Annotated in this window: 53 protein-coding genes and 1 riboswitch (1 of these 54 cut by a window edge); of the genes, 27 read left to right on the forward strand and 26 right to left on the reverse strand. The window is 66.1% G+C overall.

The window, feature by feature from the left end; all coding sequences use genetic code 11:
* Positions 1–244: 244 nt before the first annotated feature.
* The 7 genes from J0I99_RS18470 to J0I99_RS18500 form a co-directional block, all read right to left on the reverse strand.
* Positions 245–1,078 (reverse strand): glycerophosphodiester phosphodiesterase family protein, encoded by an 834-nt coding sequence (locus J0I99_RS18470; protein ID WP_291398957.1) that lies wholly within the window; start codon positions 1,076–1,078, stop codon positions 245–247.
* Positions 1,075–2,121 carry an ABC transporter ATP-binding protein gene (locus tag J0I99_RS18475; protein WP_291398958.1) on the reverse strand — a complete coding sequence of 349 codons (1,047 nt, stop codon included), beginning with the start codon at positions 2,119–2,121 and terminating at the stop codon, positions 1,075–1,077. The genes J0I99_RS18470 and J0I99_RS18475 overlap by 4 nt, the downstream gene beginning before the upstream one ends.
* A 148-nt stretch (positions 2,122–2,269) precedes the next feature.
* On the reverse strand, positions 2,270–3,091 hold the full coding sequence (locus J0I99_RS18480) for an ABC transporter permease (protein ID WP_291391212.1): 822 nt from the start codon (positions 3,089–3,091) through the stop codon (positions 2,270–2,272).
* Positions 3,091–3,966: an ABC transporter permease gene (locus tag J0I99_RS18485; RefSeq protein ID WP_291398959.1), complete on the reverse strand. Its 876-nt coding sequence runs from the start codon at positions 3,964–3,966 to the stop codon at positions 3,091–3,093. The genes J0I99_RS18480 and J0I99_RS18485 overlap by 1 nt, the downstream gene beginning before the upstream one ends.
* Positions 3,963–5,114 (reverse strand): extracellular solute-binding protein, encoded by a 1,152-nt coding sequence (locus J0I99_RS18490; protein WP_291389636.1) that lies wholly within the window; start codon positions 5,112–5,114, stop codon positions 3,963–3,965. The genes J0I99_RS18485 and J0I99_RS18490 overlap by 4 nt, the downstream gene beginning before the upstream one ends.
* Positions 5,115–5,399: 285 nt before the next feature.
* Complete coding sequence (locus J0I99_RS18495) at positions 5,400–5,990, reverse strand: LysE family transporter (RefSeq protein ID WP_291398960.1); 591 nt, start codon at positions 5,988–5,990, stop codon at positions 5,400–5,402.
* 52 nt (positions 5,991–6,042) lie between these two features.
* Positions 6,043–6,969: a helix-turn-helix domain-containing protein gene (locus J0I99_RS18500; RefSeq protein WP_291398961.1), complete on the reverse strand. Its 927-nt coding sequence runs from the start codon at positions 6,967–6,969 to the stop codon at positions 6,043–6,045.
* Positions 6,970–7,132: 163 nt separating this feature from the next.
* Here J0I99_RS18500 and J0I99_RS18505 point away from each other — a divergent pair, with 163 nt between their 5' ends.
* The 3 genes from J0I99_RS18505 (at position 7,133) to J0I99_RS18515 (ending at position 9,525) form a co-directional block, all read left to right on the forward strand.
* Positions 7,133–8,500: an alpha-glucosidase/alpha-galactosidase gene (locus tag J0I99_RS18505; RefSeq protein ID WP_291398962.1), complete on the forward strand. Its 1,368-nt coding sequence runs from the start codon at positions 7,133–7,135 to the stop codon at positions 8,498–8,500.
* Between the two features lie 103 nt (positions 8,501–8,603).
* The gene (locus J0I99_RS18510) at positions 8,604–9,032 is read left to right on the forward strand and encodes a CBS domain-containing protein (RefSeq protein ID WP_291391462.1); all 429 of its coding nucleotides are present in this window, start codon (positions 8,604–8,606) and stop codon (positions 9,030–9,032) included.
* A 100-nt stretch (positions 9,033–9,132) separates the two neighbouring features.
* Positions 9,133–9,525 (forward strand): DUF3224 domain-containing protein, encoded by a 393-nt coding sequence (locus tag J0I99_RS18515; protein ID WP_291391461.1) that lies wholly within the window; start codon positions 9,133–9,135, stop codon positions 9,523–9,525.
* Between the two features lie 6 nt (positions 9,526–9,531).
* Here the strand turns inward: J0I99_RS18515 and J0I99_RS18520 are convergent, their stop codons facing one another.
* The 7 genes from J0I99_RS18520 to J0I99_RS18550 form a co-directional block, all read right to left on the reverse strand.
* Complete coding sequence (locus tag J0I99_RS18520) at positions 9,532–9,969, reverse strand: EamA family transporter (RefSeq protein ID WP_291398963.1); 438 nt, start codon at positions 9,967–9,969, stop codon at positions 9,532–9,534.
* A 112-nt stretch (positions 9,970–10,081) separates the two neighbouring features.
* Positions 10,082–10,903 (reverse strand): amidohydrolase, encoded by an 822-nt coding sequence (locus J0I99_RS18525; RefSeq protein WP_291398964.1) that lies wholly within the window; start codon positions 10,901–10,903, stop codon positions 10,082–10,084.
* A 64-nt stretch (positions 10,904–10,967) separates the two neighbouring features.
* Positions 10,968–11,972, reverse strand: a complete 1,005-nt coding sequence (locus J0I99_RS18530) for an ABC transporter ATP-binding protein (RefSeq protein WP_291398965.1) — start codon at positions 11,970–11,972, stop codon at positions 10,968–10,970.
* A 17-nt stretch (positions 11,973–11,989) separates the two neighbouring features.
* Positions 11,990–12,829: a carbohydrate ABC transporter permease gene (locus J0I99_RS18535; protein WP_291391457.1), complete on the reverse strand. Its 840-nt coding sequence runs from the start codon at positions 12,827–12,829 to the stop codon at positions 11,990–11,992.
* Between the two features lie 235 nt (positions 12,830–13,064).
* A complete protein-coding gene (locus tag J0I99_RS18540; RefSeq protein WP_291398966.1) occupies positions 13,065–13,991 on the reverse strand; it encodes a carbohydrate ABC transporter permease in 927 nt (308 codons plus the stop codon).
* Positions 13,992–14,182: 191 nt separating this feature from the next.
* Positions 14,183–15,451 carry an ABC transporter substrate-binding protein gene (locus tag J0I99_RS18545; protein ID WP_291398967.1) on the reverse strand — a complete coding sequence of 423 codons (1,269 nt, stop codon included), beginning with the start codon at positions 15,449–15,451 and terminating at the stop codon, positions 14,183–14,185.
* Positions 15,452–15,497: 46 nt separating this feature from the next.
* Positions 15,498–16,412 carry an N-acetylmuramic acid 6-phosphate etherase gene (locus J0I99_RS18550; RefSeq protein ID WP_291398968.1) on the reverse strand — a complete coding sequence of 305 codons (915 nt, stop codon included), beginning with the start codon at positions 16,410–16,412 and terminating at the stop codon, positions 15,498–15,500.
* A gap of 443 nt (positions 16,413–16,855) precedes the next feature.
* Between J0I99_RS18550 and J0I99_RS18555 the strand changes: the two genes are divergently transcribed.
* The 3 genes from J0I99_RS18555 (at position 16,856) to nagA (ending at position 19,916) form a co-directional block, all read left to right on the forward strand.
* On the forward strand, positions 16,856–17,617 hold the full coding sequence (locus J0I99_RS18555) for a GntR family transcriptional regulator (RefSeq protein ID WP_291398969.1): 762 nt from the start codon (positions 16,856–16,858) through the stop codon (positions 17,615–17,617).
* Between the two features lie 32 nt (positions 17,618–17,649).
* Positions 17,650–18,660 carry an SIS domain-containing protein gene (locus J0I99_RS18560; protein WP_291399039.1) on the forward strand — a complete coding sequence of 337 codons (1,011 nt, stop codon included), beginning with the start codon at positions 17,650–17,652 and terminating at the stop codon, positions 18,658–18,660.
* Between the two features lie 101 nt (positions 18,661–18,761).
* Entirely contained in the window at positions 18,762–19,916 is a 1,155-nt protein-coding gene (gene nagA / locus J0I99_RS18565; protein WP_291398970.1) for an N-acetylglucosamine-6-phosphate deacetylase, read from the forward strand.
* 143 nt (positions 19,917–20,059) lie between these two features.
* On the opposite strand, the gene J0I99_RS18570 is transcribed toward nagA, so the two are convergent.
* Positions 20,060–20,803, reverse strand: a complete 744-nt coding sequence (locus J0I99_RS18570) for an SDR family oxidoreductase (RefSeq protein WP_291398971.1) — start codon at positions 20,801–20,803, stop codon at positions 20,060–20,062.
* A gap of 254 nt (positions 20,804–21,057) precedes the next feature.
* On the opposite strand from J0I99_RS18570, the gene J0I99_RS18575 reads away from it, so the two are divergent.
* From J0I99_RS18575 to J0I99_RS18590, 4 genes are all read left to right on the forward strand, one after another.
* Complete coding sequence (locus J0I99_RS18575; RefSeq protein WP_291398972.1) at positions 21,058–22,770, forward strand: tetratricopeptide repeat-containing sulfotransferase family protein; 1,713 nt, start codon at positions 21,058–21,060, stop codon at positions 22,768–22,770.
* Positions 22,771–23,084: 314 nt separating this feature from the next.
* Entirely contained in the window at positions 23,085–24,425 is a 1,341-nt protein-coding gene (locus J0I99_RS18580) for a hypothetical protein (protein WP_291398973.1), read from the forward strand.
* A 261-nt stretch (positions 24,426–24,686) separates the two neighbouring features.
* Positions 24,687–28,013 (forward strand): OmpA family protein, encoded by a 3,327-nt coding sequence (locus J0I99_RS18585; protein WP_291398974.1) that lies wholly within the window; start codon positions 24,687–24,689, stop codon positions 28,011–28,013.
* Between the two features lie 129 nt (positions 28,014–28,142).
* Positions 28,143–29,276 (forward strand): hypothetical protein, encoded by a 1,134-nt coding sequence (locus J0I99_RS18590; protein WP_291398975.1) that lies wholly within the window; start codon positions 28,143–28,145, stop codon positions 29,274–29,276.
* On the opposite strand, the gene J0I99_RS18595 is transcribed toward J0I99_RS18590, so the two are convergent.
* Positions 29,277–30,215, reverse strand: a complete 939-nt coding sequence (locus J0I99_RS18595) for an alpha/beta hydrolase (RefSeq protein ID WP_291398976.1) — start codon at positions 30,213–30,215, stop codon at positions 29,277–29,279.
* Between the two features lie 38 nt (positions 30,216–30,253).
* Positions 30,254–32,323 carry a lytic transglycosylase domain-containing protein gene (locus J0I99_RS18600; RefSeq protein ID WP_291398977.1) on the reverse strand — a complete coding sequence of 690 codons (2,070 nt, stop codon included), beginning with the start codon at positions 32,321–32,323 and terminating at the stop codon, positions 30,254–30,256.
* A 288-nt stretch (positions 32,324–32,611) separates the two neighbouring features.
* On the opposite strand from J0I99_RS18600, the gene dapA reads away from it, so the two are divergent.
* The gene (dapA, locus tag J0I99_RS18605; protein WP_291391064.1) at positions 32,612–33,493 is read left to right on the forward strand and encodes a 4-hydroxy-tetrahydrodipicolinate synthase; all 882 of its coding nucleotides are present in this window, start codon (positions 32,612–32,614) and stop codon (positions 33,491–33,493) included.
* A 66-nt stretch (positions 33,494–33,559) separates the two neighbouring features.
* Positions 33,560–34,051 carry an SsrA-binding protein SmpB gene (gene smpB / locus J0I99_RS18610; protein WP_291398978.1) on the forward strand — a complete coding sequence of 164 codons (492 nt, stop codon included), beginning with the start codon at positions 33,560–33,562 and terminating at the stop codon, positions 34,049–34,051.
* A 28-nt stretch (positions 34,052–34,079) separates the two neighbouring features.
* Here smpB and J0I99_RS18615 read toward each other — a convergent pair whose 3' ends face one another.
* From J0I99_RS18615 to J0I99_RS18625, 3 genes are all read right to left on the reverse strand, one after another.
* Positions 34,080–35,021: a FecR domain-containing protein gene (locus tag J0I99_RS18615; RefSeq protein WP_291398979.1), complete on the reverse strand. Its 942-nt coding sequence runs from the start codon at positions 35,019–35,021 to the stop codon at positions 34,080–34,082.
* A 104-nt stretch (positions 35,022–35,125) separates the two neighbouring features.
* Positions 35,126–35,713: a uracil-DNA glycosylase gene (locus tag J0I99_RS18620; protein ID WP_367115453.1), complete on the reverse strand. Its 588-nt coding sequence runs from the start codon at positions 35,711–35,713 to the stop codon at positions 35,126–35,128.
* Between the two features lie 69 nt (positions 35,714–35,782).
* Complete coding sequence (locus J0I99_RS18625; protein WP_291391057.1) at positions 35,783–36,391, reverse strand: NYN domain-containing protein; 609 nt, start codon at positions 36,389–36,391, stop codon at positions 35,783–35,785.
* Positions 36,392–36,734: 343 nt separating this feature from the next.
* On the opposite strand from J0I99_RS18625, the gene rpoZ reads away from it, so the two are divergent.
* The 8 genes from rpoZ (at position 36,735) to recO (ending at position 43,840) form a co-directional block, all read left to right on the forward strand.
* The gene (gene rpoZ / locus J0I99_RS18630; protein ID WP_291391058.1) at positions 36,735–37,103 is read left to right on the forward strand and encodes a DNA-directed RNA polymerase subunit omega; all 369 of its coding nucleotides are present in this window, start codon (positions 36,735–36,737) and stop codon (positions 37,101–37,103) included.
* A gap of 141 nt (positions 37,104–37,244) precedes the next feature.
* Positions 37,245–39,518: a bifunctional (p)ppGpp synthetase/guanosine-3',5'-bis(diphosphate) 3'-pyrophosphohydrolase gene (locus J0I99_RS18635; RefSeq protein WP_291398980.1), complete on the forward strand. Its 2,274-nt coding sequence runs from the start codon at positions 37,245–37,247 to the stop codon at positions 39,516–39,518.
* Positions 39,515–40,099: an orotate phosphoribosyltransferase gene (pyrE, locus tag J0I99_RS18640; RefSeq protein ID WP_291398981.1), complete on the forward strand. Its 585-nt coding sequence runs from the start codon at positions 39,515–39,517 to the stop codon at positions 40,097–40,099. Before J0I99_RS18635 ends, pyrE begins: the two co-directional genes overlap by 4 nt.
* Positions 40,096–40,515 carry a holo-ACP synthase gene (gene acpS, locus J0I99_RS18645; RefSeq protein ID WP_291398983.1) on the forward strand — a complete coding sequence of 140 codons (420 nt, stop codon included), beginning with the start codon at positions 40,096–40,098 and terminating at the stop codon, positions 40,513–40,515. Before pyrE ends, acpS begins: the two co-directional genes overlap by 4 nt.
* Before the next feature lie 30 nt (positions 40,516–40,545).
* Complete coding sequence (lepB, locus tag J0I99_RS18650; protein ID WP_291390045.1) at positions 40,546–41,310, forward strand: signal peptidase I; 765 nt, start codon at positions 40,546–40,548, stop codon at positions 41,308–41,310.
* Positions 41,310–42,014 (forward strand): ribonuclease III, encoded by a 705-nt coding sequence (gene rnc / locus J0I99_RS18655; RefSeq protein WP_291398985.1) that lies wholly within the window; start codon positions 41,310–41,312, stop codon positions 42,012–42,014. The genes lepB and rnc overlap by 1 nt, the downstream gene beginning before the upstream one ends.
* On the forward strand, positions 42,011–42,961 hold the full coding sequence (era, locus tag J0I99_RS18660) for a GTPase Era (RefSeq protein ID WP_291398987.1): 951 nt from the start codon (positions 42,011–42,013) through the stop codon (positions 42,959–42,961). The genes rnc and era overlap by 4 nt, the downstream gene beginning before the upstream one ends.
* A 156-nt stretch (positions 42,962–43,117) precedes the next feature.
* Positions 43,118–43,840 (forward strand): DNA repair protein RecO, encoded by a 723-nt coding sequence (recO, locus tag J0I99_RS18665; protein ID WP_291398989.1) that lies wholly within the window; start codon positions 43,118–43,120, stop codon positions 43,838–43,840.
* A 101-nt stretch (positions 43,841–43,941) separates the two neighbouring features.
* Here recO and J0I99_RS18670 read toward each other — a convergent pair whose 3' ends face one another.
* From J0I99_RS18670 to J0I99_RS18685, 4 genes are all read right to left on the reverse strand, one after another.
* Complete coding sequence (locus J0I99_RS18670; RefSeq protein WP_291398991.1) at positions 43,942–44,184, reverse strand: serine hydroxymethyltransferase; 243 nt, start codon at positions 44,182–44,184, stop codon at positions 43,942–43,944.
* Between the two features lie 4 nt (positions 44,185–44,188).
* The gene (locus J0I99_RS18675; RefSeq protein ID WP_291398993.1) at positions 44,189–45,457 is read right to left on the reverse strand and encodes a L,D-transpeptidase family protein; all 1,269 of its coding nucleotides are present in this window, start codon (positions 45,455–45,457) and stop codon (positions 44,189–44,191) included.
* Between the two features lie 249 nt (positions 45,458–45,706).
* On the reverse strand, positions 45,707–46,216 hold the full coding sequence (locus J0I99_RS18680; RefSeq protein WP_291390037.1) for a MarR family winged helix-turn-helix transcriptional regulator: 510 nt from the start codon (positions 46,214–46,216) through the stop codon (positions 45,707–45,709).
* 188 nt (positions 46,217–46,404) lie between these two features.
* Positions 46,405–46,791 carry a hypothetical protein gene (locus tag J0I99_RS18685; protein WP_291398995.1) on the reverse strand — a complete coding sequence of 129 codons (387 nt, stop codon included), beginning with the start codon at positions 46,789–46,791 and terminating at the stop codon, positions 46,405–46,407.
* A gap of 96 nt (positions 46,792–46,887) precedes the next feature.
* On the opposite strand from J0I99_RS18685, the gene hemB reads away from it, so the two are divergent.
* The 3 genes from hemB (at position 46,888) to J0I99_RS18700 (ending at position 49,276) form a co-directional block, all read left to right on the forward strand.
* Positions 46,888–47,904 carry a porphobilinogen synthase gene (gene hemB, locus J0I99_RS18690; protein ID WP_291398996.1) on the forward strand — a complete coding sequence of 339 codons (1,017 nt, stop codon included), beginning with the start codon at positions 46,888–46,890 and terminating at the stop codon, positions 47,902–47,904.
* Between the two features lie 71 nt (positions 47,905–47,975).
* On the forward strand, positions 47,976–48,467 hold the full coding sequence (locus J0I99_RS18695; protein WP_291398997.1) for an RDD family protein: 492 nt from the start codon (positions 47,976–47,978) through the stop codon (positions 48,465–48,467).
* Positions 48,468–48,547: 80 nt separating this feature from the next.
* Positions 48,548–49,276 carry an arginyltransferase gene (locus tag J0I99_RS18700; RefSeq protein ID WP_291393275.1) on the forward strand — a complete coding sequence of 243 codons (729 nt, stop codon included), beginning with the start codon at positions 48,548–48,550 and terminating at the stop codon, positions 49,274–49,276.
* Positions 49,277–49,500: 224 nt separating this feature from the next.
* Here J0I99_RS18700 and parC read toward each other — a convergent pair whose 3' ends face one another.
* On the reverse strand, positions 49,501–51,777 hold the full coding sequence (parC, locus tag J0I99_RS18705; RefSeq protein ID WP_291398999.1) for a DNA topoisomerase IV subunit A: 2,277 nt from the start codon (positions 51,775–51,777) through the stop codon (positions 49,501–49,503).
* Between the two features lie 266 nt (positions 51,778–52,043).
* Here parC and J0I99_RS18710 point away from each other — a divergent pair, with 266 nt between their 5' ends.
* The gene (locus J0I99_RS18710; protein WP_291399000.1) at positions 52,044–52,523 is read left to right on the forward strand and encodes a histidine phosphatase family protein; all 480 of its coding nucleotides are present in this window, start codon (positions 52,044–52,046) and stop codon (positions 52,521–52,523) included.
* 32 nt (positions 52,524–52,555) lie between these two features.
* Here the strand turns inward: J0I99_RS18710 and J0I99_RS18715 are convergent, their stop codons facing one another.
* Entirely contained in the window at positions 52,556–52,990 is a 435-nt protein-coding gene (locus J0I99_RS18715) for a BA14K family protein (protein WP_291399001.1), read from the reverse strand.
* A 123-nt stretch (positions 52,991–53,113) separates the two neighbouring features.
* A riboswitch (ZMP/ZTP riboswitch) is annotated at positions 53,114–53,196 on the forward strand.
* A 142-nt stretch (positions 53,197–53,338) separates the two neighbouring features.
* Here J0I99_RS18715 and glyA point away from each other — a divergent pair.
* The 3 genes from glyA to nusB all read left to right on the forward strand — a co-directional run.
* Positions 53,339–54,643: a serine hydroxymethyltransferase gene (gene glyA, locus J0I99_RS18720; protein WP_291393282.1), complete on the forward strand. Its 1,305-nt coding sequence runs from the start codon at positions 53,339–53,341 to the stop codon at positions 54,641–54,643.
* A 158-nt stretch (positions 54,644–54,801) separates the two neighbouring features.
* On the forward strand, positions 54,802–55,281 hold the full coding sequence (gene nrdR, locus J0I99_RS18725) for a transcriptional regulator NrdR (protein WP_291393284.1): 480 nt from the start codon (positions 54,802–54,804) through the stop codon (positions 55,279–55,281).
* A gap of 73 nt (positions 55,282–55,354) precedes the next feature.
* Positions 55,355–55,732, forward strand: the 5' portion of a protein-coding gene (gene nusB / locus J0I99_RS18730; protein WP_291393286.1) for a transcription antitermination factor NusB. 123 nt of this gene lie beyond the right edge of the window; only the first 378 of its 501 coding nucleotides appear in the window; it begins with the start codon at positions 55,355–55,357; its stop codon lies off the right edge, out of view.

The raw sequence follows: 55,732 nt of genomic DNA on the forward strand, positions 1-55,732 counted from the left end.
CCGCGTGCCATAGGCCCAAAACCCCGATCGGCCGGCGAGGCGTGAGCCTCATTCATTCTGCGGACTACCGCGAGGGGCAAAGGCCCCGCCGGCCCGTTCGCTTCATCCCCCGCAACGGGGATGGCTCTTTGACAAACTCCGAAGCCGCACGGCTGTCGGAACAAATCAGCACGCCCGGTGCGCGTAGCTCCCCCCACCCAGTTCCGCTTAGGTCCTCGGTGATGCGAGGGCACACGACCCACTCTCAGCCCAGTCGGGCGGCCACGCCTTCCGGGTCATCCGTCGTGATCTGGTCCACCTTCAGGGCCAACAGCCGCTCGATCACCGCCATGCCCTCGTCGTCGGCGCGCCGGACCGTGTAGGCGTCGATGCGCCGACCGTGCCTGTGGAACGCGGCGATGATGTCGAAGCCATCCTTCTCGGCCTCCAGCACCAGCCGGTATTCAAGATAGTCGAGCTCGGACTTCGGTGAAGCGGCCACGGCATCGGCGACGAACGCGGCATAGTCCCGCGTCGCGCTCAGCCGTTCGAGCGCCCCCTTGTGGCAGGGGTCGTAGCCGATCCTCAGCCCCGGCACGTTCTCGCTCAGCAGCCGAACCGATTCCGCGTCGCCCGAGGACAGGATGAAGTGTCGCGCCACCGGACCGAGCGCCTTGCCGAATTTGGCGATGGCCTCGGCATTGAGCGCTGCTGCGTCCTCCTTGTAGTCGAGCTGCAGCAGTCCTTCGGGATGCGCCCCGTCTTGCGCGATCAGCGCCGCGAGGTCTTCGAGCAGCATCACCCTATCTGCGATTGGCCGGCCCTCGTTGTCGCGCAGGTGGAGTTCGCGCAGCACCGCTGCCGGCGTCTCGCGCACGAGGCCGGTGCCGGTGGTCTCGCCCTCGAGCGACAGGTTGTGCAGAACGGCAAAGCCGTTGTCGGCGTGGATGACGAGGTCGACCTCGACACTGGCGCCCAGCTTCATCCCTTCGATGATGCGGCGGCCGGTGAAAACCGGGTCGCTGGCCTGACGCCGTCCGCGGTGCCACTTGAAGAATGTGCGGTGCCCATTGCGGGTCACCGAAATAGCGTCGGTCATGCTGAAGTCCCGGAGCGGTAGACCACCGCGTTGTCGCGATAAGCGGCGAAGGCCTGGGGTGTGAGCGTGGCGGCCCGCACGTTGGTCCAGGCCCGGGCGTCGCGTACCGTCGCCTTGAGCCTGAACCCGTCCGGCAGTTCGAGGTCGATGATGGCGTGGGCGCCATAGTCGGTGACACGGTGGATGCGCGGGCCGTCGACATTTGACGACGGCTGGATGCTCAAGGCCTCGGGCCGCACCGCAAGCACCGCCGGCCCGTCGGCGATCGGCAGCGGCTGCGAGAAGCCGGCGCGCGAGAACTGGCCACCCGACACGTTGCCCTCGATCAGGTTCATGGTGCCGATGAAGCCCGCCACGAACGGCGTCTGCGGTTCGCGATAGAGTACGTCCGGCGCCGCAACCTGCTCCATCCTGCCGTCCCGCATGACAACGATCCGGTCGGCCATGCTCAGCGCCTCGTCCTGCCCGTGCGTAACGAACAGCGTGGTGATCTTCAGCCGCTGCTGGATATCCCGAACCTCTTCGCGAAGTCGCTCGCGCAAGTGCTGGTCGAGACTCGCAAAAGGCTCGTCGAGCAACAGGATCTTGGGTTCCAGCACCAGCGAGCGCGCCAGCGCCACGCGCTGCTGCTGCCCGCCCGAGAGCTGGTTGGTCGCCCGGTGGCCGAAGCCGCCGAGCCCGACCAGCTCCAGCACCGCCTCGACCTTGCGCCTGATCTCGGCCTCCGGCAGGCGCCTCAGCTTCAGCCCGAAGGCGAGGTTCTTGAACACGTTCATGTGCGTCCACAGCGCATGGCTCTGGAACACCATGCCCGTCGGCCGCTTCTCGGGCGGCACACGCGTGACGTCCTCGCCGTCGATGGTGACGTGGCCGGAGGTCGGCGTCTCAAACCCGCCGATCATCCGGAGCAGGGTGGACTTCCCCGAGCCCGACGGTCCGAGCAGGCAGACCAGTTCGCCGTCGCCGACGGTCAGGTTGAACTCGTCCACGGCAGTGGTGGTCGAGAACCGCTTGGTCACGTTGTTGATGTCGAGTACGGACATGTGGGAGTCAAACCTCTCTAGCGGCTCTGCTCCCCTCCCCCATGAGGGGAGGGGGTGGGGGCGGGGGTCCATCGGTGATCACAGGACCACCCCCTCCCTCGGTCCCTCCCGTCAAGGGGGGAGGGAGGCGACGACTGGACCATCATCACTAGGCGCCAAAGCCGCGGGCGAAGCTGCCCGAGCTGATGACGCGGCGCGCGAACAGCAGCGCGATGAACGAGGGGACCCACAGCAGCACGGACAGCACCGCGCCGAACTGGATCACCGGCTGGTTGTTGATGAAGCTGATCATCAGCACGGGCAGGGTCCTGATCTGCGGCGCGCCGATCAGCCAGGCGCCCTCGGTCTCGTAGAACGTGCCGACAAAGCTGAGCAGGATGGCCGCCGCGATGGTCGGCCCGGCCTGGGGCAGGGTGATCGACCAGAACACGCGCATTGGCGAGGCTCCCACGTCGCGCGCCGCCTCCTCCATGCGCCGGTCCACCGCCTGGAACGCCGCTACGGGAATCCAGATCATGAACAGCAGCGTGCCCACCAGTTGGATCAGCACCACGCCCCAGAACGTGCCGATCAGGTTGAGCTGCAGGAAGATGCCGGCGATGGCGACCAGCAGCCCGAACTTGGGGAACGCATGACCCGCGAGGAACGAGAAGAACAGGATGTTCCGGCCGGGGAAGTCGAGCCGCGCGAAGGCATAGGCGGCCGGCAGGCAGATCAGCGCCGACAGCAGCGTCACCACCGTCGACAGGCTGAGGCTGAGTGTGATCGAGCTCCAGACGTCGGCCCGCGCCAGCGTCATCTGCCAGTACTTGATCCCGAACTCCTGCGGGATCACCGAAGGAAAGCGCCACACATTGGTGAAGGCCCACGTTCCGACCACGATGAGCGGGAACACGATCACCAGGGTGAGCAGCGCGGCAAAGAAGATGCCGTACCAGTCGATGCGGCGTTCGATGAGTACGCGGGCCATCACGCGCTCCGGTTCTTGGCGACGGAGCGCACGTAGAACAGCCCGAACACGATGCAGAAGCAGAAGGCGATCACCGCCTGGGTGATGGCATTGGTCGGATCGTTCAGGTCGCGGAAGGTGCGTTGCATGAACGGCCCCATCATCTCCGGCGCCGCCGGGCCCAGCACATAGGGCAGGGTGAAGGCCGAGAAGATGCCGAGCACGGTGAAGCTGACCGCCACAAGGATTGAATTCGAGATGCGCGGCAGGATGATGTGCCACAGTACGGCCAGCCGTCCGGCGCCCACGTCGCGGGCCGCCTCGATCGACTGGTTGGAGACGTTCCCCAGCCCCGAGAGCAGGATCAGGACGGTGAGCGGGATGTTGTCCCAGACGAGCCCGATCACAGGCCCCCAGGGCGTGAGGTAGGGCGAGCGGATCTTGGGCAGGTGCATCGCGTTCAAGAGCAGGTCGACGGTCCCGTTCGGCCCGAGCACGCGGATGATCGCATAGCTCAGGATGATCGAGGGCACGAACATCGGGAAGATCGCCAGTCCCTGCACATAGGCGGCAAGCCGGCCCTTCGCAAAGCGAAGGTAGAGCGCGATGGGCAGGCAGATGAGCACGAGCAGCACGGCGCAGACGCCGGTGGTCCACAGCGTCACGCCCAGGTTGTTGAGGCTGTACTGGTCGGTGAAGAAGAACCCGTAGGTCTCGAGCGAGAAGCTCCGTCCACCGCCTTCATTGGGCAGCCAGATCGTCCGGCCGATGGCGGAGATGATCGGCCAGATGATCATCCAGCCGACCAGGAACACCGGAATGGCCACCAGCAGGAGGCCCGTGAGCCCCCTGCCGTTGTTCTTTCCGACGATGTCGTTCGCCGGCGTAAGGCTCACGCGTTGCGGTCCACGTTGGGAGCCACGTTGCGGTACCAGCCGTCGTTGATCGCCTTCTCCCAGTCGCCGCCCGGGAAGGTCGGGATGGTGGTCGGGATCACGTCCTTGTACTTCTCGCGCAGGTCCTGGTTGACATAATCCCAGGCGACGCCAGGGAAGCCACCAAGTTCGCTGAGCACTGCCGACTGGATTTCCTCGGTGAGGATGAAGTCGGCGAGCTTGAGCGCCGCGTCCTTGTTGGCGCCGTTGGCGAGCACGACCGAGCGCGAGAAACCGCCGGGCAGGGCGAGGTCCTGCAACTGCACGAGGCCGGTGGTCTCGGGCAGGACGCCGGTGTTGATCGCCTGGATCGCCTGGTCGGACCAGGCCGGGATCATCGTGACAGCCGACTGGCTCAGCAGCTGTACCGATTGCGTATTGCCCGAGGTGTAGGCGCCGTTGTCGAACAGGGACGGCGCGAGGTCCTTGAGGATGTCCCAGGCCGGATTCAGGGCGGCGTCCGCTGCCTCGGGGCTGTAGTTGTCGACCTTGAACTTGGCAGGGTCCTTGCCGTTCGCCTCGAGAATGGCGCGGCGCACGAAGTTGCCACCCGAGCCGCCCTTGTCGGGGCGGTTGTAGATGAACTGGCCCGGGTTCGCCTTGATCCAGGCGACGAGGTCGGCGAACGTCTTGGGCGCGTTGGCCGGGTCGAGCTTGGTGGTGTCGTAGGCGAGTAGCACCTGCGAACCGCGATAGGGCAGCGAGAAGTCGCCGTCGAAGGCCAGCGGATTGACCTTGGAGTAGTTGGAGAGCCCGGCTTCTTTCATGTTGACGTAGAGCCCGGCATCGGCGGCGCCGGCCGGCAGGCGCCAGTCACCTGTCTCGAAGTAGTCGGCCTGCGGATCGGTCTTGGTCTGCATCGCGGCGAGCGCGCGCTCCGCAATGGCGGTCTGTCCGGCATTGTCGCCTGCATCCACCAGGTTCAGCGTCACGCCCGGATTGGCGGCCTCGAACTTCGGCTTCACCACGTTGGTCCAGAAGTCGAGGATGTTCTGGTCCGACGAGGTGTACCAATCGATCTTGCCCGCTTCGGCAAAGGCCATCCGCGGCAAGAGCACCATGCCGGCGGCCGCGCCACCGACGGAAAGCATAAAAGCACGACGTTTCATGGGTTTGATTCCTCCTGTTCGCCTTGCGGGGCCATCCCGCGGCGGGCCGATCTGCGCCAGCCTTTGCAGGACCAGACTAGCCGGACCACATCCGCTGGCAAGCGAAAAATGGAACAGAAATTCCATTGTGACAGTTGCGCAGCTGACTCGTTCCACGCAACTTTCGGCGCCGCTTAAACCGCACGGACGTGACAGCCGGATGACGGCGCAGAGGGGGATTCGTTGCGCTCGCCGGGTGGCTTTTCCGCACAATCCGCAGCTCATGAGCCGGGGAGTTGGTCGGCCCTAGCCGAGGGCCGATGCCGCCAGCGTTCCGACGAAGCCGAGCAACGCCAGCGAAGCGACGCGGGGGATCAGGGATCCGTGCCGTTCGCCTACGGAGGCGGCAATCGTCTTGCCGATCAGCAGCCATCCCGTTGACGCCGCGGCGACGACGGCGGCGAAGGCCGCGAGGTAGGCGGGCAGGTCCGGGCCGGACGGCAGCAGGGTGAGGGCGGCCACGAAGCCCTTGGGGTTGAGCAGCGTCGCGACGAAGACCTCGCGCGCGCCCGCCGACGTCCGGGACAAGCTCGTCGTGCTTCGCCACAGCCGGATCGCCAGCCAGGCGAGATAGAGCGCCACCGCAATCTTCAACGTTGTGCCGACCGCGGGCATGGCGGCAATGAAGGGGGCAAGAACCAGCCGGTAGCAGGCGACGGCCACACCGTAGGCCGTGACGGCGGCAAGCACCAGCCGCCACGCGGAAAGGCCCCCTCGCGCGGCTCCGGCCGTGGCGAGCAGGGTATTGGTCGGGCCCGGCGCGGCCAGCAGGGCAAACGCTGCGAGGGTGAACAGGATTGGGTCGGACAAATTGGCGCCTTCGTATGCGTCGCTCACGAGTCAATCGGCACTGGCGGCGGACGGCAAGTCCGCGCCTGTCCTCAGCAGTTCACCGGAGGTAGTGCGCGCGCATCTGCCGTGGGGTAAGGCCATAGGCCTTGCGGAACTGCACGTAGAACTGGCTCAGCGCCCTGAAGCCGCTCTCGAAAGCCACGTTCTCGATCGAAAGGTTGCCCTCGAACAGCAGGGCGCGGGCCCGGATCAGCCGCATGCGCACCACGAACTTGTGTAGCGGCACGCGCATGACGTCGCTGAACAGGTTCAGGGCGTAGTTCGGATGCAGGCCGACCACCCTGGCAACGTCTTCGGCCCGCAGCGGCTCGTCCAGGTTCTCGAGAATGTGCCGGATCATCGCCACGACGTAGCGCAGCGGCGAGGCGGTGCGGGTCGACGCGCCAACGCTTTCGATCCACGGCTCCATCAGGGTGTCCCAGCCGGTGACGGCCGCACGGCGCAGCATCAGGGCAATCTCCTGCTTCAGGATATCCGTGCGCTCGGCGTCGCCCGACCGGTAGTCCTGATACCAGCGACGCAGCGTGTCCTCGCCGATCGTCTCGGTTGGCAGCATCACCACGCCGCCCCCCATCATCGTCGCGGTGAGCGGCCCCAGGTTCGGCATGTGCAGGAAGCTGTCGAGCGGCAGGTAGACGTTGCACTGCCGGCTCTCCGTGCCGGCGCCGGGATCGAGGCCCGTGGTCTGGTGCGGAATGCCGGCCCAGAACAGCACGAGTCGCTCCGCGGGAATGCGCAACGGCCGCCCGTCGATCACATAGTCCATGCTGCCGGACGTCAGCCAGTTGATCTCGATATGCCCGTGGAAGTGCTCGCTGGCCATGATCCGGGGGTCGAACCAGCGGATGCCGAAGCGGCCGAAGGCATGGGTCTGCGCGTAGAACTGCCGGTCGGGGCGCGGTACGGGCGCGGTCGCCGTCCTCCTTGGCGTGCTCGGCGCGAAGTACTGGAGTGGCTCGTTCAACCGATCTCGCAATCTGTAAAAACCGGAAATACCCATTCAGATAGCGGGATTGTTCGCCCCTTCGCAAGGGCTACCATCGCGCGCCCAGGGACGGATAACGGCTCGCCGGGACCACACTCGAAATCGCGGCCTGATCGGCCCCGCCATCTTGCTGGAGACACTTATGGCCAACCCCAGGATCACCTTCATCGGCGCCGGCTCGTCGGTGTTCATGAAGAACATCGTTGGCGACATCCTGCAGCGGGAAGCGCTGGCGGGGGCCGAGATCCGGCTCATGGACATCGATGCCCAGCGCCTCGAGGAGAGTGCCATCATCGCCGGCAAGCTGGTCGACACGCTCGGCGTGCCCGCGACGGTGAAGACGTACGCCAACCAGCGTGAAGCCCTCGACGGCACCAACTTCGTCGTCGTCTGCTTCCAAATCGGCGGCTACGAGCCCTCGACCGTCGTCGATTTCGAGGTACCCAAGAAGTACAACCTGCGCCAGACCATCGCCGACACGCTCGGTGTCGGCGGCATTATGCGCGGCCTGCGCACGGTCCCGCACCTGTGGTCGATCTGCGAGGACATGCTGGAAGTCGCCCCCGAGGCGGTGATGCTGCAGTACGTCAACCCGATGGCCATCAACACCTGGGCCATCGCCGAGAAGTATCCGACCATCAAGCAGGTCGGCCTCTGCCACTCGGTACAGGGGACTGCGCACGAACTGGCCCATGACCTCGGCATCCCCTACGAGGAGATCCGCTACCGCTCGGCCGGCATTAACCACATGGCGTTCTATCTGAAGTTCGAGCATCGCCAGCCGGACGGCAGCTACCGCGACCTCTATCCCGACCTGGTTCGCGCCTATCGCGAGGGCAGGGCGCCCAAGCCGACCTGGAACCCGCGCTGCCCGAACAAGGTGCGCTACGAGATGCTGACGCGCCTCGGCTATTTCGTCACCGAGAGCTCCGAGCACTTCGCCGAGTACACCCCGTACTTCATCAAGGAGGGGCGTGAGGACCTGATCGAAAAGTTCGGCATTCCCCTGGACGAGTATCCCAAGCGCTGCGTCGAGCAGATCGAGCGCTGGAAGACCACCTCAGAGGAGTATCGCAAGGCCAATCGCATCGAGGTCAAGCAGTCCAAGGAATACGCGTCCGAGATCGTCAACTCGGTGTGGACCGGTGAGCCGGGCGTGATCTACGGCAACGTCCGCAACAACGGCGTCATCACTTCGCTGCCGTTCAACGCCGCGGTCGAGGTTCCGTGCCTCGTCGACGCTTCGGGCATCCAGCCGACCTACATCGGCGACCTGCCGCCGCAGCTGACCGCGCTCATTCGCACCAACATCAACGTGCAGGAGCTCACCGTCGCGGCGCTGATGACCGAGAACAGGGAGCACCTGTACCACGCCGCGATGATGGACCCGCACACTGCTGCCGAGCTTGATCTCGACCAAATCTGGCGCCTGGTCGACGACCTGCTGGCGGCCCACGGCGACTGGATCCCGGAATGGGCCCGCCCGTCCAAGGCGTCGCGCGCCGCCTGACGCAAAACTATTCCTCGTGGCTGAGTGAACCCGCTGCCGCTGCCGCGGGTTCTGTCTTGGATGGGGCGACACACGGCTGCCCCCGCACAGAGGGAGAACGACCATGAAAGTCAGCGAATGCATGAGCGACGGCGTCGAGATCTGCTCGCCCGATGACGAAATCCGTTCCGTGGCACGTATCATGCGCGAGATGGACCTTGGCGCGATGCCCGTCGGGGAGAATGATCGCCTCGTCGGCATGATCACCGATCGCGACATCGCCATTCGGGCCGTCGGCGACAGCATGGGCCCCGAAACCAAGGTCCGCCGAGTCATGAGCTCGAACCCGCGCTGGTGCTACGAGGACGAAGAGGTCGAGGACGTTTCCGCCCAGATGGCCGAGTTCAAGGTGCGCCGGCTGCCCGTGCTGAATCGACAGAAGCGGCTCGTCGGCATGATCTCGCTCGGCGATGTCGCGCTCGCGGACCGCACCGTCAGCGGCCGCGCGCTGCACGAGATCTCCGAGCGCGGAGGCTTGCACAGCCAGCACTGACGCCTGATCCTGGTCTGCGCCCGGATGATGCGGGCGCTGGCCGCCAGGACCCATGAATTGCAGGGGTCCCGGTCAGCGCGCGTCGATCGAGGAGACCAAGTTGAGCACCGCCAAGGGTACCATCGAGCACAACAACTGGGACGAAAAGCCCTACCACGAGGCCGCGCCGCAGAAATCGACCGAGGCCCGGATCGACATCGTCTTGCACGGCGACATCGAGGCGAAGGGACCGGGGCGGTACCTGATGCAATACCCCACCGCCGAGACCTGCCACTATGCCGGCTACCTCGTGCTCGAGGGGACGCTCGGCGGTCGACATGGACAGTTCATCATCTACGAAGTCGGCACCTGGACCAATGGCGAGGCAGCCAGCAGGTGGCAGGTGGTCGATGGCTCGGGCACCGGCGATCTGAAGGGATTGAGCGGCAGCGGCAGCTACCAGGCCCAGCACGACAAGACGGTGCGCTATACACTGGACTGGCGGCTGGGGTAGGGGCGCCTACACCCTCCAAGCGAGGGTCACCGCGCCGGCGGTGACCAGCGCCACCCCGATCCAACCCTGTACCGTGAGCTTCTCGCCCAGGAACAGCACGCCGAAGATCGCGACAAGGACCACGCTCAGCTTGTCGACCGGGGCAACCTCGGATGCCTGGCCCAGCTTGAGGGCGCGGAAATAGGCCAGCCACGACGCACCTGTCGCGAGCCCCGACAGCACCAGGAACAGCCACGTCTTGCCCGAGACCGTATTGAGCGGCTGGGTCTTGCCCATCGCCAACACGATGCCGGCGAGCACGATGACGATGACGATCGTGCGGATCAGCGTTGCGAAGTCGCTGTCGATGTCTGCGATGCCGATCTTGGCAAAGATCGCCGTCAGCGACGCGAAGACCGCCGAAAGCAGTGCCCAGAACACCCAGCTGTCGAATGGTGTCGTCATGCCTTTCTCCCCCGGCGCTTGGCGTGGCCCGGTCGACCACTATCGACGATCTCGACGCCTGCGACAGTCCCTGACTGGTCGAGCACGCACGCGCGTAGCCCGGCCGCCGGCTTCAAACTCCGTAAATCCGCTCCGCATTCCGCCAGAACAGCTTCTCCTGCTCGGTCTCGCTGGCGTCCGAGACGATCTCCCTGGTGGCGTTCACCCACTTCGTCAGATCCGCGAACAGCGTCACCACCGGATGGTCGCTGCCCCATACCACGCGATCCCATCCGAAGGTCTCGATGACGAACTCGACATAGGGACGGATCGCGTCCACCGTCCAGGTCTCATCGACATTGGCGAGGATGCCCGACACCTTGCACACCACGTTCGGCAATTCGGCGACGCGCTCCATGCGGGTCGTCCAGCTTTCCCATTCGCCATCGGCGATCTTGGGGTTGCCGCAATGGTCGAGGATGAACTGCGTCTCCGGGCAGGACCGGATCAGCGGCGGCACCAGCATCAGTTCGTGGGACTTGACGCAGATATCGAAGCTCATGCCGTAGCGCGGCAACAGGCGGATGTTGTCCACGAACGTCTGCGTCTGGCTGAGTTCGGCCGGCTGGAACTGCAGCAGGCGCCGGATGCCCTTCACCTTGCCCAGGTCGCGCATTCTCTCGAGGTGCCGCTCGAAGTCCGCATGCTCGGGCCGACCGTTGGCGATGGCGCCGACGATCCGGTCGAGGCCCAGGACAAACTCCGTCTCGGCCGCGATCTGCGGCTCGGCGACGTCGACCTCCATGTGCAGCGCCGCCTCGATGCCCAGCGGGGCGGCTTCCTGCCAGTAGCTCTCCACATGCCACGGCTTGTTGATGGCCGGCGCGCCGCTGAGCCACGGATAGGAGAACCTGTCGGGATAGATCAGGTGCAGGTGCGTATCGAGAATGCGCATGGGATCAGCCGGTTGCGGTGCAGGTCGGCTGACATGTTAGCACGCGCGGCGCCGGGGCACAGCGTCAGCGCATGACCTTTCCCGCCGCATCAAACCGATAGACGAACCGCTGTTCCGCCGGGGACATCCACAGCGTCTCGCCGGGATCGTGATAGACCTCGCCGAACAGGCGGACCGTGACCATGCCGGCCTTCTCGGTCTCGAGATAGACATTGGTGTCGGCGCCCAGGTGCTCGATATGTACTACCTTGCCGGCCCAGTCGCCGCGCTCCTTGCTGAGCGTCAGGTGCTCGGGGCGCACGCCGATGGTCTCGGCCCCCGCCATGCCGATGGCCGCCGCGCGCAGGAAGTTCATCTGGGGCGAGCCGATGAAGCCGGCGACGAACAGGTTGGCGGGATTGTTGTAGAGCGCCATGGGCGAGCCGACTTGCTCGATGCGGCCTGCGTTCATGACCACGATCTTGTCGGCCAGCGTCATCGCCTCGACCTGGTCGTGCGTGACGTAGACCATTGTGGCCGTGAGCTCGCGATGCAGCCGCGCGATCTCGAGCCGGGTGTGGACGCGCAGCGCCGCGTCGAGGTTGGAGAGCGGTTCGTCGAACAGGAAGAGGCTCGGCTTGCGCACCACGGCACGGCCGATGGCGACGCGCTGGCGCTGGCCGCCCGAGAGCTCGGCCGGGCGGCGCTGCAGGTAGGGATCGAGCGACAGCATGCGCGAGGCCTCGGCGACCTGCGCTTCGATCTGGTCCCGGGGCGTGCCGGCCTGCTTCAGGCCTGCCGACATGTTCTCCTTCACCGTCAGGTGCGGATAGAGCGCGTAGGTCTGGAACACCATGGCAATGCCACGCTTGGCCGGCGGCACCGCGTCGACACGGCTGCCGTCGATCCTGACCTCGCCGCCCGATGAGTCCTCGAGGCCGGCGATGATGCGCAGCAAGGTCGATTTTCCGCACCCCGAGGGGCCGACAAAGATGACGAACTCGCCATCGGCGACATCGAGGTTGATGTCGAACAGCACCTGCGTGGCGCCGAAGGACTTGTTCACGTGGTTGAGTTGCAGGGAGCCCATTCAGCAGTTCTCGCTCGTCATTTGACCGCGCCGGAGGTGATGCCCCGGATGAGTTGGCGGGAGAAGATCAGGTAAAGGATGAGGACCGGCAGGATGGCGAGCGCCAGTGCCGAGAGCACGCCGTTCCAGTCGGTCTGGAACTGGCCGATGAACATCTGCGCGCCCAGCGTCACGGTCTTGGTCGCTTCGGAGGGCGCGAGGATCAGCGGGAACCACAGGTCGTTCCAGATCGGGATCATGGTGAAGACCGCCACTGTCGCCATCGCCGGGCGCACCAGCGGCAGGACGAGGCGGAAGAAGATCCTGTACTCGCTCATCCCGTCGATGCGGCCGGCATTCTTCAGGTCGTCCGAAACGGTGCGCATGAACTCCGAGAGGATGAAGATCGAGAGCGGCAGGCCCTGCGCCGTGTAGACGAGGATCAGTGCCCATAGCGTGTTGACGAGGCCGGAGGCGACCATCAGTTGCAGGATCGCGACCGTGCCGAGCCGGATCGGAATCATGATGCCGAGCGCCAGGTAGAGCCCGGTCAGCGTGTTGAGGCGGAACCGGTATTCGCTGAGCGCGAAGGCGGCCATGGCGCCGAACAGCAGCACCAGGACCAGCGACGCCACGGTGACCATCAGGCTGTTCTGGAAGTAGAGCAGGAAGTCGCCGCGCTTGAACACCGTCTCGTAGCCGATGAGCGAGAAGGCATCGCCGAGGGGCAGGCTGAGCGGCGCGCCGAAGATCGCCTTCTTGGACTTGAACGAGTTGATGATGATCACGAACACCGGGAACAGCGCGATCACCGTGTAGGTCAGCAGGATCGCGTGCGCGGCGATGGAGCGGAGCGGCGAGTGCGTGGCTTTGCTCATGAGTCCTGCACCATCGCATGGGCCACTGAAGCCGCCAGCAACTCGGCGTCATCCCGGCACCGGCCGGGATCCATCCTGAGGTGCTCCAGTAGGGCGTGAAGATCCCTCGGTCGCGTTGTCATCCCTGCGAAAGCAGGGATCCAACTCGAGGCAAGCGTGGCCGGCGAAATGGGTCCCTGCTTTCGCAGGGATGACACCGGGACGTGGGGGAGCTGTCTGCTCACGATCATCCCCATCAGAACTGATACCTCCTGAGCCGCGTCTGGATGCCGAACAGGTACACGCACACCCCGGCGAGGATGATGAGGAACATCACCGCCGCCACGGTTGAGCCCATGGCGCGGTCGCCCAGTTGCAGCTGGTACCCGAAGAAGGTTCGGTAGAGCAGGGTGCCGAGCAGGTCGGTTGAGAAGTTCGGTCCGGCCTGCGCGCCCTGTGCGGCATAGACCAGGTCGAAGGCATTGAAATTGCCCACGAAGGTGAGGATCGAGACGATGCCGATGGCGGGGAGGACGAGCGGCAGCTGGATCTTCCAGAACTGGCTCCAGCCGGTGATGCCGTCGCACTCGGCGGCTTCCAGCACCTCGTCGGGAATCGACAGCAGCGCGGCATAGATCAGCATCATTGGGATGCCGATGAACTGCCAGTTGGAAATCAGCGCCAGCGTCGTCAGCGCATACTCCTCCTTGCCCAGCCAGGGCTGGAACAGCCAGCCAAGCCCGACCGATTTCAGCAGGCCCGAGGTCACGCCCCAGGTCGGCGACAGGATCAGCTTCCACACGAAGCCGACGATCACGAAGCTGAGGATCGTGGGGATGAAGAAGACGGTGCGATAGAAGCCGCGCAGGCGCAGCCGCGGGTTGCTCAGCAGCGCCGCCAGCAGGATGCCGATCGGGTTCTGCACCAGCATGTGGATGATGAAGAACCAGACGTTGTTGATGAGCGCATTCCAGAAACTCGCGCTGAGCCGAGGGTCGGTGAACAGCTGCATGAAGTTGCCGAAGCCGACGAACTCCCACTTCTGCGAGAAGAACGCCTGGTAGAGCGTCGAGATCAGCGGGAAGATCATCACCGCGGTATAGATCAGCGCCGCCGGCGCAAGGAAGACCAGGATGTGCCACCGGAACGGCTTCTTGACCGGTGCTATGTCGACCGTTGCCATGCTGAGGTCCCAAGCTAGTACTTCAAAGGCCCCCTCACCGGAGCGCTTCGCGCAAGGAAAAGGTGATGAGGCGCTGATCTGGCCGCCGCACCACCTCTCCCTTTGGGGGAGAGGTCGCCGTGCAGCGGCGGGTGAGGGGGCCTTCCGGAGTGAGCCGGGCCGCTCGAAGGCGGCCCGGCGATCCTAGCAGGTTACTTGCCCGCCGGCTTGTACCAGCTGTCGAGCCCGGCCTGCAGGCGGGCGCCGGCAGCCTCGGGCGTTTCGGCGCCCTTGATCACCTGCACCGAAGCATTCCAGGTCTCGTTCTCGAGGTTCGGCGTGCCACGCGAAAGGATGGCGTAGGTCGAGCGGATTGTCGACTTGCACTTCGCGCGCCAGGACACGAACTCCTGGGCAATCGGGTCTTCCAGCTTTACCTCGCCGCTCGACAGCGGGAAGAAGCCCGGCAGCGCGTTGGCGAAGATGGTGCCGAACTCGGGCGAAGCCACCCAGCTCAGGAACTTCTTGGCTGCATCGGGGTTGGCCGACTTGGCATTCATGCCGATCCCGATGTCGGTGTGGTCCGAGATGTAGCACTGGTCACCGGCCTTGGGCACCGGCGGCGGGAACACGCCGAGCGCGAAGGTGGCGTTGGCCTCGAAGCCGGCGATCTCCCACGAGCCGGTCGGATAGATGGCGGCGCGTCCGAGCGTGAACAGGTTCTGGCTGTCCGAGTAGGTCTGCGCCTCGAACCCGTCGCCCAGATAGGGCTTCCACTTGGCAAGCTGGGCGTAGGGCTCGACCCACTGCGGATCGGTCAGCTTCTCCTTGCCCGCGATCAGCGCCAGGCGGCCTTCCTCGCCCTTCCAGTAGTTCGGCCCGATGTTCTGGTAGCCCATCGTGGCCGCTTCCCACTGGTCGTTCGTGCCCATGGCGAGCGGGATGTAGGTGCCGTCGGCCTTGATCTTGTCGAGGTCGGCGAAGAACTCGTCCACGGTCGCCGGCGGCTGCGTGATGCCGACCTTGGCGAACGCGTCCTTGTTGTAGAAGAAGCCATGGATAACCGCGCCCATTGGCACGCAGAACGTGGTTGCCTGATCGTCGGTCGACCACGCAGCCTTGGCCACGGGCGAGAAGTTCTCCATCCCCGGCAGGTCGTTCAGCGCGGCCAGGTAGCCCTTGTTGTAGAGCTCGAGCGAGGCGTCGAACGGACGGCAGGTGATGATGTCGCCGGCCGAGCCGCCTTCGAGCTTGGCATTGAGCGCCGCGTTGTATTCGGTCGGCGCGGTAGGCGCGAAGGTCACCTTGATGCCGGGATTGGCCGCCTCGAAAGCGGGGATGATCTTGTCCTGCCACACCGTCAGGTCGTCGGTGCGCCAGCTTTCGATGGTCAGGTTCACGTCCTCGGCGAAGGCCGGCGCCACCGCCGAGACAATCGCCATCGTCGCAGTCGCCGCAAGCAGATGCTTGGTAAGCGTCATGATCTGGTCCTCTCTCCTGTTCGTCTCCGCCCTGTGGCGAAGCCGTCTATTCAGCCGGCGTCGCGGCCCCGATCTTCTCGAGGGCCGCGCGCAGGTTTCCCTTCGTCTCGCCGAGCAACTGCCCAGCCTTGGCCGGCGTCTCGACGCCGGCCGCAATCAGCACGGCGGGTTTGACCTCGCCGTCCGATAGGTCGAGCGCCCGGCGCGCTTCCGCCGGCTGGACGCCCGTAATCTTCGTCACGATCCGCGCCGCCCGGCCGCGCAGCTTCTCGTTGTCGGCGACGACGTTCACCATCAGCCCGTCATAGACGTGGCCCAGGTGCACCCCCATCAATGTCGACAGCATGTTGAGGGCCGCCTTCTGCGCCGTGCCCGCCCCCATCCGGGTTGAGCCCGAGATCACTTCGGGTCCGGCATCGAGCAGCACCGGGATGTCGGCCGCCTCGAGCAGCTGCGCCCCGGCATTGCCGGCGATGCCGATCGTCACCGCGCCGGCGGCGCGCGCCGCGACGAGGCCGGCCACGGTGTAGGGCGTCGAGCCGCTCGCCGATGTCGCTATCACGCAGTCGCCCGGGCCGACCCGTGTGGCCGCCAGGTCGGCACGCGCCGCGTCCACATCGTCCTCGCGCTGGCCGTTGAGGCGCTTTACGATCCCGTCGCCATCGGCAAGCACGAGCACGATGCGGTCGTGCGCAACGCCGTAGGTCTGGGGGATCTCGAGCGCGTCGGCCATCGACATGAGGGCGGGGCTTCCGGCCGCGACGTAGATCAGCCGGCCGCCGTCCGCGAGCTTGTCTGCGGCCGCGCGGGCAGCCCGGGACAGGGCGGGGATCGCCGCCGCCACCGAGTTGAGCGCGCGCTGCTGGCCCTCGAGCAGGGCGAGGAGGATGGCGTCGTCCCGCCACGTGTCCAGTCCCGCATAGCGGGCCTCGGCTGCTTCTGTGGTCGGCGACGACGTCATTGGCATTTCCCGGTGTGCGAAGGCTGGGCTTGCGACATCCGCCCCGCAGGGTGCGCCCAAACCGGGCGTTCCGCATAGTCAAATCCTGTGGCGGCGCCGACTGCCACGTTCCGCCTGCCGAGGCAGGCCAGCGGCCATTCCGATGGCACCGGCTTTGCCCCGGGTGCGCTGCGTTGGGCGGTCATGGCATCCTCCTTTCGTCTACTAATGCCAAAAAAATACCACTTGTCCAGCGGGAGCGTATAGGGGCAGCAGCGGCGTGGTCGTGCTGGATCTTGGGCTTTGTCACCCCGAAGCCAGCACTGGGATTCTCGCTCCAGCCCACCGCGACCTTTTTGCCCTTGGTCAATGGTCTTTTATTGGTATTATAGCGGAAGGAAGCGGCGCGGGTCGGAATCAGGCCAAGGTCGGCCGTACCTCCCGACCACGCCCGCGAGTAGGACATGGCTGACGCACCGGACGCACTTTTTGGCACAGAAGCGATCATCCTGCCGCAGGGCGGGCCGCTCTACCTGCAGCTGAAGCGCTGGATCGCAGACGCGGTCGCGCGCGGCGCCGTCAAGCCGGGCGACGCCCTGCCGTCGGAACGCGACCTCGCCACGAAGGTGGATGTTTCGCGCGTCACCGTGCGCAAGGCGGTCCAGCATCTGGTGCGCGACGGCATCCTGGTGCAGCGGCACGGATCAGGCACGTTCGTCGCGCCACACCAGAGCCGCGTCGAGCAGTCGCTGAGCCAGCTGACCTCGTTCACCGAGGATATGGCCAGACGCGGCATGGCCGTGCGGGCCGTCTGGCTCGACCGTGGCATCTACGATCCTTCGCCCGAGGAGACCATGATCCTGGGCCTGTCACCCGGTGAACGCGTCGCCCGCATCGCCCGTCTGCGGCTTTCCGGCGACATGCCCCTCGCCATCGAGCGCGCCGCCCTGTCGGCCGTGACCATGCCCGATCCCGGAGCCATCGCATCGTCGCTCTATGCCCATCTCGACAAGTCCGGGAACCGACCGGTGCGTGCTATCCAGCGCATCCGCGCCGCCAACCTGGGCGAGGGCGACGCCCGCCTGCTCGAGATTCCCGCCGGTGCAGCCGCGCTGCATATCGAGCGAATAGCCTACCTGCCGTCAGGCAAGGTTGTGGAATTCACGCGCTCGGTCTATCGCGGCGATACCTATGATTTCGTCGCCGAACTGAGAGTTGGAAAGTAGCCGTGACCAGTCCCAAGACCGATGCCAGCTTCATGCGCCAGGAAGTGGAGGAGATTCCCGCCGCCATCGCGCGTCTCCTCGCCGAGGGGCGTGACGACTTCGCGCGGGGCGGCAAGGCGCTGCGCGAGCGGGATCCGGTTGCGATCGTCACCATCGCGCGCGGCTCGTCGGACCATGCCTCGTCGTTCCTGAAATACGCGATCGAACTCCTCGCCGGCGTGCCGGTAGCATCGGTCGGGCCGTCCATCGTCTCGATCTACGGGCGCGAGCTGAAGCTCGGCCGCACTGCTGCCATCGCCATCTCCCAGTCGGGGAAGAGCCCCGACATCGTGTCGATGACCCAGGCCGCGCGCCGTTCGGGGGCGCTGACCTTCGCGCTCACCAACACGCCGGACTCGCCGCTGGCCGCCGCAGCCGACCAGACCATCGCCCTGCGCTCGGGCGAGGAAAAGTCGGTGGCGGCCACCAAGACCTTCGTCGCCTCGGTCGTCGCCGGCCTCGGGATCATCGGAAGCTGGTTGGAAGACAAGGCCTTGCAGGCGGCTCTCGACTCCTTGCCGCAGGTGCTCGAGCAGGCGGTCGGCTGCGATTGGTCACCGCTGCTCGGCGCGCTCGACGGGCATCAGTCGATGTATGTGCTGGGCCGCGGTCCGGCTCTGGCGATCGCCAGCGAGGCGGCGCTGAAGTTCAAGGAAACCTGTGGCATCCACGCCGAGGCCTACAGCGCTGCCGAGGTCATCCACGGCCCGGCGCGCATCGTCGAGCATCACTTCCCGGTCCTCGCCCTCGCGGCACGCGATGCAGCCGAGACCTCGGTTGCCGAGGTGGCCGGGCGGCTGGCCGGGCAGGGGGCCCGCGTGTTCATCACCTCGACCAATTCCGGCACCGCCGAGCGGCTGCCCTTCGCGGCCTCCGGCCACCCGATCACCGACGCGCTCGCGCTGGTCGTCAGCTTCTACGGCCTGGTGGAGGCGCTCAGCCGGCGGCGCGGCTTCGATCCGGACCGCCCGCCGCACCTCAAGAAGGTGACGGAAACCATCTAGGGCGCTTCGCCGTTTCGCTGGGACGGCGATTGCCCTGGCCCTGATTGGTCGCGCTTTCGAACCGAACGGTCGCCCCGAAAGCGCTCGAGGAGCGGAGACACATGACGAGCAAGACGGCCTTCACCGGAGCCCGCATCTTCGATGGCGCGGAATGGCATGACCGGATGGCGCTGGTCGTCACCGATGGCCGGGTCGAGGGGCTCATCGCCGCCGACTCGCCCACCGATGCAATGCGGGTGCCGGCCGATGGCGCGCTGATCGTCCCCGGGTTCATCGACCTGCAGGTGAACGGCGGCGGCGGGGCGCTGCTGAACGACACGCCGACGGTCGACGCGATCCGCACCATCTGCGCTGCCTTCGCCCGGTTCGGTACCACCGCGTGCCTCCCCACCATCGTCACCGACACGGTGGACAAGAACGTCGCGACGATCGCCGCCGGAGTTGCGGCGGTCGAGCAGGGCGTCCCTGGCTTCCTCGGCCTCCATCTTGAAGGGCCGCACCTCGCCGTGTCCCGCAAGGGCGCTCATGACCCCAGGCTGATCCGTCCGATGGACGAATCGGATCTGCAGCGGCTGATCGAGGCGAAGCGCCAGCTGCCGAATCTCCTCATCACCGTCGCCGCCGAAACCGTTGGCCCGGAACAGGTTTCCCGCCTTGCCGCGGCCGGTGTCACCGTCAGCATCGGCCACTCCGATGGCACCTACGCGCAGGTGAGGGCCGCGGCCGAGGCCGGCGCCTCGGTGGTGACGCACCTGTTCAACGCCCAGAGCCAGATCGGCAATCGCGAGCCCGGCGTGGTCGGCGCGGCTCTGGACCTGCCGTCGATCAGTGCCGGGTTGATTGCCGACGGCATCCACGTGCACCCCGCCTCGATCGGCATTGCGCTGCGCGCCAAGCGCGGGCCGGGCCAGATCTTTCTCGTCACCGACGCGATGTCGATCACCGGCACCGATTGGCAGAGCTTCGAACTCACCGGCCGCACGGTCTATCGCAAGGATGGGGCGCTCCGTCTCGCCGACGGCACGCTGGCCGGCGCCGACCTGACCATGATCGACGCCATCCGCTACATGCACGAGACGATCGGCCTGCCGCTCGACGAAGCGCTGCGCATGGCCAGCCTCTACCCGGCGATGGCAATCAGGACCGATGCAACGCACGGCCACCTGCGGCGCGGCGCCCGAGCCGACTTTGCGGTCCTCGGCGACGACCTGTCGGTACGCTCGACCTGGATCGGCGGCAGCAAGGTCTTCGGCTGACGCCCAGCGCAACGCAGCCACGTGGCAAAAAGCAGATCGGCCGCCCCCTTCGGAGCGGCCGATTGCTGTCATGCAGGATGCTGGCCCGTCTGCCATGCGGCGAGGCAGCCGCCTGCCGCTAAGCTTGACCGTATTGTCTGAGACTAGCCGCGGCCGATGTAGGGCATCGTCGTTGCCATCACCGTGATGAACTGGACATTGGCCTCGAGCGGCAGTCCGGCCATGTAGAGGATCGCGTCGACGACGTGCCGGACGTCGAATGTCGGCTCGGGCTCCATGGTGCCGTTGGCCTGCAGCGACCCGGTGGTCATGCGGGCGGTCATGTCGGTGGCGGTATTGCCGATGTCGATCTGCCCGCAGGCGATGTTGAAGGCGCGCCCGTCGAGCGAAATCGCCTTGGTCAGCCCGGTGATGGCATGCTTGGTAGCCGTGTAGGCAGCTGCCCCCGGGCGCGGCACGTGCGCGGAGATCGAGCCGTTGTTGACGATCCTGCCGCCCTGCGGCTGCTGGTCCCGCATCGCCCGAAACGCCTCGCGCGCCACATAGAAGGCGCCGTTGAGGTTCACGTCGACCATGTCCTGCCACGTGCCGATGTCGGTATCGCCGAAGCTCGCCTGCGGTGCGAAGCGCCCGGCATTGTTGAAGACGAAATCGACCCGGCCCAGCTTGGCGCGCAGATCCGTGAAGTACCGATGCACCGCCGCCGGATCGGATACGTCGCACACGCCGCTGTAGGCCGCCCCGCTGAGCCGCGCCGTCTCCGCCAGCTCGGCCTCGCGCCGCCCTAGGATCGCGACGCGATACCCGGCCTTGCCCAGTCCGATCGCCGTCGCCCGGCCGATTCCGGATGTCGCGCCGGTCACCACCGCCACGTTGTCGTCAGTCATTTTCAGGTTCCCCGCCCTTGTTTGCGTCCATATGGACGAGGAGTTGCGGCAGAGACAAGGCAGCCTCCGGAGCGCTCTCCGGAAAAGTTGCCTGGGTTTCCGGTTCGACAGCGCGGCAAATCCAGGACTTGGCGCCTGTCGTCGTTGCGGCTAAACGGCGTAAAGCTTCAGGCTGATCCCCGCCAACAACGGGCCCGCGGACACCAATGCGCAAGCCAACTCGATTGCCCCCCCGGAGGGCGCCCAGCCAGTCCATGGCCGAGCTGCTGCAGGCGGGGCTGCGGCTGCACCAGTCCGGTCGCGCCGAGGAAGCTGCCGGTCACTACCAGCGCGTGCTGGCAGCGGAGCCCCGGAATCCAGCCGCCAACCACCTCCTCGGTCTGGTGCACCTGCAGCGTGGCCGCCATGACCTCGCCGTCGACCACATCGCGCGGGCCGTGGCGGCACGGCCGGACGATGCGCAGTACCTCTGCAACCTCGGCGTGGCGCTGAACGGAGCCGGCCGTCCGGAAGAAGCGGTCCCCGCGTTCCAGCGGGCCATCGCCGCCCATCCCGGCTTCGCCGAGGCCCACTCCAACCTCGGCATGGCCTATCGCGCGCTGCGCCGGTTCGACGAGGCCGTGGGCGCCTATCGGCAGGCGGTCGCGCTCAAGCCGGCCGAGGCGGGCTTCCACTACAACCTGGGCAACGTCCTCGGCGAGGCCGGCTTCATAGTCGAGGCCGAGGCGGCCTATCGCGAGGCGCTGCGCCTCCGGCCCGGTTACGCCCCTGCGGTGAATGCCCTCGCCGGGCAGCTCTATGATCGCGGCAGGCCGGCCGAGGGCCTGCAACTGGTCGACGCCGCGCTGGCGCTGGCGCCGAACGACGCGGTGCTGCATATGCGGCGCGGCCGGCTGCTGGAGCAACTGGGACGCCTCGAGGATGCCGTTGGCGCCTACGATCGGTCTCTGCTGCTCAGCCCCGGCTTCGGCGAGGCGCATCAACATCGTGCGCACCTGCGCCGGTACGAGCATCGCGATGCCGACGTGGACGCCATGCAGGCCTTGTTCTCCGATGTCGATGCTCCGCTCGATGACCGGGTGTTCGCCGGCTTTGGCCTGGGCAAGGCATTGACCGACCTGGGCGAGCACGAGGCAGCCGTGGACACCTACCTGGCGGTCAACCGCCTGCATCGCGACCGTATCGCATTCTCCCTGGATCGGGCCCGGGCCGAGCTGCGCGCCGATGTCGGGCGCTTCGCCGGACTGGAGCTGCCGCGTCCGGGCGTCGGCCATGCCGGCGCGGCGCCGATCTTCGTGGTCGGCCTGCCGCGCTCGGGCAAGAGCACGCTCGAGGCGATCCTGGCGCGCCATCCCGACGTGGCCCCCGCCGGCGAGCTGCCGACGCTGAGCCGGCTCTTCACCCAGCTCATGCGCCAGCATGGGGAGGTACGTGCGATTCCCACGTCGGCCTACGAGGCAGTCGGGCGGGCCTATATGGAAGAAGCGGGGCGCTCCGTGCCACAAGGGCGGATCGTCGTCGACACGATGCCGTCCAACTATCGCCACATCGGCCTCATCCGGGCCGCCTTGCCCGACGCCCGCATCGTCTGGTGCCGGCGCGCTCCGGCCGCGCACTGCGTCGCCATCTTCGAGAAGTACCTCACGGGCAGGGGCTACGAGTACGCCTTCGACCTCGACGAGCTGGTTGCGTATCATGCGGCGTATCGCGACGCGGCCGTGGCGTGGCGGGCCGTCGCGGGCGACGCGATTCTCGAACTCGACCTGGCCGATTTGCGCGCAGATCCCGACGCCAGGTTGCGCGAAGTGGCCGAATTCTGCGGACTTTCGTGGGAGGGTGCCGTTTCCGTCGACCTCGAGACCGAGCCGCAGCTCGGCGGCTGGAGCGCCGAGCGTCTCTCCGGCAACCGGTCCGCTCAGATGGCCGCCTGGTATCGCGCCGCCCCTTGGCTCCACACGCTGGCTTGATGAACAGCGTTGTCATCCGGGCCCCGGAGGCGCCTGGCCGGACGCGCTAACGGACCGGTCACACCTGTTAACAGGCGGTTTCCAAACCTGTGCTGAATCTGCAACAGGCCTCCTTCAACCACCTTGCCGGTGCCCCAATTCGGCCATTCTGCGATTGCGCGCATCGAACTCCTGCGTAGAGTGGCTAATGCGAATCCATGCATGGGATCGTTTGTCGGTCGCAAACGCGACGACAACACACACAAGAGTGTGGTCGCGTTTCGACAAACCGCCGGGCAACTGGCAAAACGAATGACTGACTTTGGAGGTCAATAATGAAAATCAGGAGCCTTCTTCTGGGTTCTGTTGCGGCGGCTGGTCTCTCGACCGGTGCCTTTGCGGCCGATCTCGGCGTTCTGACGTCGCTCGACGTTTGCGACGCGCTTGGCCTGTCGGGCCTGACGATCTCGTCGGACACCAACTGCCTGCAGATCACCGGTGAAGTGAAGTACAACTTCAACTGGGGTGACTACACCGACAACGGCGACAGCGCGGTCTTCGTGGACACCGAGGCCGATGGCGGTCTCGACCTGCTGCCGGTTGGCAATGGTTACAACGATTGGTCGTCCAAGTTCAGCGCCTGGATCAAGTTCGTTGCGACCGCTGACTCTGACTTCGGTCCTGCCAAGGCCGTGCTGAAGCTGAAGCAGAAGGACTACAAGCTCGTCACCGATGCTGGCTACTCCGGCAGCAGCGCCTATGACACCAGCACTGGCTCGTCCAGCGGCGGAGTCTATATGGACGAAGCTTATGTCTCGATCGGCGACTCGACTGTGATCATGGCGGGCAAGAAGGGCTCGATCATGAAGAAGGGCGACGACGAACCGCTGAACTGGCTCGGCCTGTTCAACTCGGAAGACGTCGATTCGGGCGTGTCGTGGGGCCCGGATGTGTCGATCGGCGACGGCGGTCACGTGATCCAGATCACTTCCGACCTCGGCAATGGCGTGTCGGTTGGCGCGGGTCTCGAGAACCTCGATGGCTCGACCGCGTCTGAGGCCGGTACGGCTGTCGGCTATATCGCCTACGCTGGCGAAGGCATTTCGGCCCATGTGACGGTCGCTGCTGCTGGCGTGCTCGATGGCACGGTTGAGGACTGGGGCGTCCACGCTGGCTTCGCTGGTACCTTCGACAACTTCAAGGTCGTTCTGGCCGGTGCTTACGGCCACGACGATGTGATGAGCAGGGACTACTGGAACGTGCTGGCGTCGGCTTCGGCCACGTTCGACATGTTCACGATCGCCGCTTCGTTCGAAGCCGTGCAGAACGACGGCAACGACACCGACTACGGTGCTGGTGCGTCCATCGCTGCAACCGTATCGGATGGCGTGACGCTCAACCTGGGCGGTCGCTGGTACCACGAAGGAACCTCGGGCGACGACTCCTACCAGATCGCGGCCTCGGTGGCTGCGGCTGTGACCGAGTCGATCACTCTCACGGGTGAAATCGGCTACCTCAACAACGACGACGGCGAAGACGCGATGTACGGTTCGGCCAAGCTGGCCTGGGCTCCGGGCGGCGGCTACACCTCGTCGGTCAAGGGCACCGTGTCCTCGGCCAATTGGGGCGACCTCGGCTACAAGATCGAGACCGAGTTCAAGAAGACCTTCGAGTAAGCCTTACGGCCCAATCGGAATGGAAGGCCCGGCGTCAGCCGGGCCTTTCTTCGTTTGGGCGGCGCGAACGGGCCGTTCTTGCGTTGCCGTCCGTTCGGGATGCGCTCAGCCGCCGTTCATCTCCGTTCACCTAACTGTGCTCCGGCACGGCGGAAAAACCGCTTCGGACAAAGAGTTGGCGCACTTCTCCGATTCAGTGATTGGGGCTATGCCTCGTCGGGCGCGGGCGGCCGGCGCGAACACTGTGGATCCGGGACTGGTATGAGCATCTTCCTCAAGTGGGGTGTACCTGCGTTTGTCACGGTCGTCGGCGGCACCGCCGCCGCCATCGCCACGTCCGGAGCCGCCATGCCGCCGGACCTGACCGCCCGCGCCAGCGCCGCGATCGCCGATGCGAACTGGGCCGAAGTCAGCTTCGATGCGCGCGACGCCACGCTCAGCGGCACCGCGACGACGCAGCGGATGATCGACGACGCCGTGGCCAGGGTCGCCGCCGTCCACGGCGTCCGCTCGGTGACCGCGAAGGTCGTGCTCGCCGAGTACGCGAGCCCGTTCCCGTTTGTCGCCTCCATCGCCGGCGGCACGATCAGGCTGGCCGGTGGCTTGCCCGACGAGGACGCGCGCGCCCCGATCCTCGCGGCCGCCGGGGCCGGGACCACCGACGCGATGCGCCCGATGTCCGGCGGACCGGGCCGCGCCACCTGGGTCGCGGCGGTCGACTACGCCCTCGGCTATGCGCGCGAGCTCGACGAGGGCGAGGTGGCCCTGGCCGACCTGACGCTCACCGTCTCGGGGCGTGCGAAATCGCCCGAATCTTATGCCGCGTTGCAGCGGCTCGCGGCTGCGCCGGCGCCGGCCGGTGTCGTCCTCGCCTTCCACGAATTCACGCCCCCGCTGCACTCGCCCTACGAGTGGCGCGCCGAGTATGACGGCAGCCGCCTGATCCTCTCCGGCGCCGCGCCGAGCGGCGAGGTTGCGAACGCCCTCGAGGCGCTGGCGCCCAGCAGCAAGCCGGTCTCCACCAGCATGGTCGTCGCCTCCGGAGCCCCGTCCGGGTTCGAGGCGACGGCAAGCCAACTGGTGCAGAATCTGCTGAAACTGGAGCGCGGTAGCGCCACGATCTCAGGTACCACGTCAACGCTGTCGGGTTCTCCCGCGGATCCGGCGACTGCCGAAGCCATACGCGTGGCGATGACGCCGGGCGGAACGACCGTAACGCTCGGGCCCCCGCAGGTGCAGCAGTACTGGTTCAGCGCCGAGCGCGGCGCCACCGAAATCATCCTCGACGGTTTCGTGCCGGATGAGGCGCTGCGCGACCGCCTCGAAGCGATGGACGGAGTCGACGCTGCCAGCCTCGAACTCGGCCGCGGCGCTCCCGAGCGCTTCGAGTCCGGCGTGGATTTCATCGTAGAGGCCCTGGGCCACATGAGCGAAGGCCGTGGCAGCCTTGCCGGCACGGCGATCAGCCTTTCCGGCCGCGCCACCACCGTGGCTGAGTTCACCCGGCTGGAGACGACGCTCGACCTCGGTGCGCCGCAGGGATTGATCCTTGCCGGCACCGACATCAAGCCGCCGCTGGCGACACCGTTCACCTTCGCGGCCGAAAAGACCGCTGGCGGAGCGTTTGCCGTTTCCGGGCACGTGCCGAGCGAGGCGGTGCGCAAGGCCGTGCTGGCCGCCCTGCCGGGCGCCGCCGCCGACAGCACCACGATCGCCGACGGCAACCCGGCCGACTTCCGGGACGCCGCGATCAAGGCCGTTGGCGTTCTCGCCCTCCTCGACACCGGCAAGGTGGCCTATGACGGCGCGAGCTGGAGCCTGACCGGCACCGTCGACAGCCCGACCAAGGCCTTCGCCGCCGAGAGCGCCTTCGCCACGGCCGGCCTGCGTGCCGCCGGATGGTCCTACGCCGTGGCGCTGCCGGCCGCGTCGACCCCAGCGGCGCTGCCGGTGATCGATCCCTACGCCTGGCGCGCCCAGAAGCTGGCCGGAGGAGGCGTGACGTTCTCGGGTTTCGTGCCGACGCCGCAGTTGAAGTCCTACCTGGCGGTGCATGCCGGCCAGGGCGTGACCGACGGCTCCGCCCTCGGGGCCGGTGCGCCGGACGGCTTCATTGGCGATGCCATTGCTGCTCTCGACGCGCTGTTGGCGCTCGACGAGGGCAGTGTCAGCCTGTCGGCAGGCAGCTGGTCGCTCGACGGCAAGATCAGGACATCGGCCCACCGCCAGGCAGTGGAAAGCCAGCTGCGGCGGGCAGCAGACACCTCGCGCTGGCATGTCGCGATCCAGGCCGCCGACGCAGCCCCGGTCGTCGCCCCCTTCGTCTGGTCGGCGACCAAGGCGGCCGATGGCGCAGTCACGCTCGCCGGCTACGTCCCGACCGAATCGCTGCGCGCCGCTCTGGCCGCCGCGGGTGGGACGGGTGTCGTCGACAGGACGCTCGTCGGCTCGGGCGAGCCGCCGGGGTTCGATGCCGACGCCGGCGCCGGGCTTGCCGCACTGCTGAAGCTCGAAACCGGCGAACTCCGCTACGACGGCACGCGCTGGTCGATTTCCGGGCAGCCGAAGTCGCCCGCCGAAGCAGATGCCGTGACTGCCGCCGTCGCAGCGATGTCGGATGGAGGCGCGTCCTGGACCGCGGCGCTTGCCGCTCCGCTGGAGGCCGGGCCGGCCGCTCCGGTTGCGCCGGAGACCGTCGCGACCGACCCCGCGACCAACGCAGCCTCGGATCAAGCTGTCACCGTCGAGCCGGCGACGCCGGCGGCCGATGACGCCCAGCCGGTCCCGGCAGAGCCGGCGAAGCCCGCAGCCGACGCGGAAACCGCGGTCGCGGCGATCGAGCCGGCTGCGGAGACGCCGACGCCGCCCGCCGTGCGCGACTATGTCTTCGACGCGCGCAAGGTGCTTGGCGGCCCGGTCACCTTCGCCGGCGCCGTGCCGGCCGAACCGATGCGGCGCTACCTCGCAGTCATCACCGGCACCGAACCGGCCGAGGGTCTTTCGATCAGCGACAGCCTTCCCGAAGGCTTCATTCCTAGCGCCGAAGCCGGGAGCCGTGCGCTCAAGCTGCTGGCCGACGGCGAGTTCGGGCTCGACGGCGATACCTGGGTCTTCTCCGGGCGTGCCGAGACCGAGGCGCAGAAGCAGGCGGCGCTCGCCGAGCTGGCCGCGGCGCCGCAGGCGGACAGGTGGCAGACCAGCGTCACGCTGCTGCCGCCCCTGCTCGTGTGCAAGGACAAGGTCGGGGCCTTCGCGGCGCGCAATGCCATCCTGTTTCAGTCCGGCAGTGCCCGCATCGCAGCCGACTCGCTGCCCGCGATCGACGAGCTGGCTGCCGACCTGGCGCTCTGCCCCGAGGCAACGGTGGAAGTCGAGGGACACACGGACGCCGACGGTGACGATGCGGCCAACCTCGCCCTGTCGGTGTCGCGCGCCGAGGCCGTGGTCGACGCCCTGGTCGAGCGCGGCGTGGCCGCCGACCGGCTCTATGCGATCGGCTACGGCGAGAGCCTCCCCGTCGCGAGCAACGAGACGAAGGCCGGCAAGCAGGCCAACCGGCGCATCGCCTTTACCCTGTCCGACGAGTAGCGGGCCTCATGACGCTGGATTCCCTGACCTACCTGCTGCAGTTCTACTGGCCGTTCGTTGTCGGCGCCGCCGCCGTCGGGTTGGTGACGGGCTGGTGGTCCGTTGGCCAACGGAAGGGCTGAGTCCGCGATGCTGAACCCGGCCCATATCCTCGAGACCGCATTCCTCCTGCTGGCTGCGTTCCTCGCCGGCGCCATTGCTGGTTCGCTGGCAAGGCTGGCGGTGCGGCGCCTGGCGCCTACCAAGGCGGTGACGGCGGCACAACCACTTGTGTCCGCGGTACAGACGGTTGAGCCCGAGCCGGCGCTTGTTGCGGTACCGGTCATCGAGCCCGTGACGAAGCCGGCCCAGCCGGAGGCGCCGGTCGAAGTGCCGGTGCCGGAATTCGCCGAGGTTGCGAAGGCAATCGCGGCGCGCGAGGCCGATACCGTGGCTCCGCTGCCTGAGGTGAAGATGCCCAGGGTGGCGCCCCTGCCGCCGCTTTCGCCGGCGCGGCCCGTGCCCGTCATGGCACCGGCGCGTCGGGCCGCCCAGACCACGTCGGGCCTGCTCGTGCCGTCGCCCCGGGCGGTCGAGCAGGCAAGGACCCAGGTTGCCCAGGATGCTCCCAGCGCGGAGGTGATCCCTTTTCCCGTCGAGCGAGGCAGCACTTCGACCCGGGACGACACGGCCCCCGTTTCCGAGGTGAGGCCGGTCGAACCTGCCCCGGAATCGTCGGGAATCGTCGCGAGCGAGACGGCGACGCCCCCGGCTCCTTCCGAGGCGCCCGCGCCCGAGCCGGTCAAGGCGGCAACTGCCGAGCCCGCGCAGCCGCCTCACGATGGGGCATCGGCACCGGTTGCAGACGACGAGGCGGCCGCCATGCGCGCGATCGAGGGTGGCTGGTCGCCCCGGCGGTCTGGCGGCAAGCGTTCAGCCAAGGCGCCCAGACCCGAGGGGATAGCCGATGACGAGCCGGCTGCCGACGAGGTCGGACTTACCCAGGAGCAGCCGGGTCGGCCGGCTGGCATCGCCGAGCCACGCAACGGCACCAAGGACAACCTGACCAACATCATCGGCGTGATGCCGGTGATCGAGACCGCCCTCAATACCGTCGGCGTCTATCATTTCGACCAGATAGCCGCCTTCACCGACGACAACGTCGCCTGGCTCGAGGGGCACCTGGGGATAGACGGCCGCATCAACCGCGAGCACTGGCGCGAACAGGCCCGCGAACTGGCGGTGGTTTCCGAGCGCGCGCGAAAAGTCGTCAGCCAGCAATAGTCAGGCGGCCTTGCGCTGCTTCAGCAGCTTGCGCACGAACTCGGCGATCGGCTCGACATCCTCGACGGTGTTGAGCAGGGCAGGGGAGCCCTGGCCCTCGAGCACATAACCTTCGCTGTCGCGCCGCCTGCGAAGCATCTCCTCGAACGTCTCGCGCCTCACCTGCTCGGTGAGCTGCGTACGCATCAGCATGAGCGGTGCAGTGGCCAGGGCGTCGTATAACGGCCACTGCGGCACGAGGATGTCGTCGTGCTCGAAGGCTTCGAGCATCTTCACGAGGTAGGGGTCGAACAAGGCCCGCACCCGGCCGCGCTTGTCGAGGTAATGGGTGCGCGCTGCCAGCACATCGAGCAGGCCCTCGTTGGCGGCCGGATAGTCCGGCGACAGCATGCGGCGCGACATGGTGCGGAACCCGGCTTCGGAGCGGCTGCCGTCCAGATCCTTGAGGTTGTTGCGCAGCCGGACCAGACCGCGCGGGTCGGATACCGGGCCGGCATCGATGAGCACGGCGCCGGCGACGAGGTTGGGCCGCTCCGCCGCGAGCGCCATGACGACCTGCCCGCCATAGCCCTGGCCGAGGAAGATGCCGCCATCGACCGCCAGCGCGGCGAGGATCTGGATGACGTCCCGGGCATCGACCGTCGTGATGTAGCGCGACTTGTCGTTCCGGTCGGACGAGCGCCCGCGCCCCTTGAGGTCGATGAGCAGCACCGGCCAGTCGGCGCCATAGGCGCGGTGGAAATGGTTGGCGAAGTCGGCGAAGTCCGACATGTTGCGCTGGTAGCCCGGGACGCAGACCAGCGGGATACGGTCGACGCCGAGCCGGCCGGAGACGTGCACTGCAATCATCTCGTCGGCGGGACCGACGGCGTAGCGTGTCACCGGCAGGTTCTGGAAGCTGCGATAGTCGTCGGGGACGGTGCGGACGCGCTGAAGCATCCCTGAGCGATAGCAGCCGCCGTGCTCACCGCCAACGGCTAGCTCGGGATCTTCCTCAGCGCGCTGTCGATGCTGAGGTCGTCCTTGCCCAGACGGGCGCGGTAGACGAGATAGTTTCCGAGGACGCGCTTCACGTAGGTGCGCGTTTCCTGCACGGGGATGAGCTCGACCCAGACCACCGGATCGATCGACTCCGAGCGGGGGTCGCCGAAGGTGGCGATCCACTTGTTGGCGTTGCCGCCGCCGGCATTGTAGGCCGCGGCGGCGAGCAGCAGCGAGCCGTCAAAGCGCTCGAGCTGGGCCTTTAGGTAGGTCGAGCCGAGCAACGCGTTGTACTCCGCGTCGCTGGTCAGGCGGCTCTTTGAATAGGTGACGCCGAGCTTGCCGGCCGTCTCCTTTGCCGTCGCCGGCATCAACTGCATGAGTCCGCGAGCCCCGGCAGACGACACCGCATCGACCTGGAAGCGGCTCTCCTGGCGGGTGATGGCATAGACCGCCGCGTGGTCGATGGAGGCCAGCTGGGTTGCCGGCAGCCCGTCCTTGGGGAAGTTGAACAGGTCCAGCGGCACGCCACGGCGTTCGGCCGTGTCGGCAATGGTGATGGCGAGGTGATGGGAGTCGAGCGACTGGGCGAGGCGTGCCGCGAGCAGCAGTTCGCCACCGCTCGTCAGGTCTGTAGCGAGACTGCGTAGCAGCGGAACAGCCATTTCCCTGTGCCCGTTGTCGGCGAGCAGGCGAACCGCGCGAACGACTTCCCGGGCCTCGAAACCTGCTTCGGCAGGCTTCCAGGCCGGCATGTCGCGCAGCTCGACCGACTTCTGGCCCAGCGCCGCCCGGGCCAGTTGGCCGTAGTAGATGGTGCCGTATGCCGCGGCCCTTTGCCAGGCGGTGCGCGCACCGCTGGCGTCGCCGAGATCGCTCAGGGCGCGGCCCAGCCAGTAGTTTGCCTGCGTGACGGAGTCGGGCAGGGTGGAATTCGCCGCCATCGCTTCGAAGTGCGGGACCGCTGCCTTGGCGTCCTTGAGGAAGGCGAGAGCGATCCAGCCGGCGTGGAAATGCGCCTCGACCAGCCGTCCATCTGGCCCTTCCGTGTAGCCCGCAGCGGCGCGGTAGGCGCGCTTGACCTCGCCCAGGGCGAGTAGCTGGCGGGTAAGCGTACGGCGCTCGTACCAGAACTCTTCCGAATCTGGGATGTTGCCGTCGGCCCTGTCGAGCCAGTCGATGGCCTGGTCCCACAGCTCGAACTGCCGAGCGCGCTGGGCCCGGCTGAACAGATAGACCGGATTTGAGCGCAGCGACGGATCGACCGCGTCGAGCAGCTTCTTGGCGTCCTTGGCGTCGCGGGATACCGCGATGCGGGCGACGGCCAGGGACTTCTGTGCCGGGGTCAGGAACTTCATCAGCCGTTCGACGGCGGTGGCGCGGTCATGCATCATCAGGTGCATGGCGCGAGCCCAGTGATCGTCGCGATCGAGCAGCTCGCCAAGCTTGTCCAGCACCCTGGACTCGGTCGCCTTGTCGAGGAAGTTCTCGGTCCAGATCGAGCGTGCCAGCCGCGCGGCGCGTGGCTTCTGTCCGTCGGCGACATAAGCCTGGGCCAGCGCGATCTGCGCGGTGACGGTGTTGGGCATCGCCCCGCCGAGATCCTTGATGATCGTGGCACCGTCGGCCTGCTCCTTGATGAGCGCCTGCTCGAGCCGGGTGCGAAACACGGCGGCCTTGGCAAACTCCGGCGCGTCGGCAAGAAAGCGCAGGACCGAGGCGGCGGGAACCTCGCCGTTGCCGTAATAGATCGCCGCCCACTGGATGGTGCGGCGTTCGGTGGCGTCGGCAATGCTGCGGGCGAACTCGTAGGCGGCGGCCTGGTCGCCATCGGCGAGCAGTTGCAGCGCCTGCCGGAACGTGACCGAGGCGGCGGCCGGCAAGTCCACGGCGGCGCTGTCGATGGCGCCGGTCGTCATCGGATCGACCATGGCGGTTGGGGCCGAGGCGACGATACCCGGCCTGTCGTTGGCGCGCGACAACACCGTGGGGAGCGGCGCCGCGACCACGACGCTTGCAGCAAGAATGCCTGCAGCTAGGCCCCTGAGGCCTTGCGCGACAACCATGGTAACCGTCCTGTTGGTCCTCGGTACAAATCCAACAAGGTGCCCCCACCCTTGCAGCACACCTAGAATCGCACGGTGCCCGTGAACGTTTGGTTAGCCACTCGGTCCTTGTGGGTGTGCTTTGCGAGCTTGTCCGACTGGTTGCTTGTCGCGCCGCACGAGAAAAACTATGGTGCGCGACTGTGGCCCCGGGATGATCCGGATGTGGCCATATTCTGGCCGCACGGCCCACCAACAAGCCCGCGACCGTCCTGCGGCGGCGCACACACCCAAGAGGAACTCATCCGAATGCTGCGAGGTTCGATCACGGCGCTCATCACTCCGTTCGCGAACGGGGCGCTGGATGAGAAAGCCTTCAGTCGTTTCGTGGATTGGCAGGTCCAGGAGGGTTCGCACGGGCTCGTGCCGGTCGGCACCACTGGGGAAAGCCCCACCGTCACCCACGAGGAGCACCGCCGGCTCATCGAGATCTGTGTCGAGGTGACGGCCCGACGCGTGCCGGTCCTGGCCGGTGCCGGGTCGAACTCTACCGACGAAGCCGTGGCCCTGACCCGCTTTGCCGAGGATGTCGGTGCCGATGCGGTGCTGTCGGTTGTGCCCTACTACAACAAGCCGACCCAGGAGGGGATGTTCCAGCACTTCTCCGCCGTGGCCGCGGCGACGGCGCTGCCGATCATCCTGTACTCGGTCCCCGGCCGCACCGTCGTCGACCTGACGGTGGACACCATCGCCCGGCTCAAGGACGCGCACCCCAACGTCATCGGCGTCAAGGACGCCACCGCCAGCATGGAGCGCGCCAGCCTGCAGCGCGCCCGGCTCGGCGCCGATTTCATCCTGCTCTCTGGCGAGGACATGACGGCGCTCGGCTTCAATGCCCATGGCGGCCACGGCTGCATCTCGGTGACCTCAAATGTCGCGCCGCGCCTCAGCGCCCTGTTCCAGAACGCCTGCCAGCAGGGCAACTATGCCGAGGCCCTGGCGCTGCAGGACAAGCTCGTGCCGCTGCACAAGGCGCTGTTCCTCGAGAACAATCCTGGCGGCGTGAAGTATGCGGCCTCGCGGCTCGGGCTGTGTGCCAACGAGTTCCGCCTGCCGGTCGTGCCGGTGAGCAAGAACAACGAGCAGGCGATCGATGCCGCCTTGCAGCACGCAGGCCTGCTGCCCAACTAAGCGGAGCGCGCTCGGCACAAGCAGCCGCGATCCGGCGGCGCGAGCGCGCGATCACTAGGAAGATTTATGGCTAAGGCACCTGGCAAACCCGCGACCATCTCGACCGGGCCCGTGGCGGAGAACCGCCGGGCCCGCTTCGACTATGAGATCCTCGACACGCTCGAGGCGGGCATCGTGCTCACCGGCACCGAGGTGAAGTCGCTGCGCCAGGGCAAGGCCCAGATTACCGAAAGCTACGCCTCGCCCGAGCGGGGCGAACTGTGGCTGATCAATGCCCACATCCCGGAATACCTGCAGGCCAACCGCTTCAACCATGAGGAAAAGCGGCCGCGCAAGCTGCTCGTCAACAAGAAGCAGCTCGCCAAGCTCAGCCAGGATGTGGAACGCGCCGGCAACACCATCGTGCCGCTCAAGCTCTATTTCAACGAGCAGGGCCGGGCGAAGCTGCTGATCGGTATCGGCAAGGGCAAGAAGAGCTTCGACAAGCGCCAAACCGAACGGAACCGCGACTGGGGCCGGGAGAAGTCCCGCCTGATGAAGGAAGGAGGACGGGGCTAGCCTCGTCCGGAACAGCCGCCGTCATCGCCTACTTGTTCTTCCCGTTACCTTTGCCGCCGTGGTTGCCCTTGTTGTGGCCCTTTCCGGGGTTGCCGGTCTCGTAGTCGCCTTCCGACCCCTCGCCGCCATTGCCCCAGCCGTTGTTGCCCTTGCCCGGATGTTCCTCCCCGTTGCCCTGTGGGGGCGGAGGCGGCGGCGGGGGCGGGGGAGGAGGTGGTGGGGGCGGAGGAGGTGGGGGCGGAGGAACAACGTCGGCGAGCTTGCGCGGCGACTTGTCCTCGGCCGTCTTGATCGGGCTGGCGCACCGGGCCGGGCGATCGACGCGGAACTCGCGCAGCAGGCGGGCTTGCGACTCTACATAGGGAAAGGCCGTGCTGGCGACCTTGAGCCGCTCCGCTTCCTTGCCGAGCAGCTTGGCCTGCCGGCGCGACATCAGCTGCGCGACTTCGCAGCGCTGGGTGAGTTCCACGCATTCGCCCACCGTCGGGCACAGGCGGACGCCGCCCTCGAACAGGATCACGCTGGTCTGGCCCGTGGCCCCATCCACGGTGAAGTCGAATTCGGTGCCGCGCACGCCCATGGTGCCGGTCGGCGTGGCGATCGAGTAGGCGCTCTTGTCACCCTTGCCGGTGATGAAGCGGAACGTGCCGGCGAGCGCGTTGACCGCGAACTTCTGCGGCGTGCCGTCGTTGCGCATCAGGTAGCGTTCGATGACGAGGCTCGAGCCGCGCCCGATCACCAGGTGGGTCTGATCGGAAAAGATCACCTGGACTTCGCCGCTGGCGCCGGTGACGACGGTCTCGCCTTCGCGCAGATCGCTCCCGCGCAACAGCGTGACCCTGTCCGGGCCAAGCGTACCCGTCGCCTGCGGAGTGACATCCGCGACGGTTGCGAGCTGATCCTCGGCGAACGTCTCGCCGGCAAGAAGAGCACAGAGCACTACGGCGAGAGCCGAAAGACGCAGCCGCACGATTTACCCCACGACCAAAAGTCCAGCGGGGCATTAACGCTCTGTTTACTGTCGATGGCAAGCAATTCGATGCCGAAGCGCGAGAAACGGCAGAAAAGTCCGACCTAAGTCGCTATCAGGCGCGCCGCCCGGCCTACTACATCCTCGAACATCGTCGTGGTCAGCACGCCGGTGTTGGTGTTGTACCGGGAGCAATGGTAGCTGTCGAAGAGCACGGTCCCGCTCGACAGGATGTGCTCGGCCCCGTGCGCGAACGGATAGGCGCTGCGCTTTTCCCCAAGGGCAGAGAGCAGCGAATCATGGGCGATGCGGCCGAGCGCCAGGAATGCGCGCGGCGTGTGCACCTCGATGCTTTCGGCGAGAAAGTCCCGGCAGGTCCTGATCTCTTCCGGGGTAGGCTTGTTCTGCGGCGGCACGCAACGCACGGCGTTGACGATCAGCACCCCGTCCAGCCTGAGCCCGTCATCGGGCCGTTGCTTGTAGTGCCCGCTGGCGAGGCCGAATTTGCCGAGCGTGGCGTAGAGCAGATCGCCCGCATAGTCGCCGGTGAATGGACGGCCGGTGCGGTTCGCCCCCTTCAGCCCGGGCGCCAGGCCGACGATCATCAGTCCGGGGCGGTCGTCTCCCCAGTTGGGAACGGGAGCGTTGAAGAAGTCGGGGTAGGCGCGCCGGTTGTCATGGCGAAACGCCACGAGGCGTGGGCAGCGCGGGCAATCATGCGGCGGATTGGTCTGATGCAAGGCGAACCGGAGGGCAGGGACTCAGCTGCCCTTAGGCTCCACGGTCGCCATCGGCCGGTCAACCGGGCGTTCGGTCCCATGCTGCGCGGTCCGGTCAATGGGCGGAACCCGGCCGACCGTCTTGGCGAGTTCGGCCACGTCGAGGAAGAAGTCCGCCTGCCGACGCAGTTCGTCCGAGATCATTGGGGTCGGCGTCGTCAGCGTCGATACCACGGTGACGCGCTTGCCCTTCCGCTGCAGGGCCGCCACGAGGGCAGTGAAGTCCCCGTCGCCGGAAAAAAGCACAAGGTGGTCATAGTACTGGCTCATCTCCAGGGCATCGACGCACAGCTCGATGTCCATGTTTCCCTTGATCTTTCGCCGTCCCGCCGCGTCCGTGAACTCCTTGGCCGGCTTGGTGACGACGGTGAAGCCGTTATAGTCCAGCCAGTCGATCAGCGGCCGGATCGAGGAGTACTCCTGATCCTCGACGAGCGCAGTGTAGTAGTAGGCCCTCAGCAGGTACGACTTGGCCTGGAACTCGGCCAGCAGACGGCGGTAATCGATGTCGATGCCGACGGCCTTGCTCGTGGCGTACAGATTCGCGCCGTCGATGAACAGCACGACCTTTTCGCGCGGATCGATGGACATGGGAATTCTCCTGACCGGGTCGGCCGGCCTCTCAGGCTGCCCGGCATAAAACGCATTGGCTCACGGCTATGTCTAAGGGCAGCCGATCAAGGGGCAATTTTACTCCCTAAGTTCGGAATACGCGCTTAATCGACGAAATTTGCAACCGGATTCGATCTGGAGGTCGTGCTCCGATTTGTGGGGGCTCGCGCAAGTAGCTGTCCCGGCGAGCCAAACGCCGATGGCGCGGCGTGCGGGCGGGCAACGGGAAACACGGCTTTGTGCCATCGGGCCGAAAAACTTGTACGATATGGCCCGCTCGTGTATGAGGGCCCCTTGATCCCACACCTACCTGGAGACGTACGTGGCCCGCGTCACAGTCGAAGACTGCATTGAGAAGGTGAACAACCGTTTCGACCTCGTGCTGATGGCTGCCCACCGCGCCCGCATGATTTCGGCCGGTTCGCAGATCACCGTCAGCCGCGACAACGACAAGAATCCCGTCGTTGCGCTGCGCGAGATCGGCGATGGCACCATCTCCCCGGAAGACCTGCGCGAGGACCTGATCCACTCGATGCAGAAGTATGTCGAGGTCGACGAGCCCGAAAAGCACGCCGCCCCGCTGCTCGACGCCAACGCGGACGAGGACAGCGACACCTTTGACACGATCTCGGAAGACGAGCTGCTGCGCGGCATCGAGTCGCTCGCGCCGCCTGAGCGTCGCGACGATTGATCGTCGGCTGATCTCGCATATATAGTCTTGAGGCGTCGGGCGTTTCGCCCGGCGCCTTTTTTGTTTGCGTGATCGGCGCGTGTGATTGCGCGACCTGTAGACCAGCCACCAAGGCCGGGCCGCGTAGGAGTGCGGCACCCCATGATGCGTCAGTATGAGCTCGTCGAGCGGGTGCAATCTTACAACCCGAATACCGACGAGGCGCTGCTCAACAAGGCCTATGTCTATGCCATGCAGAAGCATGGCACGCAGAAACGCGCCTCCGGCGACCCGTATTTCGCTCATCCGCTCGAAGTCGCGGCGATCCTGACCGACCTCAAGCTCGACGATGCGTCGATTGCCGTGGCCTTGCTGCACGACACGATCGAGGACACCGACGCGACACGCGCCGAGATCGATCAGCTGTTCGGGCCCGAGATCGGCTCGATCGTCGACGGGCTCACCAAGATCGAGCGGCTGCAACTGGTGACGCGCGAGGAGGCGCAGGCCGAGAACCTGCGCAAGCTCCTGCTCGCCATCTCGGCGGATGTGCGGGTGCTGCTGGTCAAGCTTGCCGACCGCCTGCACAACATGCGCACCCTGGACTTCATGCGCGAGGACAAGCGCAAGCGCATCGCCAAGGAGACGATGGACATCTATGCGCCGCTCGCCGGACGCATGGGGATGCAGGGCATGCGACAGGAGCTGGAGGACCTCGCCTTCAAGCACCTTCAGCCCGAGCACTACAAGGCGATCACCAGCCGCCTCGATGAGATGAAGGCGGAGTTCGCCGACACCATCAACACCATCAAGGTCGAACTCACCGACCGGCTGAAGAGCGATGGGATCGAGGCGCGCGTCTCGGCCCGCGTCAAGTCGCCCTGGTCGATCTACACCAAGATCGAGCGCAAGCAGATCGCGCTCGAACAGCTCTCCGACATGATCGGATTCCGGGTGATCGTGCCAACCGTGCCTGACTGCTACCGGGCCCTCGGGATCGTGCACACCAACTGGAAGGTCGTGCCCGGCCGCTTCAAGGACTATATCTCCGTCCCCAAGCACAACGACTATCGCTCAATCCACACCACCATCGTCGGGGTGGGGCGGCAGCGCGCCGAACTGCAGATTCGAACCGAGGAGATGCACCGGGTCGCCGAACTCGGCATCGCGGCGCACGCGCTGTACAAGGAAGGCGCGACCGACATCCACAAGATCGAGAACGAATCCAAGGCCTTCGTCTGGTTGCGCTCGACCATCGAGCACCTGACGGCGGGTGCCTCGACCGAGGATTTCCTCGAATACACCAAGCTCGAGCTGTTCCAGGACCAGGTGTTCTGCTTCACCCCGCGCGGCCGCCTTATCGCGCTGCCGCGCGGCGCCACGCCGATCGACTTCGCCTACGCGCTGCACACCGACATCGGCGACACCGCGGTCGGGGCCAAGATCAACGGCCAGATCGTGCCGCTGGTGACGCAGCTGCGCTCCGGCGACGAGATCGAGATCATCCGCGACCAGAACCACCTTCCGCCCAGCAACTGGGAAACCATCGCCGCCACCGGCAAGGCCCGCTCGGCCATCCGCCGCGCCGTTCGCCTGCAGCAGCAGCAGCGCGCCCAGGCGCTGGGCGAGCACGTGCTCTCCGTGCTGCTCGAGCGCGAAGGCATACTGCTCGACGACGGCGAGTTCAGGCAGTTGGCCGAAGGGCTCGGCCAGCCCGGCAAGAAGGAACTGCTCGTCGCGCTGGGCGAAGGCAAGATCAGCGGCGACGACCTCGACATGCAGGTGATGGAGGTCAAGGGCATCAAGCGTCGCCGCAAGAAGATCGACCTGCCGGTGCCCGACAAGGCCGAAGGCTGGTTCGCCCTGCGCTCGACCGAGCTGTTTCGATTCCGGGTGCCTGGCAACCCGCGCTCCGGGCCGCTGGCCAAGGCGGCGCTGGCGCAGCTCGACTTCAAGACGCGCGTCGACGTTTCGCCCGAAGGCGTCGTGCCGGGCGACCGTCTCGTCGGCATCATGGAACCGGATAAGTCGATCGTGATCTACCCGATCCACTCCGATGCGCTCTCCGAGCTGTACGACCGCGATGTGGCCTGGATCGACGTGCGCTGGGATATCGTGGGGCACGAGGACCGCGACTATCAGTGCGTCATCTCCATGCAGGCGCAGAACAAGCCCGGATCGCTGGCGCAGATCTCGACGGTGATTGCGGCGTGCGAGGCCAACATCCATAATCTCGTGATGCGCATGGAATCGCCGGATTTCCACCGCTTCATCTTCCAGATCGAGGTCCGGGACCTGGCGCAGCTGACCGATGTGCTGAATTCACTCAAGCTCTCGGCCGGAATCTCGGACGTGCAGCGCGCGACGGTGGCCGAGGCGCGGGCGCTCGACCGGATCGAATGGAATGCGCCCCAGCGGCAAGAGGAGCCTGCGTGACCACCCAAGAAGTCCTGGACCTGTTTCGCGAAAGCGGAGCGCTGCTCGAAGGCCACTTCATCCTGTCCTCGGGCCTGCGCTCTCCGATCTTCCTGCAGAAGGCGCGGGTGTTCATGCATCCGGCCAAGGCGGAGAAGCTGTGCCGGGCGCTGGCCGAGAAAATCCGCGCGGCCGGCTACGGCGATGTCAGCCAGATCGTGTCGCCAGCCGTCGGCGGCATCATTCCGGGCTACGAGACGGCCCGGCACCTCGGCGTGCCGGCGATCTACACCGAGCGCGTCAATGGCGTGTTCGAGCTGCGGCGGGGGTTCGAACTCCAGCCCGGCGAGAAGGTGATCGTGGTCGAGGACATCGTCTCGACCGGCGTGTCCATCCGCGAATGCATCGAGGCGATCCGCCAGACCGGCGCCAATGTCGTCGCCGCCGCCTGCCTGATCGATCGCTCGGCTGGTGAGGCCGATGTCGGCGTGCCGTTGGTCTCGCTGGTGCAATACAAGGTCCCGGCCTATCCCGCCGACGCGCTGCCGCCGGAACTGGCGGCCATCCCGGCGATCAAGCCGGGCTCGAGGGGGCTCTCATGATCATCGGGCTGGGTAACGATCTGTGCGATATCCGCCGCGTCGAGAAGACGCTGGCGCGCTACGGCGATCGGTTCACGCACCGGATCTTCACCGAGATCGAGCGCGCCAAGTCCGATCGGCGGGCCCAGCGCGCGGCCTCCTACGCCAAGCGTTTCGCGGCCAAGGAAGCCTGTTCCAAGGCGCTGGGGACCGGCCTTAGTTTCGGCGTTTATTGGCGCGACATGGGCGTCGTGAACCTCCCCTCGGGCAAGCCGACGATGAAGCTGACCAACGGCGCTGCCCGCGTGCTGGAGCGGCTTGTTCCGCCGGGGATGAAGCCTCATATCCACCTGACCATTACCGACGACGGCGGCATGGCGCAGGCATTCGTCATCATCGAAGCGCTGCCGATTGACCAGGCGCCGGCGCTCCCGTAACCACTTGGCCCATTGGGCTAGAGGCAACCTATGAGCCAGACCGTGTCGAAAGCCGAAATCAAGGCCGGCAAGAAGAAGAACGAGCTGCTGGAAACGATCGTCGTGATCGTCGAGGCGCTGATCATCGCGCTGCTGTTCCGCACCTTCCTCTACCAGCCGTTCTCGATCCCCACCGCTTCGATGCAGCAGACACTGATGATCGGCGACTACTTCCTCGCCAACAAGTGGGCCTGGGGCTTCGGCAAGTATTCCTTCCCGATCGCGCTGCCCTTCAACGGTCGCATCCTGGGCAACACGCCGCAGCGCGGCGACGTCGCCGTGTTCCGAAACGAGATCACCAACGAAGACTACATCAAGCGTGTGATCGGGCTGCCGGGCGACCGTATCCAGGTGAAGGCGGGTCGGCTCTACATCAACGGCACCATGGTCGAGCGCCAGCTCGTCGGCACCGCCAAGGACACCGACAGCTACATGACCACCGTCGATGTCAGCGTCTACACCGAGACGCTGCCGAACGGCGTCAAGCACACCATCCAGGAAATCTCCGACAACGAGGCCCTCGACAACACCGCCGAATACGTCGTGCCGTCGGGGCACTACTTCATGATGGGCGACAACCGCGACCGCTCGGCCGACAGCCGCGTTCTCGGGCAGGTTGGCTACGTCCCGTTCGACAATCTGATCGGCAAGGCCGAGGCGCGCTTCTTCTCGATCAAGGACAACCGGCCGCCATGGGCGCTGTGGGAGTGGCCGGCGAACGTGCGCTGGGACCGCATGTTCCAGTTCGTGAACTGATGGCAAAGGGGCGCGCGCACGAGAAGTTGCAGGCACGTCTGGGATATCGTTTTGCCGATCCCGACCTGCTCGATCATGCGCTCACCCATTCGAGTGCCGTTTCGCCAGGCAAGCGCATCGAGCGATCTTACCAGCGGCTGGAATTCCTCGGCGATCGCGTGCTCGGGCTCGTGGTCGCCGACATGCTCTATCGCCGCTTGCCCAAGGCAAACGAAGGTGAGCTCAGCCGCTCGCTCAACACGCTGGTGCGCAAGGAAACCTGTGCCGCGATCGCCCGTCAGCTCGACATCGGCTCGGAGCTCAATCTTGGCGAAAGCGAGGCGCGCACTGGCGGCGCCAACAAGGACGCGATCCTGGGCGACGTCGCCGAGGCGGTGATCGGCGCCATCTTCATCGATGGGGGCCTTGGCCAAGCCTATGAAGTGGTCGAGCGCCTGTTCGGCGATCACCTCGACCAGGCCGGCACGGTACGGGCCGACCCCAAGACGACGCTGCAGGAATGGGCGCAGGGCAGGGGGCTCGAGCCGCCGGTCTATGCCGAAGTCGAGCGCACCGGCCCCGATCACGCCCCCGAATTTACCATCGCCGTGCGGCTGGGCGAGTTCCCCGCCCTTACCGCCACCGGCCCCTCCAAGAAGCTCGCCGAGCACAAGGCCGCCGAGGCTTTCCTGATCCGCGAGAAGGTCTGGCGCGACACGATATGACCGACAAGAACGAAATGCCCGAAGCGGGCGCGCTCCCGCTTCCCAATGAAAATACGCGCTGCGGCTTCGTTGCGCTGGTCGGCGCGCCGAATGCCGGCAAGTCGACGCTGCTCAACTCGCTGGTCGGCACCAAGGTGTCGATCGTCACGCACAAGGCGCAGACGACGCGCTCGATGATCCGCGGCGTCGTCACCGAGGGCGATAGCCAGATCGTCTTCATCGACACGCCCGGCATCTTCGCGCCCCGGCGCCGGCTCGACCGCGCCATGGTGGAGGCCGCCTGGACCGGGGCCGGGGACGCCGACCTCGTTGCATTCATCGTTGACGCCGAGCGCGGCATCACGCCGGAGCTGGAACTGCTCGTCCAGGGGCTCGAAAACGTGACGCACCCCAAGGTGCTGGTGCTCAACAAGGTCGACCTGATCAAGCCGGAAAAGCTCTTCGCGCTGGCCGAGGGCCTCAACGCGCGACTGAAGTTCGAGAAGACCTTCATGATCTCGGCGCTCACCGGCAGCGGCGTGCAGGATTTCCTCAACTGGGCGCTGGAGCGCATCCCTCTCGGCCCCTGGCACTTCCCGGAGGACCAGCTCACCGACCTGACGTTGCAGATCACTGCAGCCGAAGTGACGCGCGAAAAACTGTTCCTGCGCGTGCATGACGAGATCCCCTACAACGCCACGGTCGAGGGCGAGAAGTTTACCATCAACAAGGATGGCTCCTATCGTATCGACCAGGTGATCTACGTCACCCGCGACACGCACAAGAAGATCGTGCTGGGCGCCGGCGGCCAGACGATCAAGGCCATTGGGGCCGAGGCCCGCAAGGAGTTGATGGAGATTTTCGACGTGCCGGTGCACCTGTTCATCTTCGTCAAGGTCCGCGAGAAATGGGGCGACGACCCCGAACGCTACCGCGAGATGGGGCTGGAGTACCCGCACCAGAAGTGAGCCCGATTTCCGCCTCTTCCCCTCTCCCCTTGAGGGAGAGGGTGCCCCGCGAAGCGGGGCGGGTGAGGGGCCGGATATCGCACCTTCCCCTCACCCGTCTCGGCTTCGCCGAGCCACCCTCTCCCTCAAGGGGAGAGGGAAGAAGGGGCATCAGCCATGCAGTGGGACGGTGAGGGACTGATCATCGGCGTGCGCCGCCACGGCGAGAGCAGCGTCATCGCCGATGTGATGGTCGCGGGTCGCGGCAGGCATCTCGGGTTGATCCGCGGCGGCCGCTCGACCAGGCTGGCGGCGACGCTGCAGCCGGGCAATACCGTGCAGGTGACCTGGCGGGCGCGGCTTGAACAGCACCTGGGCACCTTCCAGATCGAACTGCTGGAGGCGCGTGCCGCGGCGCTGATTGCCGACCGCCTTCGCCTCTACGCCAGCCAGCTCGTCTGCGAGCATCTGCACTTGTTGCCCGAGCGCGACCCGCACGACCGGCTGCTGGCGCTGGCGCTGCGGATCATGGACGAGCAGGGGACGCCGTTGCAGCTCGGCGCCGCCGTCGCGCGCTACGAGCTGGTGCTGCTCGAGGAACTCGGCTTCGGTCTCGACCTGGCGAGCTGCGCCGCGACAGGGGTAACCACCAACCTGACCCACGTCTCGCCCAGGACCGGCCGCGCCGTCTGCCGCGAGGCGGCGGAGCCATACATCAGCCGCCTGCTGCGCCTCCCGGCGTTCCTGGTCGGATCGGGCGAAGCCACCCCGGAAGATGTGGTGGATGCGTTCCGGCTCACCGGGCACTTCCTTGACATGCATGTGTGGATGCCGCGGCAGGTCGAGCCGCCGGCCATCCGCGATACGTTCGTCGCGCTGGTCAGCGAGCGGCGCAACTAGAGCATTCTACTGTCTGCCTGAAACGATGCTGCTTTCCCTATGTGTGGGGGCAGCGGAGTGCCTTGCGGCGATGACTGCGGCTCAATTCGGCCGTTAAACGATTAGGCGTACTTGCCCGGCCGAATCGTCGGCGCTGCCGGCGGCTCGGGTGGCAGGCCCAGCTTGTGCCGCAGCTTTGCGAGCGCCAGGCGCTGCATCTGGGCGGGGCCGAGTTGCAGCGGACAGATCACGACGATCTCGGTGCCGGACGCCTCGTCGATGGCGGCGACGCGCATCTGCTGGCCGAGTTGGGTGAATTCGAACAGAACGCGGCCGGGCGGACTGTTGCCGTCACCCCCGGCCATCGGTTCAGCCCTCGGAGAAGTTGACGATGCCCGCGGCGTCGAACTGGTAGACGTCGTCGCGGAAGCTGACCGTGCCCTGGCGATTGGCCCAAGCCGTGATGTAGGTGGTGTGGATCGGCACCTGCACGTCCAGCTTGACGTCTTCGCGCAGCCCACCTTCAAAGGCCGCCTGCACGGTCGGCACGTCCCAGCCGCCATTGTCGCGCAGGAGCCAGGCCGCCAGCGTGTCGATGTTCTCGCAGCGCATGCAGCCGGACGAGTGGAAGCGGGCATTCTCGCCGAACAACGCCTTCTGCGGCGTGTCGTGCATGTACACGTCGTACTTGTTGTAGAAGTCGATCTTGCAGTGACCCATCGAGTTTTCACCGCCCGGGTCCTGCCGGAATGTGTACTTCACGGCGTCCTTGGTCGACCAGTCGATCTGCGTCGGCTGGATTTCGTTGCCGTTGCCGTCGAAGATGCGGATGCGGAATTTGGTCAGGTAGTCCGGATCCTCGTTCATGTAACGGATCAGGTCCTTCTCGATGATGCTCTTGGGCACCGTCCAGTAGGGATTGAACTTCACCTGGAAGATCTTGGAATTGAGGATCGGCGTGGCGCGATCGACCTTGCCGACCACCGCGGTGTGGCGCTGTACCACCTGGGCGCCCTCGACAGCCTCGATGGTGGCGGCCGGAATATTCACTGCAACATAGCGGTCGCTGAGCGCCGAGGCCCACTGGTCGATTCGCTGCGCATTGAGCTTGAGCTGGTTGAGTCGATAGTCGGCCGGCACCGACAGCGCGTAGAACGTCGCTTCATCGACCTTGCCGTTGATGACCAGGCCGTGACGTGCCTGGAACAGGCGCACGCCGGCGTCGAGCTTGGCGTCGAATTCGTCGTCCACGCGCTTCTCGAGCGTCATGTCCCCGTTGATCATCAGCCGGCGCTTGAGCAGCGCGGCAGCGCGGCGCGAATCGCCGAGCTTGAGGCCGAAGGTTTCGCGGCCCGGCGGGTCCCAGGTGCCGTTCGCCTGGATGAACGCCTCGTAGTTCTGGATGGCGAGCTGCAGGTTGTACGAGGTGTCGTAGCTGAGAATCGGCTCGATGGTGTCGACCAGGCTCTTGGCCGTCGAGGTATTGCCCTCGACGTCGATCTTCTTGAGTGCCTGGTTCTTGCCGAACATGTTCCAGAAGTCGTCTTCCGACTCCTCGGCGCGAACGATCGCCGGCATGGCCAGCGCGGCGCCCAAGGTGCCCATGGAAGTCAGCAGGTTACGTCTCGTCAGCCGCATCAAGTCACCAGCAGTCGTCTTGGTCCCGGAGCGCCCCTCTTAGCATCAGCCCGACATGCCACCAACGCGTGCCAAGCAGCTGTGAACCGGCTGCCGGTAGGACGTTCGCACTCATGGGGCTTGCAAGGACCGAGGAGCCACCCTGCAATTGCTTCGATCCATACCTGAGTTTTGGGCATAAATAAGAAACGCCGGCTTGCAGCCGGCGTTTGCTGGACCCGATGTGGCGCAGTTGCCACAGTCTGGTGGTCAGAGCTTGTAGAGGATCTGGTCGACCCAGAAGCGCTCGAGGCGGCCCAGCGCCTTGTTGAGGCCTTCGAAGGCCTCGTTGTTGAGGCCGCCGACCTTGTCGATCGACTTGAGGTGGCGATCGTAGAGCTCGTCGATCACCTCGGCCACTTCCTCGCCTTTCGGCGTCAGCCGGATGCGGACCGAGCGGCGGTCGGAGCGCGACCGCTCCTGGAAGATGTAGCCGGTCTCGACCAGCTTCTTGAGATTGTACGAGACGTTGGAGCCGAGGTAGTAGCCTCGCGAACGCAGCTCGCCGGCGGTCATCTCCGCATCGCCGATGTTGAACATCAGCAGTGCCTGCACCGGGTTGATGTCGTCCCAGCCCATGCGGTCGAACTCGTCCTTGATGAGATCGAGCAGTCGACGATGCAGCCGTTCGACCCGGCTGACGGCCTCGAGATAGAGCGGCTTCAGCCCCTGGGCTTCTTCCGGAACCATTGCCTCTGCAGCGTTGGATTTGATTGCCATTTGTGCCTCACTGTCTATCGTCTTGCGCGATTTCTTCGCGTCTCATGGGGCCCAAGCTACGGGGCTCCAAATAAGATGGCCTTAAGCCGTAGACTTAAAACTATCTTACGGAAAAAGTTGAGGAATTTGGCTTTACGAAACGTAACCTCAGGTCAGACAATTGTAACCTGAACGCTTCGTTTATGCGGTCAGTCCTGGGCCGACCGGCGCATCCGGAAGTTGAGGAAGAACAGCACGCCGAGGCTGCCCACGAGCAGCAGGCGAATGGCGAAGCCGACCGCCTCCATCTGCACCTCGCGCACACCCGCGAGGTAGAGGGCGAGTTCAATCAGCGTAGCCCCGGCGAGCAGCACTGCGCCCCAGTTGGCCCGGATCCACAGGCCCACCGCGGCGAAGAGCCGGGCGATGCAGAACACGGCGAGATAGGAGAAGCCGATGGGCCCCAGCTGGGTCAGCGGGCTTTGCGCCCCGGTCGATACGCCGAGCAGGCGCGACGCATCGGCGAGACCGAGCAGCAACGCGATGATCGCAATGATGCGCAGGTATCGCCCGGCCAGTTCGCTCTTGAAGTCCATGGGCTTGGATAACCCGTATGCCCGGATGCGACAAGCGTGAGCCTTGGCGCAGTTGCTTGCAGCCTGCTAGAAGCGCGCCGACCAACGGAGCAGACCATGAGCAGCACCTGGCCCAAGCACGACATGAGCTTCCTCGGCGGGCGCCGCCAGCGACGGCTGCGGCGCACCGAATGGATGCGCAACATGGTGCGGGAGACCGTGCTGACCCCGCATGACCTCATCCTGCCCATCTTCGTCGAAGCGGGGAGCAACACCCGCAGCCAGATCAAGACGATGCCCGGCGTCGAACGCGTGAGCGTCGACCTCGCGGTCGAGGTGGCGCGCGCCGCGGCGGCCGAGGGCATCCCGGCGCTGGCGATCTTTCCCAATACCGAGGACGAACGCCGCAACGAGAACGGCACCGAGGCCTTCAACCCCGACAACCTCACCGCCCGGACGCTGGGCGCCATCAAGGACAAGGTCCCCGAAATCGGGCTCATCACCGACGTGGCGCTCGACGAGTATTCGTCCGACGGCCAGGACGGGCTGGTCCGCGACGGTGAAATCCTCAATGACGAGACCGTCGACGTGATGGTCAAGGCCGCGCTCATGCAGGCGCGGGCAGGGGCCGACATCATCGCTCCCTCCGACATGTTGGACGGCCGGGTCGCCGCCATCCGCGCCGCGCTCGACGACGAAGGCTTCGGCGAGGTCGCGATCATGAGCTACTCGGCCAAGTTCGCCTCGGCCTTCTACGGCCCGTTCCGCGAAGCCGTGGGCTCCGGCAGCCGCCTCAAGGGCGACAAGCGCACCTACCAGCTCGACTATGCCAATACCGACGAGGCGATGCGCGAGGTCGAGCAGGACATCGCCGAGGGCGCCGACATGGTGATGGTGAAGCCCGGCATGCCCTATCTCGACATCGTCCGCCGCGTCCGCGACGAGTTCGACGTGCCGGTGTTCGCCTACCAGGTGAGCGGCGAATACGCGATGCTGAAGCTCGCCGGGCAGGCCGGTGCCATCAACGGCGAAGCCGCGATGATGGAGAGCCTGATGGCCTTCAAGCGCGCCGGCTGCGATGGCGTGCTGACCTACTTCGCGCTCGAGGCTGCACGCAAGCTGAACGGACACTGACGTATTTTCGGCGCACTACTTGCGTGGGGATGCAGGGTCCCCATCTTTCCCTCATGACTGAGGGCCAGGCCATGAGCGACCACCTTCCCGATCCATCCACCGCACCCGAGCTGTTCGAGGGCGTGCTGCTGCGCCGCGCGTTTGCCTGGCTGATCGACTGCGTGATCATCGGCGGCATCACTGTGGCCACGCTGCTCGTCGGGCTGGTGTTCGGCGTCGTGACGCTTGGGCTGGGGCTGCTCGCCCTGCCGATCATCATCCCGGTCGCGATCCTCGGCTACTACGCCGCCACCCTCGGCTCGCCGATGCGCGCCACCGTCGGCATGCAGGCCATGGACATCGTGCTGACTCCGGTCCGGGGCCGGCCGCTCGACGGCTGGGCCATCCTCGTGCATCCGCTGCTGTTCTGGCTGACGGTCTGGATCAGTTGGCCGGTCTCGATCCTGTTCGCGCTGTTCACCCCGCGCCAGCAGATGATCCACGACCTGATCGTCGGCACCCTGATGTTGCGCCGTTCCCCCATGCAGCGGTTCTGGCGCTCGAGCGGCATGCCTTCCGTCTGACGCTGCGGTCCTGCGACCGGGCGGCCATTGCCGAGGGGAGTCGACCCGACTAGACTGCCCGGGTCGCCCGCAGGCCTTCAATGACCGATCAGACGCCCGAGAACACCCAGCTCTTCCTTACGGCGGCCATGCCTTGCCCGTATCTGCCGGGCCGTCAGGAGCGCAAGCTCTTCACCCACCTCACCGGCCGCCGCGCCGCGTCGCTGCATCACCTGCTCAGCGATAACGGCTTCCGGCGCAGCCAGAACCTGATCTACCGCCCCGCCTGCGATGGTTGTTCCGCCTGCCAGTCGGTGCGCATCGTGGCGCAGGAATTCGTGCCGACCAAGCGCTACCGCCGCGTGCTGCGCATCAATTCCGACATCGCCGTGGAGGTCTGCCAGCCGCGCGCCACGGCCGAGCAGTTCGCCCTGTTCAAGCGCTATCTCGAGTCGCGCCACGCCGGCGGCGGCATGACCCAGATGAGCTTCGTCGACTACGAATACATGGTCGAGGACACCCCCGTGCAGACCGTGGTCGTCGAATATCGGCTCGCGACGCATCCGGGCCGCCCGCTGGTCGCGGTAGCGCTGACCGATGTCATGCCGGACGGGCTGTCGATGGTCTACAGCTTCTACGCCCCCGACCTCGAAAAGCGCGGTCTCGGGAACCTCCTGATCCTTGACCACATCCAGCAGGTGCGGCTCGCCGGGCTCGCCTATGTCTACCTCGGCTACTGGGTGAAGGACTCCCCCAAGATGGCCTACAAGGGCCGCTTCCACCCCCTCGAAGTGCAGCGCGGCCCGCTGGGATGGCGTCGGCTGGAGTAGGGGGACCGCTCCACGCTCCGCTCGGAACGGGCGAGACCCTCATCCGCCCTTCTGGCACCTTCTCCTTCAAGCGGAGCATGACCGTCGAACCGCCGGCACAACGCTCGGAGCCGGGCACCTCTACCTTCTCCCCTTGAGGGAGAAGGTGGCGCGCAGCGCCGGATGAGGGGTTCGCGATGCAAAGCATCGCCGCTCGAGCGAAGCGAGGGCGTGTCCGCGCTCACCTACCCCGTGAACCGATTGTTCCGCGGGAACCCCGTCGGCGGTTGCCGTCCCGCGTCGGCCCTGTTGCCGAGCCACTCGCCCAACTCCGCCATCGTCTTGGTGTAAGTCCGCCCCGACGAATCCGTCCAGGTCAGCCCCGTGGCCGACGGGAAGGTCTTGAGGTCGCTGAGCCCGCCGTCCTTGTACTTCTGCAGGCGCACGCCCTTGCCGCGCGACATCTCGGGCAGTTGCTCGAGCGGGAACACCACCATCTTGCGGTTGTCGCCCACCACCGCGACCATCTCCCCATCCACAGGAACGATAAGCCTGGCTTCTTCGGTGCCGCTTACGTTGAGCACCTGCTTGCCCTTGCGGGTGTTGGCGATCAGTTCGTCCTCGGCCACCACGAACCCGTCACCCTTGCGTGACGCGATGACGCGCTTGCGGCCGGGGCGATAGACGAACAGGTCGACCAGGTCCTGGCCTTCCTCGATATCGACCATCAGCCGCACCGGCTCGCCCTGGCTGCGTCCGCCCGGGAGGCGGTCGCCGGCGAGGGTGAACACCTTGCCGCCGGTCGAGAGCAGCAGCAGCTTGTCCGTCGTCTGGGCATGGATGAACAGCTTCAGCCGGTCGCCGGTCTTGAAGCCCTTCTCGTCGATATCGGTGGTGTGCCCCTTCATCGAGCGGATCCAGCCCTTTTCGGAGAGGATCACCGTGATCGGCTCGCGCTCGATCATCTGGGTCGCGACTTCGTCGTGGTCGATCTCGGTCGCCTCGGAGAACGATGTCCTGCGGCGCCAAAGCTTGTGGGGGGTGACGCCGTCCTTCTCGAACTTCGGATAGGCCTTCTTCAGTTCGCCGATCTGCGTGGCGATCTCGCCCCACTGCCGGCGTTCGGAGGCGACCAGCCCGTTGAGGTGGGCCTGCTCCTCGGTGAGTGTCTTGTGCTCGGTGCGCAGCTCGATCTCCTCGAGCTTGCGCAGCGACCTCAGCCGCATGTTGAGGATGGCTTCGGCCTGGTTGTCCGTCAGGTTGAACGTCGCCATCAGCGAGGCCTTGGCGTCGTCCTCCTCGCGGATGATGCGGATGACTTCGTCGAGGTTGAGGTAGGCGATGATGTAGCCGTCGAGCACCTCAAGCCGGCGCGCGATCTGGGCCAGCCGGTGGTTGGCGCGGCGGACAAGCACGTCCTTGCGATGCTCGAGCCAGGCGACGATCGCTTCCTTGAGGCTCATCACGCGGGGTACGACGCCCCGGTCGAGGACGTTCATGTTGAGGCTGATGCGCTGCTCGAGGTCACTGAGCTTGAACAGCTGCTCCATCAGGATGTTCGGGTCGACGGTGCCGGCGCGCGGCTCGATGACGAGGCGGATGTCGTCGGCGCTCTCGTCGCGGATGTCCTTGAGCAGCGGCAGCTTCTTGCTGAGCAGCAACTCGGCGATCTTCTCGACCAGCTTCGACTTCTGCACCCCGTACGGGATCTCGGTGACGACGATCTGGTAGACGCCGCGGCCCTTGTCCTCGCGCACCCAGCGGGCGCGCAGGCGGAAGGAGCCACGGCCGGTCTCGTAGGAATTCTGGATCGAGGCCGCGCTCTCGACGAGGATGCCGCCGGTGGGGAAGTCGGGTCCCGGGATGTAGTGCATCAGGTCTGCGGTGGTCGTCGCGTCGCGCCCGTTGTTGATGAGATGCAGGGCCGCATCGCAGATCTCCGCCACATTGTGCGGCGGGATCGAGGTCGCCATGCCCACGGCGATGCCCTGCGAGCCATTGGCGAGCAGGTTTGGGAAATTGGCCGGGACGACGACCGGCTCTTCGCCGGAGCCGTCATAGGTCGGCTTGAAGTCGACCGCGTCCTCGGTGATGCCCTCCATGAGGCGCATGGCGACGTCGGTCATGCGCGTCTCGGTGTAGCGCATCGCCGCTGCACCATCGCCATCGATGTTGCCGAAATTGCCCTGGCCGTCGGCCAGCGGGTAACGCATCGAAAAATCCTGCGCGAGGCGCACGAGGGCGTCGTAGATCGACTGGTCGCCGTGCGGATGGAACGAACCCATTACGTCGCCGACCACCTTGGCTGACTTCTTGTAGGCGCCATCCGGATCGAGCCGGAGCAGGCGCATGCCGTGCAGAATCCGGCGGTGCACCGGCTTCAGCCCGTCGCGGGCATCGGGCAGGGCGCGCTGCGTGATGGTCGACAGGGCATAGGAGAGATAGCGCTCTTCCAGCGCGTGGCGCAGGTCGACGACTTCGTTGTTCTCGCCATCGGCAGGCAGGGTCTTGTCGTCGCTCATCAGTGGCTCAGGCTCATGCGAATCATCCGGGCACTATAGCCCGGCTGTGGTCGCACGAGGGCAGACGGTCGATTTCCCGCCGGCGTCACATCGACACGAGGGAGCCTGCGTCAGCCGCTGCTGACCCGGGCATCCCACCCCGGCGTCCCTCCAGCCTTGCGGAAGGCGTCACCGCCTGAGGCCTCCGCAGCATTCGCCGACGTGACGGTTCAGTCGGGCCGCCGATGGCTCTAGGATGAGGAGTTTCTCGTGACGGAGCGGTGCCCATGCTGAGACTGATACTTGTCCGACACGCCAAATCGTCCTGGTCGGACCCTGGCCTCCCGGATTTCGACCGGCCGCTGGCACCGCGCGGTCGGCGCGCGGCCGCATGGCTTGGCGAGGCCCTGCACCGGCGCCACCTCGTCCCCTCGCTCATCCTCTGTTCACCCGCGGTACGGACCCGGGAGACACTGGTATTGTCCGGGATGAAGGGGGAGGTCCGTTTCGAGCCGGCGCTCTACGAGGACCGCGATCGTGACTATCTCGAAATCTTGGGAAACCTGGACGGCGCGGCGTCGCCACTGGCCCTCGTCGGCCACAATTCAGCGATGGCGGTGACGACCGCGCGACTTACCGGCGGCGCGGCAGTCGGGGAGTTCTCCACGGCGGCCTTCGCGGTCATCGACGTTCCGGCGGAACGCTGGCAAGAGCTGCGTGCCGGGCAGGGGACGCTCGTCGAGTACTGCGTCCCCCCGAAGGAGTAGCGCGTCAGCCAGCGTCGCCCTGGGGTGACGTGTCAGAGCATGCAGCGGTGGCGCATGCCGTCGTAGCCGACATACATGTCGGTCTCGGCGTTGTACGACCGGTAGTGGGCCTCGCAGGCGGCGACATGGCTGTCGTAGCTGCTGTTGCCGCCGGAGTAGCCGCTATCGCGATTCATGCCCGAGAAGATCGCGGCGCCGATGGCAAAGCCGAACAGGCCAGCGGCCACGGAGCCGAGATTTGACCGGTTCCACAGGTACCAGTTGCGATAGTCGTTCTTGCCCCAGTGGTCGCGGTTGTGCTTCCAGTCATCGCAGCCCTTCCAGTTCGGATGGGCCATGCACTGCTGCGACACATAGCTCTGCTGCTGGCCTATACTGATGGAAACGCTGGCGGCATTCGCGGGTGCGGGGATGGTCATCAAGCCGGCGAGCATTGTCGCGACGGCGGCTGAAGCGATTTTGCGCATGGTGGGAACTCCGGGTATTCTTGCGGGTTGACGCTAACCAACTAAAACGCGCGCTGCGGCCGATGGTTGCGGTCGACGCCGGTGGCGAGGGCTTTTCTCTGTCGGCCGAGTCTGCGATAAGTCTCGGGTTCGCGCGACTGGCGAGAAGAGATGGGCCACCATCGGGGAACGCGAACGTGAGACCGCCGCTCGCCTGGGCACCCTCCGAAACCGCACGGGAGCCCGCATGACCCCATCAAGCTTTGCCACCACCCCCGGGGCTGTCGCCAGCCTTGGATTCAACTCGGCCGCCGTGCTACAGGCGGGCAAGCCGAAACGCCCTCATTCTTGCTGCCCCGGGAGACGCTCATGAGCGCCGTCGCGAACCTTCCGCTCTTTCCCCGCTTCTTCTCCAACACCCTCGCCGAGACCGATCCCGAGATCGCCGAGGCCATCAAGCTCGAACTCGGTCGCCAGCAGCATGAGATCGAGCTGATCGCGTCGGAGAACATCGTGTCGAAGGCCGTGCTCGAGGCGCAGGGCTCGATCATGACCAACAAGTATGCCGAGGGCTATCCGGGCAAGCGCTACTACGGCGGTTGCCAGTACGTGGATATCGCCGAGAACCTCGCCATCGAACGCGCCAAGGAACTGTTCGGGGCCGGCTTCGCCAACGTGCAGCCCAACTCCGGCTCGCAGATGAACCAGGCCGTGTTCCTCGCCCTGCTCGAGCCGGGCGACACTTTCATGGGGCTCGATCTCAACTCCGGCGGCCACCTGACCCACGGTTCGCCGGTCAACATGAGCGGCAAGTGGTTCAAGGTCGTGTCCTACGGCGTGCGCCAGGACGACCACCTGCTCGACATGGACGACGTTGCGGCCAAGGCGCGAGAGCACAAGCCCAAGCTTATCCTTGCCGGTGGAACCGCCTATTCCCGCGTCTGGGACTGGAAGCGCTTCCGCGAGATTGCCGATGAAGTCGGCGCCTATCTGATGGTCGACATGGCCCATATCGCCGGCCTCGTCGCCGGTGGCGTGCACCCCTCGCCGGTTCCGCATGCCCACGTGGTGACCACCACTACGCACAAGAGCCTGCGCGGCCCGCGCGGCGGCATGATCCTCACCAATGACGAGGCCATCGCCAAGAAGATCAACTCGGCCGTCTTCCCAGGCCTGCAGGGCGGACCGCTGATGCACGTCATCGCCGCCAAGGCGGTGGCACTGAAGGAAGCGTTGCAGCCCGAGTTCAAGGCCTACGCCCAGCAGGTGGTTGCCAATGCCCGCACGCTGGCCGCGACCCTGGTCGAGAACGGCCTCGACGTGGTGTCGGGCGGCACTGACAACCACCTGATGCTGGTCGACCTGCGCAAGAAGAACGCCACCGGCAAGCGTGCCGAAGCGGGGCTCGGGCGCGCCTACATCACCTGCAACAAGAACGGCATCCCGTTCGATCCGGAAAAGCCGTTCGTCACCTCGGGCATCCGCCTCGGCACGCCCGCCGGCACCACGCGCGGCTTCGGCGAAGCCGAGTTTCGTGAGATCGGCCAGTTGATCGTCGAGGTGCTGGACGGGCTGCGCGAAGCCAACTCCGACGATGGTAACGCCGCCGTCGAGGCCGCAGTGCGCGACAAGGTCAAGGCACTCACCACGCGCTTCCCGATCTACGCCGACTGAATGCCGTGCGTGCCCTCGATGCGGCGGCCCCTCGCCTCCCTCCCCCTTGAGGGGAGGGATCGAGGGAGGGGGTGGGCCGACGATCACCAATGGCCCCCGACCTCCAGCCCTTCTCCCTACGGGGGAGGGGAGCTCAACCCACGGACAAGGATACGCTGATGCGCTGTCCCTATTGCGGAAACGACGACACGCAGGTCAAGGACAGCCGGCCGACCGAGGACTCCAACTCGATCCGCCGCCGCCGCATCTGTCCCAGTTGCGGCGGCCGCTTCACGACCTTCGAGCGCGTGCAGTTGCGCGAGCTGATGGTGGTCAAGAAATCCGGGCGGCGCGTGCCGTTCGACCGCGACAAGCTGGCCCGTTCCGTCAACACTGCGCTGCGTAAGCGCGATGTCGAGCCCGAGCGGGTCGAGCGGATGATCTCGGGCGTGGTGCGCCAGCTCGAGAGCCTTGGCGACGGGGAAATCACATCCGACCAGATCGGCGAGATCGTGATGGAGGGCCTTAAGGGTCTCGACGACGTCGCCTTCGTCCGCTTCGCATCGGTCTACAAGAACTTCTCGGCGGCCGACGACTTCCGCTCCTTCCTCACCGAACTTGACGACGACGATCGCCGCAAACCCAACCGCGACGATTGAGTTTGCCGCCCGCCCGAGTAGGGCGTATTGCGTGGCAGAAGTTCATAGCCTTACCCCAGACTTTCCAGCGAACATGGCCGAGCCAAAACCAAGAGATCCAGCGCAGCCTCGTGCCGCCAACCAGCGTGGCGCCGCCCGCCTAGCCGCCGTGCAGGCCCTCTACCAGATGGACGTCGGCCGCCAGACGCTGGAGGACACGCTGTCCCAGTTCAGCGCCATCCATGTCGGGCGCGAGATCGAGGGCGAGGAATACCTGCCGGCCGATGCCGACTTCTTCCGCCAGATCGTCACCGGCGTGATCAAGGGTCAGTTGCAGATCGATCCTGCTGTCGACAGTGCCCTGGTTGATAGTTGGCCCATGGGGCGTATTGACGCGACGCTCCGCGCAATATTGCGTGCCGCTACATTTGAACTTCTGAAGCGCAGGGACATTCCGTCGCGAGTCGTTATT

The sequence above is a fragment of the Devosia sp. genome (genome assembly GCF_017307495.1).
GTDB lineage: Bacteria > Pseudomonadota > Alphaproteobacteria > Rhizobiales > Devosiaceae > Devosia_A.

What these genes read in the sequence shown, in the direction of transcription:
- hemB (WP_291398996.1), top strand. Translation starts at nt 46,888, where the DNA reads ATGAGCAGCACCTGGCCCAAGCACGACATGAGCTTCCTCGGCGGGCGC.
- J0I99_RS18635 (WP_291398980.1), top strand. Translation starts at nt 37,245, where the DNA reads ATGATGCGTCAGTATGAGCTCGTCGAGCGGGTGCAATCTTACAACCCG.
- J0I99_RS18710 (WP_291399000.1), top strand. Translation starts at nt 52,044, where the DNA reads ATGCTGAGACTGATACTTGTCCGACACGCCAAATCGTCCTGGTCGGAC.
- J0I99_RS18505 (WP_291398962.1), top strand. Translation starts at nt 7,133, where the DNA reads ATGGCCAACCCCAGGATCACCTTCATCGGCGCCGGCTCGTCGGTGTTC.
- J0I99_RS18595 (WP_291398976.1), bottom strand. Translation starts at nt 30,215, where the DNA reads ATGCTTCAGCGCGTCCGCACCGTCCCCGACGACTATCGCAGCTTCCAG.
- J0I99_RS18675 (WP_291398993.1), bottom strand. Translation starts at nt 45,457, where the DNA reads ATGCGGCTGACGAGACGTAACCTGCTGACTTCCATGGGCACCTTGGGC.
- J0I99_RS18575 (WP_291398972.1), top strand. Translation starts at nt 21,058, where the DNA reads ATGGCCGAGCTGCTGCAGGCGGGGCTGCGGCTGCACCAGTCCGGTCGC.
- J0I99_RS18625 (WP_291391057.1), bottom strand. Translation starts at nt 36,391, where the DNA reads ATGTCCATCGATCCGCGCGAAAAGGTCGTGCTGTTCATCGACGGCGCG.
- J0I99_RS18555 (WP_291398969.1), top strand. Translation starts at nt 16,856, where the DNA reads ATGGCTGACGCACCGGACGCACTTTTTGGCACAGAAGCGATCATCCTG.
- smpB (WP_291398978.1), top strand. Translation starts at nt 33,560, where the DNA reads ATGGCTAAGGCACCTGGCAAACCCGCGACCATCTCGACCGGGCCCGTG.
- J0I99_RS18580 (WP_291398973.1), top strand. Translation starts at nt 23,085, where the DNA reads ATGAAAATCAGGAGCCTTCTTCTGGGTTCTGTTGCGGCGGCTGGTCTC.
- J0I99_RS18600 (WP_291398977.1), bottom strand. Translation starts at nt 32,323, where the DNA reads ATGGTTGTCGCGCAAGGCCTCAGGGGCCTAGCTGCAGGCATTCTTGCT.
- parC (WP_291398999.1), bottom strand. Translation starts at nt 51,777, where the DNA reads ATGAGCGACGACAAGACCCTGCCTGCCGATGGCGAGAACAACGAAGTC.
- J0I99_RS18695 (WP_291398997.1), top strand. Translation starts at nt 47,976, where the DNA reads ATGAGCGACCACCTTCCCGATCCATCCACCGCACCCGAGCTGTTCGAG.
- J0I99_RS18480 (WP_291391212.1), bottom strand. Translation starts at nt 3,091, where the DNA reads ATGGCCCGCGTACTCATCGAACGCCGCATCGACTGGTACGGCATCTTC.
- J0I99_RS18680 (WP_291390037.1), bottom strand. Translation starts at nt 46,216, where the DNA reads ATGGCAATCAAATCCAACGCTGCAGAGGCAATGGTTCCGGAAGAAGCC.
- glyA (WP_291393282.1), top strand. Translation starts at nt 53,339, where the DNA reads ATGAGCGCCGTCGCGAACCTTCCGCTCTTTCCCCGCTTCTTCTCCAAC.
- J0I99_RS18585 (WP_291398974.1), top strand. Translation starts at nt 24,687, where the DNA reads ATGAGCATCTTCCTCAAGTGGGGTGTACCTGCGTTTGTCACGGTCGTC.
- lepB (WP_291390045.1), top strand. Translation starts at nt 40,546, where the DNA reads ATGAGCCAGACCGTGTCGAAAGCCGAAATCAAGGCCGGCAAGAAGAAG.
- J0I99_RS18685 (WP_291398995.1), bottom strand. Translation starts at nt 46,791, where the DNA reads ATGGACTTCAAGAGCGAACTGGCCGGGCGATACCTGCGCATCATTGCG.
- J0I99_RS18470 (WP_291398957.1), bottom strand. Translation starts at nt 1,078, where the DNA reads ATGACCGACGCTATTTCGGTGACCCGCAATGGGCACCGCACATTCTTC.
- J0I99_RS18560 (WP_291399039.1), top strand. Translation starts at nt 17,650, where the DNA reads ATGCGCCAGGAAGTGGAGGAGATTCCCGCCGCCATCGCGCGTCTCCTC.
- J0I99_RS18490 (WP_291389636.1), bottom strand. Translation starts at nt 5,114, where the DNA reads ATGAAACGTCGTGCTTTTATGCTTTCCGTCGGTGGCGCGGCCGCCGGC.
- dapA (WP_291391064.1), top strand. Translation starts at nt 32,612, where the DNA reads ATGCTGCGAGGTTCGATCACGGCGCTCATCACTCCGTTCGCGAACGGG.
- acpS (WP_291398983.1), top strand. Translation starts at nt 40,096, where the DNA reads ATGATCATCGGGCTGGGTAACGATCTGTGCGATATCCGCCGCGTCGAG.
- J0I99_RS18590 (WP_291398975.1), top strand. Translation starts at nt 28,143, where the DNA reads ATGCTGAACCCGGCCCATATCCTCGAGACCGCATTCCTCCTGCTGGCT.
- J0I99_RS18700 (WP_291393275.1), top strand. Translation starts at nt 48,548, where the DNA reads ATGACCGATCAGACGCCCGAGAACACCCAGCTCTTCCTTACGGCGGCC.
- J0I99_RS18475 (WP_291398958.1), bottom strand. Translation starts at nt 2,121, where the DNA reads ATGTCCGTACTCGACATCAACAACGTGACCAAGCGGTTCTCGACCACC.
- J0I99_RS18670 (WP_291398991.1), bottom strand. Translation starts at nt 44,184, where the DNA reads ATGGCCGGGGGTGACGGCAACAGTCCGCCCGGCCGCGTTCTGTTCGAA.
- era (WP_291398987.1), top strand. Translation starts at nt 42,011, where the DNA reads ATGACCGACAAGAACGAAATGCCCGAAGCGGGCGCGCTCCCGCTTCCC.
- J0I99_RS18570 (WP_291398971.1), bottom strand. Translation starts at nt 20,803, where the DNA reads ATGACTGACGACAACGTGGCGGTGGTGACCGGCGCGACATCCGGAATC.
- J0I99_RS18525 (WP_291398964.1), bottom strand. Translation starts at nt 10,903, where the DNA reads ATGCGCATTCTCGATACGCACCTGCACCTGATCTATCCCGACAGGTTC.
- J0I99_RS18530 (WP_291398965.1), bottom strand. Translation starts at nt 11,972, where the DNA reads ATGGGCTCCCTGCAACTCAACCACGTGAACAAGTCCTTCGGCGCCACG.
- J0I99_RS18520 (WP_291398963.1), bottom strand. Translation starts at nt 9,969, where the DNA reads ATGACGACACCATTCGACAGCTGGGTGTTCTGGGCACTGCTTTCGGCG.
- J0I99_RS18535 (WP_291391457.1), bottom strand. Translation starts at nt 12,829, where the DNA reads ATGAGCAAAGCCACGCACTCGCCGCTCCGCTCCATCGCCGCGCACGCG.
- recO (WP_291398989.1), top strand. Translation starts at nt 43,118, where the DNA reads ATGCAGTGGGACGGTGAGGGACTGATCATCGGCGTGCGCCGCCACGGC.
- nrdR (WP_291393284.1), top strand. Translation starts at nt 54,802, where the DNA reads ATGCGCTGTCCCTATTGCGGAAACGACGACACGCAGGTCAAGGACAGC.
- J0I99_RS18715 (WP_291399001.1), bottom strand. Translation starts at nt 52,990, where the DNA reads ATGCGCAAAATCGCTTCAGCCGCCGTCGCGACAATGCTCGCCGGCTTG.
- J0I99_RS18550 (WP_291398968.1), bottom strand. Translation starts at nt 16,412, where the DNA reads ATGACGTCGTCGCCGACCACAGAAGCAGCCGAGGCCCGCTATGCGGGA.
- rnc (WP_291398985.1), top strand. Translation starts at nt 41,310, where the DNA reads ATGGCAAAGGGGCGCGCGCACGAGAAGTTGCAGGCACGTCTGGGATAT.
- J0I99_RS18545 (WP_291398967.1), bottom strand. Translation starts at nt 15,451, where the DNA reads ATGACGCTTACCAAGCATCTGCTTGCGGCGACTGCGACGATGGCGATT.
- nagA (WP_291398970.1), top strand. Translation starts at nt 18,762, where the DNA reads ATGACGAGCAAGACGGCCTTCACCGGAGCCCGCATCTTCGATGGCGCG.
- J0I99_RS18540 (WP_291398966.1), bottom strand. Translation starts at nt 13,991, where the DNA reads ATGGCAACGGTCGACATAGCACCGGTCAAGAAGCCGTTCCGGTGGCAC.
- J0I99_RS18510 (WP_291391462.1), top strand. Translation starts at nt 8,604, where the DNA reads ATGAAAGTCAGCGAATGCATGAGCGACGGCGTCGAGATCTGCTCGCCC.